Raw genomic sequence first — 57,671 nt, 5'->3', positions numbered from 1 at the left:
CGCTAGGTCGCGTCCTTACCTTAAGCAGCTGAGCTAGTGCCGCATCACATTTTTTAGTTTATACACCTAAAGCAAGTGTTTGGAGCGGCACACGAGGTTCGAACTCGTGACCTCGACCTTGGCAAGGTCGCGCTCTACCAGCTGAGCTAGTGCCGCATTCCGATATAGCTCTTAGTTTTCCGCTGGGCGCAACCTTGGGGTCGCGTCTAACGTTTTAGCAGCTGAGCTAGGCTGCATCACATTTTTTAGTTTATACACCTAAAACAAGTGTTTGGAGCGGCACACGAGGTTCGAACTCGTGACCTCGACCTTGGCAAGGTCGCGCTCTACCAGCTGAGCTAGTGCCGCATTCCATAGTTAGCCCATTATGTTGTCGGTAACTACGCTAGGTCGCGTCTTTACCTGTAGCAGCTGAGCTAGTGCCGCATCACAATATTTAGCTCTGTATTGTTCGGTAACTACGCTAGGTCGCGCTTTACCTAATAACAGCTTAGCTTATACTGCTTTATTAATGCTCAAGAAACCCCGCAAGGCTTGTCATCTCAAGCGGGGCAGGATTCTACAAGATAAAATTTGCTTTGCAAGTGTTTTTTAAACTTTGAAGAATTTTTCTTGGTAAACTTTCAGCTCCATGATGGAGTCTTTGATATCATCCAGTGCTAAGTGAGAGCTTTTTTTCTTTATCTCACCCAATAGCTCAGGCTTCCAGCGTCTCGCAAGTTCTTTTATCGTACTGACGTCCAAATTGCGATAGTGGAAATAAGCTTCTAGCTCTGGCATGTATTTGTTGAGGAATCTACGGTCTTGACCAATAGAGTTACCACACATTGGAGAAGCACCTGGCGGCACCCACTCTTTAAGGAAATCTAGTGTTTGCTTAACTGCATCTGCTTCCGTGAACTTACTCGCTTTACAGCGAGCAGTCAGACCTGAGCGACCATGTTGATTGGTGCACCACTCATCCATATTGTCCAACAGCTCATCACTTTGATGAATTGCCACTACTGGACCTTCAGCTAAAACATTGAGACCACCGTCTGTGATCACCGTCGCGATTTCTAAGATTTTATCTGTTTTCGGTTCTAGCCCCGTCATCTCTAGATCGAGCCAGATCAAGTTTGATTCATGAAAAGTCATACTTTACCTTAGCGGTACTTTCCTTTAGATCCAATGCAATTAGATATATCATATTAGTTTAAACACTCGACCTAAAGCTTTTTTTACCATGCGCGGCGTTTTATTGATTTATAGCCTAAATTTGAACGCTCTGCACGCCTAAGCTTAAACAGATTATAAACATGGCAAAGAAAAAGAAACTCAGTAAGGGCCAATCCCGTCGGATTAGAGCCAATCATCAGAAGCGAATCGATAAAGCGAAAGAGACAGAAGTATCTGATGTTTCATGGCAAAACGACAACTTAGGGCCAACAGAAGCCGCAGTGGTGATCAGCCGCTTCGGCCAACATGCGGATATAGAAACCACAGACCAAGAGGTTTTGCGTTGCAATATCCGTCGTACCGTAACAAGCTTAGTTTGCGGTGATGAAGTCATTTTTCGTCGTGCCAAGGTCAGTGATGGTGACTTAGCCGGCGTAATTGAGGCTGTACATGAAAGGCGCACACAACTCACTCGTCCGGATTTTTATGACGGTGTGAAAGTTGTCGCTGCGAATATTGACCAAATATTGATGGTGTCGGCCGTTGTGCCCGAATTTACCCCTCAAATCATCGATCGCTATTTAGTCGCTTGTGAGGATATGGGGATAGAGCCGATTTTATTACTCAATAAAATTGATTTGCTTGACCAAGAAAGCCTCGAATATATTGATGAAGTCTTAGATATATATCGTGAGCTTGGTTATCGCGTACTGTTAGTCAGTACAAAATCAGGCGAAGGCATTGACGAGCTAAAACACATGCTTGAGGACAAAAATAACATTTTTGTTGGTCAATCAGGGGTTGGCAAATCAACGTTGGTCAATACCGTACTGCCCAATGCAGATATTCTCACCAAAGAAGTCTCCGAAAATAGTGGCTTAGGGCAACATACAACCACAGTATCGCGCTTACACCACTTACCGTCCGGTGGAAACCTGATCGACAGCCCTGGGATCCGTGAGTTCGGCCTATGGCACTTAGACGTGGAACGCGTCACTTGGTGCTTTAAAGAATTTAGAGAGTTTATTGGCGGCTGCCGCTTTAGAGACTGTAAACACCTGAACGATCCGGGATGCTTACTTCGTGAAGCCGTAGATGAAGGTAAAATCAGCGAATTACGTTTTGAAAGTTACCATCGTATTTTAGAATCTATGGCCGATGGCCGCGCAGGTGCGCGCGCGCCTAGAGTCTGATAATATTTGCTAAATTGGCTCAATGACTTGAGCCCGATAGCCACTTCGCAATACAAAAAAGCGAAAGTGACAAGACTAATAATTAGGAACTGTTAAAAGTGAATTTGGATAAACTAAAAATTGCCATGCAATATGCATTACCTAAACATGCGGTTTCTCGTTTGGTTGGTAAGCTTGCCGCAGCAGAAGCTGGCGCCTTAACCACAAAGCTAATTAAGCTGTTTATCAAACAATATAAAATCGACATGAGCGAGGCATTGCACGAAGATCCAGCTCACTACAAAACCTTTAACGAGTTTTTTACCCGTCCACTGAAGCCGGGGATCCGTCCTTTGGCAGAAGAGAGCGATATCCTTGCCCACCCAGTTGATGGCGCAATCAGCCAACTTGGTGATGTCGTCGATGGTCAGATTATCCAAGCTAAGGGTCACAACTACAGCTTACAGACGCTGCTAGGCGGTAAAGAAGAAGACGTTGCGCCTTATGTTGGTGGTAAGTTTGCAACGATTTATCTAGCACCGAAGGATTATCACCGTATCCATATGCCGGTTGATGGTACACTTCGTAAAATGATTTATGTACCGGGCGACTTATTCTCAGTAAATCCACTTACCGCGCAAAATGTGCCTAATTTATTTGCTCGTAACGAGCGAGTTGTTGCTATTTTTGACACTGAGATTGGTCCGCTTTCTATGGTATTGGTTGGTGCAACTATCGTCGCTAGCATTGAGACGATTTGGGCCGGTACAGTGACACCACCAGCCGGAAGTGATGTCTTTACTTGGACATATCCAGCAGAAGGTGACAACGCGATAACGCTGAAAAAAGGCGAAGAGATGGGTCGCTTTAAACTTGGCTCTACCGTGATCTTAGCGTGGGGGGCAAATAAGGCTGAGTTCTTAGATGGCCAAAACCCAGAGACAGTCACACGCATGGGTACGCCTTTCGCAAAAATAGCAGAGTAAATTACTTTTATACCAATTTGCTTAATTAAGTGACCTATTTTGAGGCGAGAACATCTTGTCGATAACAAGGCAAAAATTTTGCTATTTAGTTTGTTCTAAATAAGAAATTTTTAACGCCGTTAGCGTCAGATTTACTCCTTCAAATTGAGCAAGTATTAAGACTAATTGGTATGAGTGGCTTGAAACTACTTCAAGCCACAACATTCACACTCGGGGTTTTTACTGAGCCCATACAGCTTTTGCTGCAAACTCATACCCTCTAGCGTACAAAATACACTTCCTTGATGATGTCCAAGTAGCACATTTATGGTCAATAAAGCTTGCTGCGCGCCGATCACTCCCAGTAATGGACTAATGACGCCAAAGTTGTCACAACTCTCCACTGGTGTTTGCGAACCCTCAGGGAAAACGCAAGCATAACAAGGTGACTCAGCCCTAAAATCAAAGCACATGAGTTGGCCTTGTGTAGCGATAGCAGCGCCTGCTATCAACACCTTGCTCGCTTGATGACAATACCTATTGAGCAAATAACGGGTAGTAAAGTTATCGCTGCAATCCAAGACAATATCGGCATCACGGAGCAACTCGGCGACGTTCTTATCAGTCAATCTCGCATTTATTGGTACTAGTTCGATCTCGTTATTAAGACTTGCCAGCACCTTTCCAGCTGCTTTGGCTTTTTGCTGGCCAAGGTGGTTCACCTTATACAGAATTTGCCTTTGTAAGTTAGACAATTCCACGTCGTCGTCATCAACAAAAGTAAGCTTACCAATGCCACTCGCCGCTAAGTAAAACAACGCAGGGCTTCCCAGCCCACCGCAGCCAACCACAGCCACATGCGCCTGTTTCAATGCGAGCTGGCCTTGCTCACCGACCTCTTTTAACAGCAAATGGCGACTATACCTTAGCCGCTCTTTGTCATTGAGTTCAGTCATGCCGCGCCATAGCTTGCTTTAATTCAAGTACAGCCTGTTGTGGATCTTGGGCTTCAGTGATGGCTCTTACAACCGCGATACTAGATACGCCAGTTGCAGCCACTTCTGGCATGCGACTAAGGTCAATGCCACCAATAGCGACTGTTGGATAGCTGCTTTGCATCAAAGGCACAAAATGTGTCAGCTTTTCCAGCCCTTGGATTTGGCCGGTCATGTCTTTGGTCGTGGTTGGGTAGATAGCACCAAAAGCCAAATAACTAGGGCGATAGTTATGTGCCCGGAGCATTTCATAAAAACCATGGGTCGAAATACCTAAGCGCAGCCCTGCCTCTTGGATGACAACAAGATTAGCTTTATCGATATCCTCTTGGCCCAAATGAATTCCATAAGCGCCGTGTTTAATCGCTAACTGCCAGTAGTCGTTAATAAACACCTTCGCATCGTATTTTTGTCCAAGTGCAATGGCGGTTTGTATTTCAGCTTCAAGATTAGCTTGCTCTGGATCTTTAATTCTCAGCTGCACCGTATCAACACCTAAAGCGAGACATTTTTCCACCCAGTCTGCACTGTCTACCACGGCATAAAGGCCAATAGGGTCGTCAATGCTGGCAAAGCCTGCGGCAAAATTAAATTCCTCAGGTAAAGCAAACTCTAATTCATCAGCAAGCCAAGAGCCCGCTTCTATCACTTGCGGATAATCATTAAGATCAACTGGAAAACTCGTATGCGCAACAGGGCCCACACCTTCGCCATAACGTATCGCCGCTTTTAATCCAGCGTTGATATACGCTTTTGCAAGAATAAAAGCATCTTTAAATGGGTACTCCTTGGCCATACATGCCGCGATCACTGACGATAAACTACACCCAGTACCATGGCTATGCGGTGTTTGAATTTTCTCATTGCCAAGCCAATACTCAGTATCATCCGCTAAGCCATAATCAATGCAGTAGCCTTTTGGGTAATCCCAATGACCGCCTTTAATGATCACCGACTTTGCACCGAATTCACGCAATTTGGCAGCAGCCTCTTTGACAGCATCAGGACCTATCAAATACACGCCTGTCAGCAGCTGAGTTTCGTGTGTATTGGGTGTAATGATATCCACCAGCGGTAATAAATGGGCTTTTAACGCATCCACCGTGTCTTCTTCGGTTAATGAATCCCCGCTCGTCGCGATGGCTACTGGGTCATAAACCACAAGCGGCGGCTTTTCCCATGTTGCTTTATAATGCTCGAGGTGTTCAGCGATCAGTTGGATCTGCTGAACATTGGCGAGCATGCCAATCTTTATCACCGTTGCAGGCATATCTTGCGAAAGCGCCGTCAGCTGAGATTCGATAACTGTGGTCGAAACCGGGTTTAACGCTTCCACCCCTAAACTATTTTGCGCCGTCAACGCAGTTACTACGGTACAACAATGAACATTAAAGCTTTGCGTTGCTTTGATATCCGCTTGAATACCAGCGCCGCCGCCAGAATCAGAACCCGCAATACTCCAAACGATGTGTGACAAAGAGAACTCCTTATGTAGTTATCCGCAATTCAAGTTAGTTTGCGTGCCAAAAAGGCATGCCTAAGGTTGGCGTAGAAGGTGATGCCACCTCTTTTTGTGGCATTGCTTTTGCCAAATAAGACAGACGCCCTGCAACCGTGCTGGCTTCAAACGCTTTTGCCATGGTGATAGGACAGCCCGCCCCTGCCACTGCCGAATTCAATAGTACGGCATCATAACCCAGCTCTAGAGCTTGGCAAGCATGAGACGGCAAGCCGAGTCCCGCATCGACAATCAAGGTTTGATGAGGTAAACGCGTGCGAATGGTTTGCAGGTTATATGGATTTAACAGCCCTTTTCCCGTACCAATTGGTGCGCCCCAAGGCATTAAAACTTCACAACCAAGTGCATCTAAACGCTGACACAGCACCAAATCATCAGTGCAATAAGGCAATACCTTAAACCCGTCTTTTAGCAAAATTTCGGTGGCTTCGAGCAATGCAATTGGGTCTGGCTGTAAGTTATATTCATCACCAATGAGTTCAAGTTTAATCCAATCCGTGGCAAACACTTCCCGGCACATCTGCGCCAAGGTCACCGCTTCTTTTACGCTATGGCAGCCAGCCGTATTTGGTAAGACTCGTAGTCCCATCTCTTTAATAAGCGACCAAAAGTCATCACCCGCCTGCTTAGTTTGCTGGCGTCTCAGCGACACAGTAACAATTTCAGCACCCGAGGTGGCGATAGCTGCCTGCATTACCTCTGGAGAAGGATAAAGTGCCGAGCCAATTAACATGCGGCTAGTAAATTGTTCACCATAAATAGTGAGCTTAGTATCAGTCAAAGACTGCATATTTATCCCCCTTGAATTGGCGATAAAAGCTCAATCTTATCGCCGTCGCTCAATGTCACGCTTGGCAGCTCCGTGCGGGAAACAAAAGTACCATTAAGCGCGACGGCAAAAGGCGGCTTGGCACCTCTGGCTTCAATAAATTCCTGAATATTTTGCTCGCGGTTGATATTAATCGTTTCGCCATTAAATTCGACTTTCATAATAACTCCTTAGATAGTGCTTGTTTCACGATAAGCGGTGCCAGCAGATAACCGTGTCTATATAAGCCATTGATACTGATCACATTACCTTGTTGTTCAATTTTGGGGTGATTATCTTTAAACGCAGGTCTAAGTCCTGCTAATAAAGACAATACTCGCGCTTCGGCAAACCCACGATGAACTGAATAAGCAGCAGAGAGTAATTCGAGTGTAGAACGTACCGTTATCTCACCATTATCTTGCGACTCAATTTCCGTCGCACCAATAACAAACTGATGGTCTGGCTTTGGCGCAATGTAAATGGGGTATCTTGGGTGCATCAAGCGCACAGGTCGAGTCAAGGTCACTTCTGGGGCATAAATTCTCGCCACTTCGCCGCGTACGCCACGAAGCCCATTACACGAGGCTTTCGCACCAAGACCACGACAATCAATTACCCAGTCATACGCTTGACTAAGCTGCGCCTTTTGCCCTTCATCACAATGGACACCGTAGTTAATCTCTACCCCTTGCTTCGTCAACGTTGCCGCACTACTTTGATAAAACGCCTGATTATCAAGCTGGCCTTCGCAAGGTAAATACAAGCCTTGATGGAAGACACCACCAAGCTCTGGTTCAAATTGTGCGATCTGAGTACCATTTACCACTTCCGCGCTATGATCTCTTAACGGTTTTAAGCGCTGCTGAAAACTCACTAAATCACCACGGTCTTGACCATGTGCCACAATAAGAGAGCCTTGCTGCTGGAAAAATACCGGATTTTCCAGTTTCGCCAGTAATTGTGGCCACAGTTTCATGGACTCCAGCCCTTGCAGCGCCAATGCTTCATCGCATATCACAGATTCAGCCAACGGCGCTAACATGGCCGCCGCCACACTACCTGCTGAGCTTTCCGTACCTTGCTTTGCTTGTTCAAATACGCTGATTTGATAGCGCTCAGCGAGCATCAACGCGGCGATGCGCCCAGTTAAGCCAAAACCCAAGATAGCAACACGTGCTTGAGTAGACATAGCTACACTCCTAAAATTAGCCACCCGACGGGCATCAAGGTGGCTATGATGGGATGAGTTATACCAATTTGCTTTATTAAGTGATCTATTTTGAGGCAAGAAAATCTTGTCGATAACAAGGCAAAAGTTTTGCTATTTAGTTGTTCTAAATAAGAAACTTTTAACGCAGTTAGCGTCAGATTTACTCCCTCAAATTGAGCAAGTATTAAGACAAAGTGGTATCATAAGGCTTTGTGGTAAAGCTCAGAGCCTGATTGCTTAAACTCTTCTGATTTTGCTTTCATCTCGGCTTCAACATCCACCATTTTAATGCTGATCTCTTCGCCTACATTATTAGGATCAATGCCTCGCGCTTCTAACTCTTTTGCATAGTCACGCACATCCTGAGTGATCTTCATCGAGCAGAATTTAGGACCACACATAGAGCAGAAATGAGCGACTTTGCCCGACTCTTGTGGCAAGGTCTCATCGTGATATTCACGAGCACGCTCTGGATCTAGACCGAGATTGAACTGATCGTGCCAGCGGAACTCAAAACGCGCTTTAGACAAGGCATTGTCACGAACTTGAGCGCCCGGATGGCCTTTCGCCAGATCCGCTGCATGCGCCGCGATCTTGTAGGTGATCAGGCCTTCTTTTACATCTTCTTTATTCGGTAAGCCTAAGTGTTCTTTTGGTGTCACATAGCACAGCATCGCACAGCCATACCACGCAATTTGCGCCGCACCAATCCCAGAGGTGAAGTGATCATAACCCGGAGCGATATCGGTTGTGAGTGGACCAAGCGTGTAAAACGGTGCTTCATCGCAGTGCTTTAGCTGCTCTTCCATATTCTCTTTGATCATATGCATCGGCACGTGTCCTGGGCCTTCAATAAAGACCTGAACATCGTGTTTCCACGCAAGCTTAGTTAACTCACCAAGGGTACGCAGTTCGCTAAATTGCGCTTCATCATTGGCATCGGCAATAGAACCCGGACGCAAGCCATCACCTAACGAGAAACAAACATCGTATTGCTTTAAGATTTCACAGATGTCTTCAAAGTGCGTGTAGAGGAAGTTTTCTTTGTGATGCGCTAAACACCACTTCGCCATAATTGAACCACCGCGAGACACAATACCGGTCACGCGTTTTGCCGTCATCGGCACGTAACGCAGTAGTACTCCCGCGTGGATGGTAAAGTAATCCACGCCTTGCTCAGCTTGCTCAATCAAGGTATCGCGGAAGATCTCCCACGTTAGATCTTCGGCAACGCCATTCACTTTTTCTAGTGCCTGATAGATTGGAACCGTACCGATAGGCACAGGAGAGTTACGTACCACCCACTCGCGGGTCTCATGAATGTAGCGCCCTGTCGACAGATCCATTACGGTATCTGCACCCCAACGGGTCGACCATACCATTTTTTCCACTTCTTCTTCGATAGAAGAGGTCACTGATGAGTTACCAATATTGGCGTTAACTTTGACTAAGAAGTTACGTCCGATGATCATCGGCTCAGTCTCAGGGTGATTGATATTGTTTGGTAGTACAGCACGACCACGGGCGATTTCATCACGCACAAATTCAGGCGTAATAAACTCAGGAATACTGGCTCCAAACGATTGGCCTTTGTGTTGCTGCGCGAGCAATTCTTCACGCAACTTAGCGCGTCCCATATTTTCACGGATCGCCACATATTCCATTTCAGGCGTCACTATGCCTTGGCGGGCATAGTACATTTGCGTGACATTTTTACCCGCCTTGGCACGGCGAATTTTAGGTAAATGTTCAAAGCGAATATGATCAAGTCCTTCATCCGCCATACGCTGCTGAGAAAACTGTGACGTCACCGACTCTAGCATTTCAGTATCATCGCGCTCAACTATCCACTGCTCTCTAAATTTAGGAAGACCAGCACGAACGTCAACCGGTACTTCAGGATCTGTGTATGGACCTGAAGTATCATAAACACGAATGGGATCGTTTGATTCAAATACGGGATTTTCTTCGGTGCCACCGACAAACGAATCTCTTAGTGTGATTTCACGCATACCAACGCGTACGCCTGCTTGCTCACCCTCCACATAAACTTTATGTGAGTTTGGAAAAGGTTGGCCTTTAAGGTTATGGATAAATTCTGCCGCGGCTGCTCGCGCTTCACGACGACTTAGCTTGCTACTATTGTTTGACATGACGTCCCTCTTATTTTCATACAAAGGTGTCTTGTCAGATCTCCAACAGGAGAGAGACGAGGATAGTCCTCGGGTAAGGTGGATAGCAATAAACCACTATTGCTACAGACAAACGCAGCGCGTTTGCTGTCTTGTTCCCTACGCAGGCATTAACCTGATCAGGTCCACGGATCCCGCAAAATGCGATCTCAGCCCGACTATCTGCAACAAATTTGCTGCAAAAATTCAAGGCACTCCGACAAGTAACGAATTAGCGCCAGTCTACTTGCTAACACGAAAGCTCGCAAGCACTGACACTGGAATTCTTATTTTCAGCTTATTGTTTAATAAAACTAAACTGAGGTTTTCCTTTTAAGGTCAACTTATTAGCATTTACTTCAAGCAAGACACCAATTTGTAATTGGTTAATAAGCTGCAATTCAACCTGAGCGATTTCTTCACCACAGTACTTACGCGTCATGCCTAAGTTTTTAACTTTTAACTGCCCTTCGACAATTTCGCCTTCGCCAAAAAAGCGATTACAACCCGCAAAACCATTGACTTGCAGTGCATCGATAAAACGAATATCAATAGGCTTTTCACCAAGTCCAGCGTCTGATTGTAATTGCGTAATATTTTGGCCATTAATACTCTGTAACTGCCAAGCGGAATACTTAAGCGCTTCCGTGTCTACCTTCCCTGTCGATATACATCCACTAAGCGCCATTATTGCGCCGATTATGCTGATGAATTTCATGGTAAACCATCTATTTTATGCCCTGAGTTTATTATAACGTTTCAAGATACAAAAATAGCAGTAAAATTCTGTAAAAATCTCTCAATTGAGTATTTTACCGTCGCCATGTTTACATATCGTAGTATTTAGGGCCTGACTTGAAAGATAAACAGGCCCTAATTAAATAAGTGTGTAATAGCGTCTGGTAAAAACGGTCTACCGCGCTCATTCACCGAAGTTCCAGTGACCACAGCATCAAGCATGAGTTTATTGTCATACGCTCTTATCACTTTTTGCTTAAATGCAAACTTTACTCTGCTTTCACGCTCAAGTGCGACTTCAACATAAAACGCATCGCCTGGACGTAACGAGTCTTTGTAATTCATTTCGCTACGAATAACGACTAAGTTCACTTTTTGCTCTGCAAGCGCTGCAAAATCAACGTTATTCGCCAATAAAAACTCATGTCTTGCATGCTCTAAATAATTAAAATACACGCTGTTATTAACTATTCCCTGTAAGTCACACTCATAGTCTCGGACTTTAAAATCAACTTTAAAACTCATATCTGGCCTATTTGTTTAACATTTGCGGGCTAACATATAACACAATTTCACTGTCAACTGGTCTGGCTTTTGTTAAACTGTGCCCAATTAAAAATGGGACAAAGATTAAGCATGAAGTTAAAACTCTCTACGATCACCTTGGCACTGCTGCCATTTTTCTCTCATCAGGTACTTGCCGACGATAACCTAGAAACCATTGTCGTCACTGGCGATTTTCAGAATGAAACTATCCAGACATTAAGTGCAAGCGCTTCGGTGGTTGACGAACTCACTATCGCTAAGCGTGGTGCGCAATATTTAGATGAGATACTAGGTGCCACCGCTAACGTTAACTTTACGGCAGGTGCGTCTCGTGGTCGCTTTATGCAAATCCGTGGTATCGGCTTACGTTCACAGTTTGTTGATCCTATTTATCCCAGCGTTGGCTTATTAATTGACGGTATTAATTATTCTGGATTAGGCGCAAGTGCGCTGCTTTTTGATACTGAGTCAGTGGTGGTGTATCGCGGCCCTCAAGGCACTAAATTCGGTTCTGATGCTTTAGCAGGAATCGTTGAAGTAAATACCCAAGCCGCTACCACAGCGCCCTCATTAAAAGTGAAGTTAGGCGCAGGTAATTATAGTAGCTACGAAGCAGGCCTTGCGGCGGGCACAGGGTTAAGCGACGACACCGCTGTGCGCGTCAGCCTCTATCAACGAGAGTCTGACGGTTACGTAGATAACCTCTACCTAAACAAACCCACTCAGCAACAAGACGAGCAAGTAGCAAGAGTGAAACTTAACTCTCAAGTGAGCGATAATCTCGCACTAGAGTTTGCTTATCACCATATTGATACTGAAAACGGGTACGACGGTTTCACCCTGGATAATTCACGTAACAGTGTTGCTGATGACCCGGGCCAAGACAACCTCAGCTCCGATGCGTTTTCACTACGCGGAATTTATACTCGCTCAGACTTATTCAATGTCGAATTTAAAGTATCTGGGCTAGATGCTGATACTTTATATAGCTACGACGAAGATTGGGTCTGTAATGACGCAGCTCAGCCAGCGCTATGCGCAGCAGGATTACACCCTGAAGGATATAGCTCAACCGATGCCTACGAGCGTAACCATGAAAATGGCAACATAGAATTTTTAATCAAAGATAAGCAAAATGACTGGGTGATAGGTGTTTTTGCAAAGCGTAACGATGTTGATTTGACCCGTCATTACACTTGGCTTGAGAACCCATTTACATCAGCATACACCGTAGAAAGTAAGGCGATTTTTGGTCAATACGTGCATCACCTTTCAGACAAAACTCGCCTAATCGGTGGTCTTCGCGCAGAGCAATATGACGCTGACTATATAGATAGTAACGGCTTTAGTATCGAAACCGATGATGTAATGTGGGGCGGAAAAGTCGCACTTGAATATCAAGTTGTACCGCGCACTATGATCTACACCAGCCTTACTCGCGGTTACAAAGTCGGCGGTGTAAACGGCGAAGCACTGGCAAAAGCCAAAGATGAAGGTTTAAACATTCCGGCCGAACACCATTACTTTGACCCTGAGTATGTTTGGAACGCTGAGTTTGGTGTAAAAGGTGAGTCTGAAGACAAGCGTCACCTTGTGCGGGTTACCGCGTTTTATATGCAACGCGATGATATCCAGTTAAAACAATGGCAAGTTTCTAACCAGCAATTTGCAGGCTACATCGACAACGCCAGTAAAGGCAGTAACTACGGCCTAGAAGTTGAAGGTAACCTGCAATACACGGACCGTCTTGGTTTTAGCTATAGCGCAGGCTATTTAGAGACCGAGATTGAAGACTTTGTGGCTGCCAGTGGCCTTAACCTTGATGGTCGCGACCAAGCACAAGCGCCAAATTATCAATACTCGTTTGCCGTCAATTACGAGTTAATGGATAACCTAGTGGTTGAATTAGGTGTGGAAGGCAAAGACAACTATTACCTCTCGGATAGTCACAACGAGCAAGCGCGTAATCATAACCTGATCAACGCAAGCCTTAGTTACTATGGTGACAACTGGTCATTAACGGCTTGGGGTAGAAATCTTGCAGACGAAGACATTGTGGTACGTGGCTTTAGGTTTGGTAATAATCCACTAGACGGCTGGCAAGACAATACCTATGTACAGTACGGCGAGCCACGCGTTTATGGTTTAAGTTTTACTTACGAACTATAGTACGACCCGTTTATCGCCTACACATAAGGCGATAAACACGCACAAAAAGAAAAAAGGGGGAACGTAAAATTAGAGTAAAACGTTCCCCCCTCACCGCAAAAACTCAAAAAGCAATTACCCTTTTAGTTACTCCATGCTTGGGGCACTGGAATACACCAACTCAACCAGATTATTCATCGTTTTTGACTTCTGCATGTAAGCCTTTTCCATATGGGCAAGCTCTTGCAGTTCAAACAAGGTTGTTTCCACCAGTGCTAACCATTTAGTTGTGGTGTCTGGCACCTCGTCACCCTGCCTTGCCGCCTTCTTGAGGGCATCGTAATAAATCGTTAAGTCATGATATTGGCGTAGATAATCCATATTGCTCTCCAACATGTCACTTTATTTCACACTAAAGTAACAAAAGCTTCGAGCAAAAATCTGCGCGAAGAAAATTTTTTTGAATTTATTTGTAAATTAATTAAAAACGCCAAAATCATCATCGCAACACCTCAGTTAAATAATGAGTTACTCATCTCAGGCTTCGCCTAAAAAATCGAGCGAAGATTAATTAAATGCAACAAAATGTTCATTTTTAGACGGACTACTCTTGAAAAAGAAATTTTCTACGATAGACTCGCGTTTACGGTTTAGATACAAAAATGCAACTTGGTTAAGCGAACAATAGAGACAAACAAATAGCATACATCCGGCTACATAGGGGTTGATGCTGTTTGTGACGCGAGTGCGACAGGCAAAAAGGATTGAGTTGGTGGGGAAATTTGATAAGCGCTTTACAGGAGACGACCTGCGCCGCATGCGCAAAGTCGCCGGCAAAACCACGCAAGAAATGGCTAACTTGGTCGGCGTGGAGCGTGGCACTTACGAAAACTACGAAAAAGGCGTAAGCAAATTTCCCTACGAATATTTTGAAGTATGGTGCGACGCCTGCGGCATCAACCTCAATCCACTTAGAGAACAAATCCTTGCCCTAAGAGACAAAATTGACGACGCCAAATTATGGCGCAAATCTCCCACACCGCGAAATAACAAATCAAGCAACGAGGATAACGGCAAATGAAAGATGCGCACTTTCATTGCCCCTCACCACAATGGCAAACAATAAAGTTACGAATAAGGTCCATTTGCAACACGATGTTTTCAACTTTATTGTTAAGGAGTAAAGTGGAGTGGAAATTAAACACCGCAAAACTTAACTTAGAAAGGACGTCATTATGCGCTTTTTTATAAAAAATATAGCTAACCGACTCGTAACTTTAACAGCACTTTCCCAAAAACAAGCTAACAGGGTATCTGGTGGATCGCTTGGGCCAAAAGTAAAAGATCCAAAAGTCGAAAGTGACTCAGCAGCGCCAAGTAAACAATCATCACTTAGTGCTGATTCAGTTAATCAGGTGATTGGTGGCACAACAGGAGGACAAGCTGATGACCCTAGAGTACAAAACGACTCCATAACACCAAATAAAAAATCATCACTTAGTGCTGATTCAGTTAATCAGGTGATTGGTGGCACAACAGGAGGACAAGCTGATGACCCTAAAGTACAAAATGACTTCATAACACCAAATAAAAAATCATCACTTAGTGCTGACTCAGTTAATCAGGTGGTTGGTGGAAGTGGTGACAATAAAGTCGCAGAGCCAAAGGTAAAATGCGAACCAATAGCACAGTCATCAGATTACAAGTTTCAACTGGAGAAAAGCTCAACTACCCGAGTGGTAGGTGGAAGCAGTGGAACCAAAGGTGATGACCCAAGACTTACAACAGCATCTTCAGAACCACACACTTCTCGCCCAAAGCTAATCCAGCATAGAGATAGTAGAAAAGTTTTTGGCGGTACCGGTGGAGCTAAAGCTGATGATCCTAGAGTTGAGAATGAGAACTCCAAGCCGGGTTAAAACGCAGCTTCCAGCTGATAAATATTTAAGAGAATAAAAGTGAAAAAGTTCATAAGAAGTAACAGAAAAATTTCGCTAAATTATCGGTATTATAAGGAATCGCAATGAAGCTATCTTCATACTTTTTTTTGATCGCAATATTAATTGCAGTTTCACTCTCTTATTTTTATATAGCGCTAAACAATTATGCAAACTTTATCATGTTAGCTGTGATAGTTATTTTTAGCTCATTTTCAAAGCAATTAGTGAACTTAAAGCATATTTCTGTTGTGCTGTTTATATTTACGCTGATCGAATTAAGTGCCGTAGAATTAGCTTTAGTCATGCGAAAAGAGGGTTTAGAAGCACATCTAGCAAACTTTTCTATTTTTGGAGTGTATTTCTTACTAGATTTAACAGCTTTACTATTACTTAAACATAGAGTTCGTTTGTCTTTGCGCTATATGCGCTTTACTAATCCTGACAATTGGCGATCCATTTATATGACTTATGCTGACCCAATTCTATACGGTATTTTCTTTGCATTTGTATTGGTCGATTTAGCCGCTTTTGGTGAAAACTTGATTCGCTATATGGATCTCTTTTTTGGTGTGTCCGAAGAGGCATCTAAGCCCTTTTGGAGTTGGAGCTGGGTATATAAAAACTACGAAGTCTTAAAGTCGATTTTACTCTCCTGTGTGATCACCACCCTGCTGGCCACTATTTTTGTCGAACGACAGCGCCCTGATACGCCAGATGAGGAATTGGAAAGCGAATAAAAATAGGCACAGCTTTTAAAAAATAAAACCCGCTCCGCGGGTTTTATTTTTTATTCTACTCAGGTGTATGGCTAAAACTGCATCCCTTCTTCAAAGTCGGATACTTTGACTAAGCTAACGCCTGTCGCCTTCTCCTCAAAAAAGATATCTGCAATTTTTTGATGGACAAAGACATATTTCAGACCACCAGCTTGTTTAAATATCAAACGCTCTTCCTCTGGGATTTTATCCAATACTTCACTATCTAAGTGGTATTTATAAACGTCGATTCTCGACATAAAGTATGGATCTGCCAATTCTTCTTTCGTCGCTTTCTCTGTTTTAGACTTTTCTCTATCCCAACAATCCAGCTCTTGCCAAAAGTTCATGCACCAATAGTCTTCGTGATAGTTACCACCATCGTCAATGTACACAGCTGGATATAGCTGCATCCCGACAAAATTAAAAAATTTTAGCCGCTCTCTAACTTGGCTACTAATTATAGGAGTCACCATGTTTAGCATAACGGCTGGGATAGGCCTTTTGATATTTCTTTTGATATCTTCTTGTTTGTAGCTATTTTCAAAGAAAAGCGGCTCTTGTCCCCAAATTAATCGCTCAAATTCAAAGTCTCTATCCGCTGACTTTTGCAAAGCTGTAAGGTGCAATGTTACTTCGCTATAATTTTTTAAAATGATGTAATATTGGTCGTTAAAATCTCTTGTCATTGCACTTCCAACCTTTATGTAAAGTAGTCTCCTAACTAGTTGGCAAACTAAAACTGCATCCCTTCTTCAAAGTCGGATACTTTGACTAAGTTAACGCCTGTCGCCTTCTCCTCAAAAAAGATATCTGCAACCGTTTGATGAACAAAAATATACTTTACACCACCTGCTTGTTTAAATATCAAGCGCTCTTCTTCTGGGATTTTATCCAAGACTTCACTATCTAAATGATATTTATATATCTCACAGTCCTCTAAATAATCTGGATCTAACATTTCTTCTGCTGTGAATGTTTCTATCTTTGACTTTTCCCGATCCCAACAGTCAAGTTCTTGCCAAAAGTTCATATACCAATAGTCTTCTATATAAACTCCTTCATCATTAATAAAAACAGCAGGATAAAGTTGCATATCTTTTAGATATAAAAACTTTAACTTATCTCTTATTTTTGAGTTTATAATAGGTACTGTAGCATCAAAAAATACGTCCGTAATTGGACGTGTAAAATTATTCAAAGCATCCCTTTCCTTGTAACAGTTCTCAAAAAAAAGAGGCCCATCTCCCCAATTAAGCTTTTTAATACCAAAGTGACGAGTCGCACTTCGCTCTAGCGGCATTGTATACAATGTATTTTCATTGTAATCCGTGAGAAGTATATAGTATTCTTCATTGTAATTTTTTGACATTTAATTTTATAGTTCTAGATTTGCATCCCTTCTTCAAAGTCAGATACTTTAAAAAAGCGTATTCCTGTAATATTATTTTTCAAGAAGTAGGTGACAAGTTTTTCATGTATAAATATATGGCTATAAAAACCCCCACCCATCTTAAATATCATACGATTAGCTTCTGGAATTTTATTTAGTACACTTTTATCAAGGTGATATTTTAGTACTTTCGTATCTTCAATATCTCTTCCAGCTTTTAGAGGTCGAGTGATCGATTTATCTTTATCCCAACAATCAAGATACTGATAAATATTTAAATACCAGTATCCTTCATCCCATCCTGTTGATTCAATAACTATAGCAGGACATAGCTGAATACCGTGCAAATCATATTTATCCAACTCTTTTTTTATATTTTTGTTAACAACAAAGCTCGGCCCGTCGAACATTACGTCTGTTTTTACTGAAGCAATACCCAGTTTTTTATTTCGCTCTTGAAAGCTAGGCTCAAAGAATATAGGCTCTCCTTCTTTGGTTATTTCACCATAAAAAAAATAGCCATCAGACTTTTTATTAATTGACAATCTCATTTGCTCTTCATAGCTATTGCCACAAGCAACGTAATAAACTTCATTGAACCCGCTCATTCCCTTGCCCTTAAATTACATTTTACCGTTGCAATCTCGATAGTTTTTACACATTTTCCACTGCTAGCTTTGAATGTATTTCACTACTATGCTCTCTATCACTTACGTCACAATTCGATGCATCCAGCTAATGCTATAAAGCTAAAACTGCATCCCTTCTTCAAAGTCGGATACTTTGACTAAGTTAACGCCAGTCGCCTTCTCCTCAAAAAAGATATCCGCAATTTTTTGATGGACAAAGACATAACCCATATCATCGGGCCCCATTTTAAAAATCAGCCGCTCTTCTTCTGGAATTTTATCTAATACATCACTATCAAGGCTGTACTTGTAGGTCGACAAACCGTCAGCTAGAGGATCTAATTTTAGTTTTTCCATCGCTCGCTTTGAAAATTTGGACTTTTCTCTATCCAAGCAGTCCAACTCTTCCCAAAAATTCATACACCAAAGATTTTCATGGTAGGTATTATTGTCATCAATAAAAACCGTAGGGTATAACTGAACATTACTAAAGTTATAGAATTTTAGTTTATTTCTTATACTACCGTTTAAAATCGGGATAGTCGCATAAAATAATACATCAGATAATGCGCAACAACGGCCTAAATTTTGATACTCATCCTTAAAAGCATTTTCAAAAAACAAAGGCTCTTCTCCCCACCCCATCCTCTCAAAATCAAAATTCCTTCTCGCTGTTTTCTTCAACGGTTTTAAGTACATTGCCAATTCATTAAATCTGGGAATAAATATAAAATAAGCCGCATTGTAGTTCACTAAACTTCCTTTTCTTGTAATATACAACGAAAAAAAATTATAACATGAGAATTTAATTCTAAAGCTTTAAAACTGCATCCCTTCTTCAAAATCGGACACTTTGACTAAGTTAACGCCTGTCGCCTTCTCCTCAAAAAAGATATCTGCAATTTTTTGATGGACAAAGACATACTTCAGACCACCCGCTTGTTTAAATATTAAACGTTCTTCTTCTGGAATTTTATCCAAGACTTCACTATCTAGATGGTATTTATATATATCGCAACCTTTTAAATAGTCAGGCTCTAACATCTCCTCTGCAGTGAATTTTTCTATTTTTGACTTTGCTCGATCCCAGCAGTCAAGTTCTTGCCAAAAATTCATGCACCAAAAGTCTTCGTGATAGTTATCACCATCGTCAATGTACACAGCAGGATATAGCTGCATCCCAACAAAATTAAAGAGCTTTAACCGCTCTCTAATTTTTGAGCTAACGATAGGGATCGTAGCGTCTAGTAAAACACTGGGGATAGGACGTATAACTCCATTCGCATTATCTTTATCTCTATACGCATTTTCGAAAAATAGCGGTTCTTTCCCCCAAACTAACTGTTCAAACTCATAATCTCTATCCGCCGACTTTTGCAACGCCCTAGGATATAAGGTATCTTTTCCGTACTTTTTGAGTATTAGATAGTACTCATTATTGTAATCTCGGTTCACTGTTAACTTCCTATTTTGAGTTGATAATAAGATTTTTCATATTTTATCGTTTTAGGTACTTTTCTAATTGCAGCATTTGGATTTAGTAAATCAATTTTTCCAATATGGTTTCGCTCATTAATACACCGAGAAATACTACCTTCGCAGTCCGATATTTCATTATGATTAGAACACCCTACTTTGCTTGAGGGCTTGAAATTTTTGTATATTGATGTAAGTGGAACTCTAAATTCGGCTATTTTTTTCAAAACTTTCTTACTTTCTTTATCTACTAGCCTTTGAGCTGCATCATCATTCGAAGTTTTAGGAGTACATTTTTTAAGTTCCGCTTTGATCATCTTTAAATGAAGAACAACTTGATCATGATAAGACTCTTGATCTGGCAAAGCGAATATATGATCGCCACGATGCAATTGCACTCTCAGCTGACAAGCACCTTGTAAGGTGCTGGGTAAAAAGACCAAGTTTTCAACTAAATTTATGTTGTAACCTCTATGGATTAGTAAGCTCCCTAACTGAGCGACATTGACAGCCTCTTTCGAAATCAAGTGATGAGCCGCCATATGAATACCATTATGGAATGGATGATCTTTCTTGTGTTTAATATTTGCGATTAATCTATCTCTATACTTTTTGTCCTTATCAACCATCCCTTCGATTTGTTCTTCAATTTCTTCACTCATGAATCACTCCTTATTCATAATGAACGATGCCACGCAGACTACGTGGTGTTGTGTGATCTGTTTTGCCACATAAGCGGCATCGTGTCTGTCGTTTTGTTGTTTGCTTTTTCGCAGTTAGCGTCGAGTTGGTTTTGCCTTTAAGTAGCAATCCACTTGAACGCGCGGTTGTAAGCTTTTTCCCGAGTTTTTTTAAGGTTGTAGTGCTGTTGTTAAAGTCTTCAAGCGTACGGATAAAAGCGCTGATTGCCGCTTGTGCTTTTTTAGCTTTTACTGATGTACTTGCGGCTCTGGCACCGTTGGCTGATAACTTGGCAGCAAGTGCTGTTACTCTTGCAGCTGTACCCGCTCCTAATGTAAGTAATGACGTTGCTAGTAACAAACAAACCTCTATCGCGACATAAGCGCCGCCTTTTCCGCCAATGTATGCATAAAAGTTAGGAGGCACAGCTTCCATAAAGAGTGACGCGTAAGCAACATAAGTTAGTGCACTATCATGGTCGTCTATGAGCGCCAACACTAAATAGAAATCAGGAGTGTTTTTTATACTAGCGGCTAATTCAGGGTCAATATCAACTAAAGTGGTATCAACAAATTGTTGTACTTTGGCGACCTCTCCTTTCGCGATATCATCAAGTAAGTTGGTAATTGCATGGCGATGCGTGTATAACGCACTTGCATAATGGCTTGTATTTTTAATTGCGTCTGCAGCGTCGTTAAGGTACTGAGTAGTATCATGATGTACATCGCGATAAGCCTGTTCGGCTGCATCTAATGCTCGCTGTGTATTGGCTTGATACCAGTTCCAACTGAGCAAGTCTTCACTGGCATCCTCTTCAATCCAATTAGACATTTCATTGGCACTTTGTCGCAATTGCTCAAAGCGTTCGCTGGCATAATCTGCGGTGGTATCATATGCGCTACCTGCGACGGACTTAATGGTTTTTCCTAAGTCAATCCATGTTTGTGCTTCGAACAAGTCTGCTTGGTCTTCAAGCCACTTACTTCCACCTTGATACGCACCTTGCGCGCCATTAATTGCAATTGCAGCAAAACCATATTCGTCCCAATCAGATTGAAACCCACTCATATTCGATACGGTATCTCGATATGCACCATCAAGCTGTATGTGTAATGATGATTTGAGGTTATTGATTTCCGCTTCTAGCGCTTCGTTACGAGCAACTTCTACAGTGACTTGCCCCTCTTGTGGTAAGTCGCTTTTTACCACAACTCCAGCCTCATTTGCCGTTGACTCTGCTCGTGCAAGTGCATTTGCATCTGTACTTTTATCACCACTTGAATTGAGTTTAAGTTTTCCGTGGATAAGTGTATTACCTAAATGAATATTGATTTGTTCAAGGGGAAGCGCGGTCTGCCATTCATCATCGTAATACGCCCTCACTTTTATCCATGCGGCACTTGACTTAACACCGAGTACTTCAACGTCAATACTATGGTTGGCTGAACCTGCGCTCGCGGTAAGAACATAAACGCCGGGATCGAGTTTGAGTCGAGTGTCCCAAAAGTGTAATTGATCTGGTGGTAGTTTTGGTACATCAAGCACTGCGCTTCCCTTGCTTGGACCTTGCCACTGCAACCTTACTGCGCGGGCATTACTTACCGAGCCACCCACTTTAGTATCCCAACCACTCGGTACCCGTAAACGGTCACCAGCCTTTGGGGGATTGTTGCGATTGACATGGTCGTTGTATCCATAAATCAGCTTAGGATCGGGCCTACCCGCATATTGGTTAGCGACGGACTCTACGGTATCTCCAGCACGAAACATGTGATCGCTAAAACGCATATAAACTTGTTGAGAGCGTTTTAGTTCCACTTTGGAATTGTTATTTGGATTAGAAATAAAAACTGTTGGCTCGAGTACCACTTCAGATTGTATTGCTTTGCTGCCACCAAGTAGGGCGCGATTAATTTCAGCTTGGCTAAGTCCTCGAGGCATATCTGCTTGCACCAAGCTATTAAAATCTTGCGCACTGCGATTTCCTCCCCCATAGCTTGTCGGTTTATCTTTTACATCAAGTGATTGATATGGCACAAAGGCATATCGCTCACCACTGTGGTGACTAAAGCTAGAGTAATTTACTCGCTGCCATCGCTTGCTTGCAAGTATCCAAAATTGAGCCTGAGAGTGATATCTAAAAAGCGGTGCTTGCCTAAACGGAATGATGCTCCAAATACGACCATGAAGCACATGCATGATTTCAATAGGAAGCTTTCGTCTTTGAATGGAGGGCATCGCTGTTGCAGCAAGAAGTTGTACTTCACTTGGCGCTTCATGCTCAGTGCTATTACTGGTGCTTTCCTGATTATCACCTAAGCGCGAGATGAGATCATCAAATGCCATTTTTTAGTCCTTTAATAGCGTTATGAAATGAGAGGTTAGTACCTAATCTGAGCCTCGGATAATTAGTGTCTTCTTCCAGCTGGTTTCAGCCTGCACTATTGCCTACCGAATAAGCACTTAAGCCACTATTGATAGCGAGCAAATATTGTCCACATTTAAATTAAATGTAGGCTGAATATCTTACAAATCTCAGACATTAAAAAAGGCGCTTGCGCGCCTTTTTTAATACCTTAATTTACCGCTGATTATTCAGTTTCTGGTAAATTGCGACCGTAGAACACTTCCTGAATTTCACGATTCAGCTTAAGACGAATTTCTTCCTCTTCGCCTACATCTAAATCATCAGTACTAATTCCAAATAGATATGCATTTAGGTCTGTTTCCTTAAGCATCATCTTCGTATGGAATAGGTTCTCTTGATACACGTTTACGTCTACCATGTGGTATGCGTCTTTAGTATCTTCCGTCATGTAATTCTGGATCGAGTGAATTGCGTGGTCGATATAGTGTTTAACACCATTAACGTCACGAGTGAATCCACGAACACGATAGTCAATCGTCACCACATCTGACTCTAAAGAGTGAATTAAGAAGTTAAGCGCTTTAAGTGGCGAAATAATGCCACACGTTGAAACTTCGATATCCGCTCTAAAAGTACAAATGCCATCATCAGGGTGCGCTTCAGGATAAGTATGAACACAGATGTGACTCTTATCTAAGTGTGCTACCACTGATTCAGGAAGTGGACCTGGTGCTTCATTACTATCAAAAGTCTGTTGATCAACAGGCTCTTCTGATACTAATATCGTCACACTCGCCCCTTGTGGTTCATAATCTTGACGTGCGATATTCAGTACGTTTGCACCGATGATATCCGTTACGTCTTTCAGAATATCCGTCAAACGATCAGCACTATACTGCTCATCAATGTATTCTAGATATTCTTTACGTTGCTGCTCGGTCTTGGCGTAGCAAATATCGTAAATGCTAAAGCTTAAACTCTTAGTTAAGTTGTTAAAGCCATGGAGTTTAATTTTATCAAAGGGCTTGTTCACGATAGACCCACCTTAATACAAAAAATCTGCGCTGCAGAAACAAAAGTTCGCGGATTTTATACGAAAATAGCGCTATGAAAAAGCGTTATTTTTCGTCAATTTCAACCACTTCATGGCTATGCGTAATTTCTACTGCTTTTTCAAGCATTAATGCCACTGAGCAATACTTTTCAGCGGATAAACTTACGGCTCTTTCTAGGTGTTTTTCAGAGACATTACGCCCTTTCACCACGAAGTGTAAATTGATCTTGGTAAAAACCCTAGGTGCGCTTTCTGCGCGCTCTGCGGTTAATTTTACTTCCACGTCGGTAACATCCTGACGCGCTTTTTGTAGAATGCTGACTACATCGACTGACGAACAACATCCCGCTGACATTAATACCATCTCCATTGGACTTGGCGCTGCACTATCAGAACCGGCATCAAATACCACATTATGTCCCGACGCAGAGCGACCGATAAAGGTATCTCCTTCAACCCATTTTACGCTAGCTAACATAGTTATCCTCTATAAAGCATAACACCGCCAAATGGCGGTGTATCTTAAACCTAGAATTGCCTCTAAGTGTGTTTTCTACACTGTCGATAGTGATTGTGCCAAGCTATACAGCAGAATCAAACAGGTTTTTGACCAAACCCGCGAATTCTTCGATAAATTCTTTTTGTTCTACGGTGACACGTCTATCAACAACACTTGATAGCACTTCTTGTAAGTCGTACACAATGCCATCTACCTCACGCACGATCATGCTGCGCTGCTCTGTAGATAACTCAGTGTGCTGCTCGCATATACGGATAACGTTTTCAGCGATCACATCTTCGATTAATTCCATGACTGTTGGAGCCCCTGGTTCAACCGTCCCAGACTTCTCAAACAAGGCTAAGTTTTGCGTCAAATACATGACTAAATCATCGTACCCTTGTTTATCTAAAACCATACTTTGCTCACCCGAACCTATCAAAGACATCTCCTATTGATTTAAGCAGAAAGTTTTTTCGATTGCTACTTTTGTAGTCAACTAGACACAAAAAAGCAGCCGAAGCTGCTTTTCTTATCAATTTTTATTGAGTAAACCTCAATATTGGCATTTTAATCCAAAGATAAACCTGGGCTCAAGCTAGAAGGTAAAGTTACCTTTTCTAGTTCCACAGAAGCCACTGGGTATGCACAGTAATCTGCCGCGTAGTATGCACTTGCACGGTGGTTACCTGATGCACCGATACCACCAAACGGAGCTGCACTTGAAGCGCCAGTGATTGGGCGGTTCCAGTTTACGATACCTGCACGAATACGACGTAAGAAACGGTCGTAGTCAGCTTCGTTGTCGCCAAGCAGACCTGCTGATAAGCCAAAGCTTGTCTCGTTCGCTTTTTCAATAGCAGCGTCAAAGTCTGTGTAACGGAATATTTTTAACAGCGGACCAAAGTGCTCTTCATCAGGGAAGTCTGCAATGTTAGTACATTCGATGATCCCTGGCGTCACAAAGCCTGTGCCTTCTGTGTGCGTCAGCTCGATAAGCGACTGACCACCAAGCTCAACAAGCTGTTGCTGTGCTTTTACCATGCCAGCGGCGGCAGCATTTGAGATCATTGAACCCATGAACGGTTGATCTGCATCGTCAAAGTTACCCACTTTAATCGCTTTAGTTGCTTTGATCAGTTGCTCAAGGATTGTGTCACCTTGTTCACCTGCAGGAAGGAATAGTTTACGAGCACAAGTACAACGTTGACCACTTGAGATAAACGCAGATTGAATAATGTCGTGTACTGCCGCTTTGGTATCCGCTACGTCTTTTACGATAAGTGGGTTATTACCACCCATTTCAAGCGCTAGGATCTTACCCGGTTGACCTGCATATTGTTCATGTAGCAAGTGACCCGTACGAGAAGAGCCAGTAAAGAATAAGCCGTCGATACCCGCGTGTGACGCAAGTGCTTTACCTGTTTCAACTTCACCCTGAACTAGGTTAATCACGCCAGCAGGAAGACCCGCTTGTTGCCAGTATTTAAGCGTTAGCTCAGCAACATAAGGCGTCAGTTCAGATGGCTTAAAGATAACCGTGTTACCAGCAAGTAGCGCAGGTACGATGTGGCCATTAGGTAAGTGACCTGGGAAGTTATATGGGCCAAATACAGCAACTACACCATGTGCCTTGTGACGGATCACGGCACGGCCAACTGGCATTGGATTTTCAACAACGCCTGTACGCTCTTGATAGGCTTTCTCAGAAATCGCGATTTTACCTACCATAGCACCCGCTTCTGTACGAGTTTCCCAAAGTGGCTTACCCGTTTCTTTAGCAATTGCAATAGCCAGCTCTTCGCTATTTTCTTTTAGTACTTCAGCGAAACGCTTAACAATTTCTAGACGCGCTTCAAAGCTCATGTCGCTCCATGAATAAAAAGCTTCACGAGCCGCTTTTACTGCGCCATCAACTTGCTCAGCAGTAGCTGCGTTTGCGCTCCAAATAACGTCGTTGTTTGCTGGGTTTACAGAGCTAAAGCTTGCGCCTTGTCCTGCAATCCACTCACCATTTATTAGTTGTGCTGCATGTGTTGTCATAATCTGTTCCCAATCTTAAATCTTTACTAGGCTTACTTGATCGCCTTCTTCAACTTTTAGCGCCGCGGCAACATGTGGAGCAAGCGTCACTTCATTGCTATCAGTCAGGGCTAACTCGATTACCGCCGCGCGATAATCAACAAGTTTACCATTTGCGACCATAACAGGGAATCCACCGTTGCTTTCGCCTATTTTCACAGTACGAGTTTCACTATTGCGAACCGTGCGGATATTCCCCACTTTTGCTTCTACCGTTGGACCCGCGTCGAAGATATCAACATAACCATTAAATGTGAAACCTTCGCTTTTTAGTAGCTCAATAGCAGGACGCGTATTGTCGTGAACTTCACCAATCACCGCTTGTGCTTCTTTACTAAGCAGGTTCACGTAGATTGGGTACTTAGGCATTAATTCAGCAATAAAGACCTTTTGGCCGATCCCCGTTAGATAATCCGCTGTCGGGAAATCCATCGAGAAGAAATGCTCTTCAAGCCATTGCCAGAACGGACTTTCGCCTTGCTCGTTAGAAACACCGCGCATTTCCGCGATAACGGTTTCAGCAAAACGATCACGATGTTGGTTGATAAACATAAAGCGAGAGCGAGATAGCAGTTTGCCGTTTGCGCCTTTGCGATAGCCATCTTTCAAAAACAGGGTGCATAATTCCGTCGCGCCAGTGTAGTCATTACATAGCGTTAAAATATCCACTGCTTTATAAACATCGAGTGTGCGTGAAGAGTGGATCACTTTGCTTAGGTGATAATGATAAAACGCATCATCTAAACCAACCGCAGCTTCGATACCGCTGGTACCAACCACCTCGCCAGTTTCAGTATCTTCTAATACAAATAAATAGCCTTCATCAAAAGGCTTGTCAGCTTGCTTGCCAAATGAAGCAACTGAGCGTGCAATCTTCTTCTGTAATAGCTCTTCGTTTACAGGCAAAGAGGTAAAACCGTGACCTGATTCGTGAGCAATGTTTAAAAGCGCTGGATAATCGCTTTCTTGGATTGGGCGAAGGATCATCATGAGCCCGCTTACTCCTCAAAAATGTGGATAACAACAAGGCCACCAAAAGGTGACCTTGCAACCAGTATTAAGCGTTGTTAGCAACTACCGCAGCAACGGCTTTTTCGAAGCGTGCCATCCCTTCGCGGATGTCAGCTTCTGGAATAACAAGAGATGGAGTGAAACGTACTACGTTTGCACCTGCAACAAGTGACATCACGCCTTGCTTGATACCTTCAACCAAGAATTCTTTTGCTTTGCCTTCGTACTTTTCAGTGACTACACCACCAAGCAATAGACCTTTACCACGTACTTCGGTGAATACGTTGTACTTTTCGTTGATGTCGTTTAGTAGTTCACGGAACAGCTGCTCTTTTGCTTTTACGCCATCAAGTACAGCTGTTGTGTTTACTGTGTCAAATGCCGCTTCTGCAACCGCACACGCCAGCGGGTTACCGCCGTATGTAGAACCATGAGTACCTACTTTTAGGTGCGCAGCAATCTCTGTTGTTGTGATCATCGCGCCGATAGGGAAACCACCGCCAAGCGCTTTAGCCGTTGTTAAAATATCAGGGGTTACGTTTAAACCTTGGTATGCATACAAGTCACCAGTACGGCCAACACCAGTTTGCACTTCATCAAAAATAAGTAGCGCATTGTGCTTGTCACACAGCTCGCGAACACCTTTTACAAACTCAGAAGTTGGTGAAATGATACCACCTTCGCCTTGTAGCGGCTCCATCATCACGGCACAAGTGTTGTCTGAAATAAGCGCTTCAAATGCCGCTAAATCGTTATAGTCTGTGTGAACGATGTCGCCCGGCTTTGGACCAAAGCCATCAGAGTATGCAGCTTGACCACCTACAGTTACAGTGAAGAAAGTACGGCCGTGGAAACCTTTGTTGAAAGAGATGATTTGCGACTTTTCAGCACCAAACTTATCTAGTGCCCAACGGCGTGCTAACTTAAGCGCCGCTTCGTTCGCTTCTGCACCAGAGTTTGCAAAGTAGACTTTCTCTGCGAACGTCGCATCAGTTAGCTTTTTCGCTAAACGTAGTGCAGGCTCATTAGTCATCACGTTAGACAGATGCCAAATTTTCTCGCCTTGCTCTTTAAGCGCGCCCACCAAAGCTGGGTGACAATGACCTAGACAGTTAACTGCGATACCACCAGCAAAGTCGATGTACTCACGACCTTCCTGATCCCATACTCGAGAACCTTCACCTTTCACTGGAATTACCGCTGAAGGTGCGTAGTTAGGTACCATTACGTCGTCAAACAATTCACGATTGATAGTCATTTTATTTCCTCATATTTGGTGAGTGAAAGTGCAAACAAGGAGTCATTTCCTTTTGGAGGTCGGCGCGTTGCCGCCACTTGATAGGATATTTATTCACACCAATTCGGTGCTATGTATTTTGACCCGCCCCTTGATGGCACAAAATTCATACGCTCATTATTCCAGAAAAAGCGCCATTTGTCTCACTTATACCACGTTCTCAGCCCTTAGTATTCAAGGGTTTAACATATATTCTCAACTCAAGTGAATAACTATCTAGGGCAGATATTTAGGGCAAAGCAAGCGCCGTGCAGCCTTGCACAGATCATTTAAGATTAGGTTTTGAATGAATAGTCGCAAAAAAAATTTCAATTTTTTTTACAAAATCGTCAACTGCAGGTTATGGAACGCACATTTTGCCAATTGCTGACGCATTTCCTCGGTAAGTTCTAAATGATTGAGCAAAATCTCGGCTTCGTCATCTTCAATTAACTGACTATCTTTTAAAACAAGTAGTTGTGCGTAGCCATAGGCTTTTTGCATCACTTGTGTCAAAGGTAATGGGTCGGCAATGTTTTTATGCGCATTTGGTAGATAAGTTTGCGCATACTCTTCCATGACGGCATTAAAGGGCAAATAACGTAACTCCATTTTTTCAATTAGCTTACGTGAAATCTCTGCCGAATGTTCTATCAACAAGTTACGTAAAAATAATGGATCAGGAGATAACTCCATTAATGCGGTGTGTAGGTCTTTTTGCTTTTTGTCTCGTGCTATTTGTACCTTGGCTTGCCACACTTTTTCGAAGGTGCGTAAATAAAGACGGATCAAGGCCACTTTCCCAAGCTCTAGTAACATGCCTAAAGTAAACGCATGCTGTTCTTTTACCCCAAAAAATGGTGCCAGCTCTTTTGCCGCAATGGCTGTGCTCATGCTCAGCTCGCGTAATTTACGCTTCATTAAGCCAAATGGTTCTGTAGCATGCGGCATCCAGTGTCTTACCGCCATTGTCGGGATCACCATTTGCAAGTTCTCAAGGCCTAAATACCTTAATGCTAATGCCGGCGTGTCGACCTTAATGGACGTGCCTTTACTGTTTTTTTTGCGATACTGTGGCAAGTTGACTAGCGAAACCAGCTCACGACCCAACCAACTTAAGTCATTGACCAAAGGTTCTAAACGCCCAACCGAAGCTGAGCGCACGGCTAGAATATCTAAGATCGCAGGAACGGAGTCTTGAATGCCAATGACTTCATGATAGATGTTATCAAGGTCATGCAGTTGCTTTGTGATAGCTTCTTCGATAACGGAATGTAGATGCTTACTCGCTTTGGCAATATATTTATGATGACTTGTGCTGCTTTCTTGGCGTTTTGCAGCCGCAGCAATTTCCACCTCTAGCATAGTGCGCTGTGCAATATTCTCACCGTAGCTAATATCAAATGTATGGATATAGCCTATTTGCTTCTGCGCAAAGTTGAGGCTGATAAGGAGGTCATGGGCACGCTCGGATAGCGCTTGTGCCATTCTAATTTGCTTATTTTCTTGCGTCATGCATGCTACTTATCTAAAAGAAAAACACTGAGTTAAGCACTCAACAGAATCGTCTTACTGATTAGTATTATACCAGTAAAAGCAATATTATGATTTGATATTGCGCACAATAGAATCAAAAAGTTATATATCAAAAGCCAGTCTAACCAACGAAAGCGCAGCGAATATGGATATATTACACCTAGGCGAAATTCTGTTGGTTTTGTTTAAACTTTAGAAGCGTTTTATAAAGTTATCAAGTAATGCTAAGCCGTGTTCCGTGAGGATAGCTTCTGGGTGAAATTGCACTCCTTCTAGTGCTCTATCGGCAGCCAAGAGTCCCATAATTTCATCACGTTCACCCTCTTGTGTCTGTGTCCAAGCCGTTACGGCTAGAGCATTTGGCAGGCTACTTTGCTCAACAACCAAAGAGTGGTAGCGGCATACTTCGTATGATGATGGCAGACCTTGAAATACACCCATATTGTTATGGTGCACTTGAGACGTTTTACCATGCATCACTTGTTTTGCTCGAATGACTTTACCACCTAGAGCTTGTGCAATCGTTTGATGACCAAGGCAAATGCCAAGAATAGGGATTTGTCCCTGTAGACGTTTTACGACTTCAAGCGAGATCCCAGCTTCATCAGGACTGCAAGGGCCAGGAGATAGCACAACATATTTGGGATTAAGCTGCTTAATTTGTGAGGCGCTGATTTCATCATTTCGCTTTACCAACACATCCACATCTAAGCGCTGAAAATACTGCACTAGGTTGTAAGTAAAGGAATCATAGTTATCAATCATCAACAGCATGTAGGTACCACTAAAAGAACCAAGCAGCCTATTCGCCACTAGGGTAAAGATGTTCGTTATAAGTCTATTTTATCACGAACTCAACAGGAGGGTTTTCTTATATCTAGTATCTGCTTTAAGCCAAGGGGCTATCGCCCCTTGTAATACAAAAAGACACCATAAATGGTGTCCTTTCTTTGTGTTTTATTAACCGCGAGGAATAAAACCGACGGCGTCATACACAGCTTTAAGCGTTTTCTCGGCACGAATACTTGCTTTTTCCGCGCCTTTTTTCATGATTTCGTTCAGCAGAGTTTGATCTTCACGGATTTCTTTAAAGCGCGCTTGAATAGGCTCAAGCATATTCACTACCGCATCGGCAGTGTCTTTCTTCAAATGGCCGTACATTTTGTCTTCGTACTCTGGCACTAACTCTTCAATTGAGCGTTTAGTTGCAACACTAAGTAGAGTCAGTAAGTTGGATACACCAGGTTTTTCAACACGATCAAAGTAAATGCGTGCTTGCTCATCTGAATCCGTTACCGCTTTTTTCAGCTTTTTCTCTATCTTCTTAGGTTCATCCAACAGCATCACAAAACCATTTGGGTTTTCGTCTGATTTTGACATCTTCTTGCTCGGGTCTTGCAAGCTCATAACACGAGCACCAAACTCTGGAATATAAGGTTCTGGGATCTTAAAGACATCGCCATACAGGTTGTTAAAGCGCGTTGCGATATCGCGGGTCAACTCAAGGTGCTGCTTTTGGTCTTCACCAACCGGTACTTGATCCGCTTGATACAATAAAATATCCGCAGCTTGCAATACTGGATAGGCGAATAAGCCAACGTTTACGTTATTGGCGTGCTTTGCTGATTTATCTTTAAACTGCGTCATGCGATTTAATTCACCCATTTGTGCATAACAGTTCAGCACCCAACCTAGCTGTGCATGCTCAGGAACCTGTGATTGTACAAATAGTGACGATTTATCTGGGTCGATGCCGCAAGCGGTATATAGTGCTACGCCGTCTAATACGCGATCGCGTAGTTGCTGTGGCTCTTGGCGAACCGTAATGGCATGCAAGTCAACCAACATAAAGTAACAATCATGATCATTTTGTAGTTTAAGCCACTGGTTAATGGCACCTACGTAATTGCCTATTGTCATACCACCGGTTGGCTGAATACCACTTAATACTACAGGTTTACTCATGTCGTTCCTTTATTTCTTCATTGAATTAACGTTGATTGATAATGGGAATAATATCTAAGAATCCATCACAAAGGTACTGTGGATTGAACTCTTTCAAATCGAATCCCTGATTATACCCATAATTTAGCGCAATCACAGGTATCTTAGCGCCCTGAGCGGCCAAAATATCGCTTTTAGAATCTCCAACCATAATAAGCTTATCCGCTGGTATACCAAGACGCTCGGCAGCCAGCAATAGCGGAGCTGGTGATGGCTTTTTGTCAGTATCATCACCACAGACGATACAATCAAAATGCGATGTGAGATTTAATTTATCTAGCAGCTTTAGCGTAAATGCACGATTTTTATTGGTCACGATGGCTTTTGGCACTGCGGCAAATGCAGATAACCCCGTCTCAACATACGGATATAAACCTGCATACTGACCAACTAATTCATCATAATGCACTTTAAAACGCTCAATAGCGGTGTGCGCTAAACCTTCGGATAGCGCTTCGCTAACTTCATGGCTACCGCTTAGGCCTCTTTTTACTAACATATCGATGCCGTTACCCACCCATTCACGCACTAGAGCATGACTAACAATGGGGTGAGCAAGCTCAGACAGTGTTAAATTGAGCGCCATGTACATATCCTCGACGCTATCAACTAACGTGCCATCGAGGTCAAATAAAATACCCTCAAAACGCATTATTTTACCTTTGCTAATTCTTGACGCATGGCGTCTATTACCGCTTTGTAATCGGGTTGATTAAAGATAGCGGAACCCGCAACAAACATGTCTGCACCGGCAGCTGCAACTTCAGCAATGTTGTCCACCTTAATCCCCCCATCCACTTCAAGACGAATATCGCGACCGGACGCGTCAATGCGTGCTCTCGCTTCTTTTAATTTTTCAAGTGTATGTGGGATAAAACTTTGGCCGCCAAAACCAGGGTTTACCGACATCAAGAGGATTTGATCAATTTTATCCATCACATGATCGAGATAATGCAGCGGTGTGCCTGGGTTAAATACCAAGCCAGCTTTACAACCTGATTCTTTAATCAGCGCAAGGCTTCTGTCTATATGCTCGCTGGCCTCTGGGTGAAATGTAATAATGCTCGCTCCGGCTTTAGCAAACTCGGGAATTAGACTATCTACAGGCTTTATCATCAAGTGTACGTCGATAGGAGCTGTAATTCCGTAATTTCTTAATGCGTCACAAATCATTGGACCAAAAGTTAAATTTGGCACATAGTGATTATCCATTACATCGAAATGAACCACGTCGGCACCTGCTGTCATTACCTTTTCAACATCTTCGCCTAACCTCGCAAAATCTGCGGATAGAATGGATGGTGCAATTAAAAAATCAGACATACTTTTCCCCTAAACGTAAGACCGCGATACTGTACCGTAAATTGCCCAAAATGTCTGCGATTTAAGGCGCTTTATGATTGTGCAATAAACGAACATTGTGTATCATTATGTGATATCTAACTTCTGGGGATAGGGTTATGGTTTCTAGATATAAAGCACGGATTGCTCTGCTTGGGACGGTATTAGCCGTGTCGGCAGGGGTATTTTCTTTCGACAATGATGAAAGTCTTGCCGCAAATTACTCCGCATGCACTTGTAGCACTGGCAATTTAAGCAGTCGAATAAATGCAGTGGAATGTCAGCAAGAAGCGCACACCAGTTGGGCTGCGTGGTTGACTGGCGGTAGTTCGAGTGGCCAATTCCATTATTTGGATTTGCTTGAGCTATTACTTGGCTCTAAAGACAATCAAAGCAGTAGTAAAGTTTCATCTCCTTACTAATACCAGTTGAGCCAATCAACTGGTAAGAGGTAAACACTATGGCTTCTTCCAATAGTAAATTCGCATTAGTTCAAAGTGTCTGTGCAGCAATGTTTGGTGTGCAGAGTGGTCAAAAACAAGCATATGACTTTAACAAAAAGCATTTTTGGCCGTTTGCTTTTGCAGGCATCGTTTTTGTCGCCGCCTTTGTCATTGGCTTAATTTGGTTTGTAAATGGTGTAGTTTTGGCTTAGTCCTTTATGCCGCAGCAAATTACGGACGGTGATATAACGCCATTAGTTCGTCAACTTTATTTCGCCCATTACCTTTAGGGCTAATTGTACGTTTCACCTTGATCACATCTAGCTTCGCTTGATTATAAATCTTTCGTGTCCATACCGTGTCATGATTGGAGATTAACACTGGCGTTTGTTTTTCAAAAGCCGCGGTTTCCGCAAGATTCGCCAATTGCGCTTGGTCGTCTAAGTTAAAGCCGCCTTTTGCATAGCTAGTAAATGATGCTGTTTTGCTCAAAGGCACATACGGTGGATCGCAATACACTACCGCATTTTTTGGCATGGTTTCAAATACTTGGCTGTAACTTTGACAGGTAAAAGTAGCCTGTTGAGCCTTTTCAGCAAACACATATAACTCACGCTCTGGAAAGTAAGGCTTTTTGTACTTACCAAAAGGGACGTTAAAGATCCCCTTTAAGTTATAACGACATAAACCATTGTAGCCATGGCGATTCATATATAGAAATAGAATCGCACGCTCATACACATCAATGCTTTCGTTAAACTGTTGTCGATACGCGTAATAAGCATCTGGGTGGTTATTCAACTCGACGAATAGCCTTTTAGCATCACTGATAAATTCATCAGGAATACGCTTCAACTCTTTATACAGGTTGATAAGATCAGCGTTAATGTCATTTAAGACATAATGCTTAAACTGAGTGTTAAGGAAAACAGATCCCGCTCCAACAAAAGGTTCTACTAGCGTGTCGGCTTCATTACTTGCTGCTTGTAGGCGCTTAGAAATATCTTCTACTAAGCTGTATTTTCCGCCTGCCCATTTTAAGAAGGCTCTAGTCTTTTGTTGCATGCTCGTTCTATGTCGTGAGTGGTTGCGCGATTTTACACTAAATGTGGCTAATTACCGAGAGACTGAGTAATTTCTTGTTTAATTTTACTCATTCTCTTAAAAAATGGCTGACCTTTTCGTAGTGCCTCAGGCAATACCGCCTTTGCTTGCTTCGCTGAGGCCAAACTCTCATAAGCATCAGTTGTAACCACAAACCAAGTTCGGCCATTTCTTAAGACAGTAAACTGCTGTGTCACTACCTCGTTATGCTCCGCCATAAACCCAGCTGCAATCTCACTTTCTGTCACCGCAAGTAACTGGATAACCCATTCATCATCTGAACGACTGAGATACCAAGGGTTTCCCATCAATGATTCAGGCTCTGCGTGCTGAGGCTCTTTTACTGGCGATAAAGTGGCCGGAGTACTACCAACATTGGCTTCTTCAGCTGCATTCGCTTGCTCTGATAGTGCGTTATTGTTGTTTGTAGTAGTTTCTTTTGCTTCAGTTAATGCAGATAAAATACTACCAACAGGCGCTGTTTCAATTTGCGTTGGTGCTTCGGCTGGTAACTCTGGTTGCACGTCGTTTTCAATTTCAACTTTTTCAACTGTAGTAGTTGGCGCTTCAAATACAGCTTGCGCATCAATAGCAGTAGCGACGGTTTCTTGATTATCTTGAGTTGGTGTCCAGTATCGTTTTAATTCTTGCTTATACACTAAAGCAACCATTAACGCGGTCAGTATCAAACAAAGCGCAATGACATACCATTGCCATTGTGATTTGCTACCCACTTTTGAACTTTGTTCACGTAAATTCAGACTCTGTTGCTGCGGCTGCCAAGAAAGTAAAACACTCGGATTACCTCGAGCTTCAGCAACAAACGTATTAAAAATAGGATCTTCATCAGGTGGTAAGTCTTTGTAAAACATGCTCATCAAACGCTTGCTTTCAAGCATGGACAAAGGCTCGATATGAATATCCAAACTTTCAGGGATCAGCTGAGGCTGCTGCGCCGTAGCGAGTATATAAATTGTTTCGCGAGAAGATTTTGCGAGCTTTTGTAGTTGTTCCGCAAGCTCTTGGGTTAAATGCCTAACGTTGTCTAACACCCATAAGCATGGTCCACAAGCTTGTTCGTCATGGAGCAACATGAAATTTTCACTTAGAGATAACTTCTGATCAATGAGAGGGCTGCGAAAGCTATGCTCAAGCAGCTGCCGCACTACATCAAACTCTTGAGTATTTGCAGTCAGCTTTACAAACGCTTTGTTAAAGTCTGGATACTTATCGGTAAGAAACGATTCTGCAAGGTAGCTTTTACCAAGACCCGAAGAGCCGACTAAGATTATCAGGTTTTGGCCATAGTCGAATTGCATAGCAATTCTATCTACCAATGCAGCTCTGCTTGGTAAAATTTGCGACTGCATTTAACGACCTATTAGAGTTACCACGGTTTCATCGCTAACATCATCCACTAGCGCACATTGACCTAGTTGCGTTGGCAGAATAAAGCGAATTTTGCCTTGTTTGTTCTTTTTGTCTTTGCGCATATGTTGTAAAAACTGCGCTGCGGTCATCTCGCTTGGTGCTTCTGTCGGTAACTGATAAAGCGCAATAACACGACGGATCTTTTCAACATCAGCTGTACTAAGCGCACCGCGCTGACAAGCCAGATTTGCAGCTATCATCATTCCAGCAGCAACAGCCTCACCGTGCAACCAATTACCATAGCCCATTTGCGCTTCAATCGCATGGCCAAAGGTATGCCCCAGATTAAGTAATGCACGCAATCCCGCTTCGGTTTCGTCTTTGGCGACGATCTCAGCTTTTATTGCACAACACTTATAAATAACTTGTTGAAGGCTTTCAGCATCTAGTGCGCTGAGCTGAGGGTGCTGATCCGCTAATGTATCAAGAAAAGATGCATCATAGATCAACGCATATTTAATGACTTCAGCCATACCCGCGGCAAACTCTCTTGCAGGTAATGTACTTAAGGTCTTGGTGTCGATAAAAACCGCTTTTGGCTGATAGAAAGCACCAATCATGTTTTTACCTAACGGATGATTTACCGCAGTTTTACCACCAACTGACGAATCGACTTGTGACAACAAAGTCGTAGGGATCTGAATAAACGGAACGCCACGCTGGTAGCATGCCGCAACAAAACCAGTCAAATCACCAACCACACCGCCACCGAGGGCAATCAAACACGTATCTCGACCACAATTATGCTCGAGCAAAAAGGCAGAGATCTTTTCAAACCACTCTAGTGATTTGTATTGTTCACCATCAGGGATAACAAAATGTAGCGGTTTTTGAGCGTCAAATATCGCTAACAGACTGTCTAAATATAGAGGCGCTATGGTGGTGTTGGTGATGATAACAGGACGACTTTGCCCAACATACTGCTTAAGTCGTCCTTCATCTGATAAGAGATGTTCACCGATGAAGATGGGATAGCTTCGCTCGTTTAAATCAACCTTTAATTCAAGCATGGCTTCCCTCCTACGGTGTTGTTATTAGAAATCTAATTTTTCAATAATTTGGTTTGCAACTACTTTAGCGCTTTGCTCATCCGTACGAACAACGTGATCTGCCACTTCTCTATATAGTGGTTCACGCTCATCGGCTAAGCGCTCTAGTACGTCACGTGAGTCTTCACTGGTTTGTAGTAATGGACGACGCTTATCACGCTGAGTACGAGCTACCTGTTTTTCGATCGGCGTTTCTAGGTAAACAACAATACCGCGCGCAGACAACTTGTTGCGCACTTCTTTGCTGATCACAGAGCCACCACCTGTCGCTAACACAATGCCTTGCATTTCTGTTAGGTCAGAGATGACGCTTTCTTCACGCTTGCGGAACCCCTCTTCGCCTTCAATATCGAACACCCAAGAAATATCGGCACCTGTGCGGCGCTCAATTTCCTGATCCGAATCGAAAAATTCAAGGTGTAATTGATCTGCAATGTGACGACCAATCGTGCTTTTACCAGCCCCCATCGGGCCTACTAGAAATATATTACGTTTCTCAGCCATATCTTTTTAGTACAAACGAACTCTAAAATTTGAAATAAAACCCCGCCTAACGACCTGGCCCCAAAATTAAGGAGGGGATTATCTCAGTAATCCGTGAACAATTTCAAGTCAAACCACGCAAAAAGCGTAATACTTTTACTGTCAACGGGCCTATAAACTGTCTTGAATGATCTTAGGCGTCACAAATATCAGCAATTCTCGCTTTTCGTTAATATCACGAGAGTTCTTAAACAATAGACCTAAATATGGGATGTCGCCCAAAATTGGGATCTTACTTACTGCTGTTTTCACTTCTTGCTGATAGATACCACCCAGTACGATAGTTTGACCATTTTCGACCAGTACTTGTGTTTGGATCTCTTGGGTATTGATTGCCGTCGCCGGGCCATTTGGCGTTTGCACGGTATCACCTTTAGTGTCTTGTGTAATCACTAAGTCGAGAATTATTTTATTATCAGGTGTAATTTGCGGTGTCACCTCCAAGCTTAAAACCGCTTTTTTGAAACTCACCGTCGTTGCACCACTTGACGATGCCTCTACGTAAGGAATTTCTGTACCTTGCTCGATACGCGCCTTTTTCTGATTCGCCGTGGTGATACTTGGCGTCGCAATTATCTCGCCTTTGTTCTCTTGCTCCAAAGCTGACAACTCGAGATCAATCAGTGTGCCGTCCGCCAATTTGGCAATGTGCATACCAATACTACCAGCAGGAACCCCTTTCACGCCTAAATTAACGTTTAAGCGGTTTTCCAAAGACGGGATGTTACCATTGGACAAAGCATCAGCGCCTTCCAGCGTACCGGATATAGCATCGCTACCTTGCTGGTCGCTAAAGCCCCAGCGGACACCTAAGTCTTCTTGTACGGTATCATCCACAGTAACCATACGCGACTCAATACGCACCTGTTTTACTGGCACATCTAAGGTTTCCACCATCCGGCGCACACTTTCAATACTGCGCGAGGTATCTTTAATTAATAAAGTATTGGTACGTTTGTCAACGGACACACTACCACGATGGCTAATAATAGAGTTGATATCTGTTTTAAGTAAGTCAGCAAACTCTTCCGCTTTTGCGTAATTAAGTTGAATATACTCGCTATATAATGGCTCTAGCTCTTCCACTTGCTGACGCGCTTGTAATTCTTTGGCTTCTCTCGCTGCGAGCTCTTCTGATGGTGCAACCATCAAAATAGAACCATCCATACGCTTATCTAGCCCTTTCACACGCAACACAACATCAAGCGCCTGATCCCAAGGTACACCGTCTAAACGTAGGGTTATATTGCCAGATACAGTGTCACTCGTTACTAGATTAAAGTTGTTTGTATCTGCGATGATCTGTAGTACGGAGCGAATTGGAATATCCTGAAAATTCAGCGTGATTGGCTGACCTTTATACTCCTTTTTATCGCCAAAGGTTTTATTACCTTCGTCTTTCTCAACTGATAACGTAAAGATGTTATCAAGCTGCTGATAGGTAAACTTGAATGCCGCATTTGGCTCAATCACAATGCGGCTTTTATTGTCTTCTTTAAAGGTCTCTATACGAGATACCACAGTGCCAAAATCTAACACATCAAGTTCATATAACAGGTCTTCCGCAATATCAATATGGTGGAAGTCCGCAATGATTTTGCCACCGCGCTCTTGTACATCAATAGCAGCTTGATTGTGCTCTAAAAACGCTAATACCTTCGCCTCACCTTTCTCACCGCGACGAAAATCGATAGCTTGAATTTGGTTAATAAATGCGGTGACTTTTTGGCTTTGATCTTGTTCGGAGACAATCGGTTTGTTAGATACTTCCACTATCACAAGATTATTCTTAACCTCGGTTTTATATAGCTTCAGCTCATCCATGTTGATGGAAACGGCAAAACCGCCATCTCTGAGTTCACTGGTAATGCCTTGAATGCCAGCCTTGTTAATGCTCAATGCTTTTAAGCTTTCTTCAAACTCAGCCTGCTGGAAAAATAATTCGATACTAGCACTTTCACCAACAACTCGAACTTTTGGCTCTGTATTGAGTTTTTCGTCAAACACCAGTTGTAGCTGGGTTTCCCCTGTTGGCACAGGGTTATAGCGAATGTCATACAACATAGGAATGGCATGCGCTATTGACGAAAGGCCAACTAAGGCAACACCGAGCACGGAACGCCATAGTGTTCGAGTGCTTTTAATAGTTGATTTTATAACGTTATTGTTAGTATTCACTCGCGCCACCTTGTTCCGCTTCTAACATTTCCACTTTTGTTAGCCTTTCTTTCCAACATCCCGTTCCATCTGGGATCAATTCTAATAATTCTAAATGATCGGCATGTACACTTAGCACTTTGCCATGATACAAACCCATATATTCGCCACGTTTAACACGATATAACCCCTGCGTTGCCGCTTCGATTAGCGCCCAACGACCATCAGACTTGGCGATAATGCCTTTCATACGCAGATTATCCAATGGAAACTTCTCTAACGGATAGCGATCTCTATCTGGATCTGGATGTAAGCAGTTTTTAATTTGAACTAGTTTATTTTCAATCACTTCGGGCTGTGGCGCAACAAAAGGGCTACGTAACTCCGAAGCGCTATACTTAAACGGTTCATAATTTTGCATTTCAGGTATCGGCTCGATTTTTGGCGTTGAGCTTGCTTTTACCTGATCAATAAATTCTTTTTGTTCTGCCGTACTATCATTACAACCTGAGATGAACATCAATGTGGCCACGCAGAGCATCAGTCGGATCATTTCTGACCTCCTTGCTCATAGCGATAAGTTTTTGCCACAACACTAAATACCAGCTCGCCGTTTCCTGCATTTTCGATTCTAAAATCGTGTAGGCTGACTATTCGAGGTAACTCAGATACTTTACTCACAAACTGACCAAATTCATGATATTTACCTATCACTTCTAACTTAATAGGCAATTCAGTATAAAACTCTTTGCGTACCTCTGGCATCCAGCCAATTTTTAGGAAGGTTAATCCGCTTGAAGTACCAACGTAAGTCAGATCATCAAGTAACCCTGGCGTTTCGTTGGAACTTGGCAGTCGCCTCAACAACTCTGTAAATTGCGCTTCCATATCAATCATTTGCTGTTTATAAAGCTCAAGATTGTTTGCTCTTGCGTATTTTATTCGGTAGCTCGTTCTTAGCTCCTGCTCTTTTTTAACCGCTTGGTCGTAGCGGTCAATTGAGCTTGAGACCATCAGGTTATAACCCAATATCATCATTAATAAAACCACGAGAATGGAACATAAAACTTTTACAGGAAAAGGCCAATGACCTATGTTGTCGAGCTCCAGCTCATTCCAATCGATTTCTTTTAAACTGTTTAAGTCAAAATTCATGCACTGTGCCTCCGCCCTACTTCGCTTTATCGGCTAAGTGGATGTCTTCATGAGACTTAACATAAAAATGCATCGTAAAATCACTCAGTAATTTTGAACTTTGCTCACCGGCTACTATGCCTTGGATCACAGGTCGCTCTAATAAATAAGACGATTCAACTTGTCGTAGCATTTGCGATAAGCGGTTGTTCGATTCACTTCGACCAATGACTTTGATCATATTGTCTTGCCGTTCAAGACTGGTGAGATAAACCCCAGCCGGAACTACTCGTGCTATTTCATCGATAATTTGCGTGCCGAGACTACGGTTGAGTTGTAGCTCTTCAATCAGCCGAATACGACGTTGCAAATTTTCTTTTTGCTTATTCAAATCGTTAATCGCGACTATCCGTGAATCTAGTTGAGTGATCTCACTTTCGAGATAGCGGTTTTTAATTTCTTGCCCGGTTTTCAAGCCGTCATAGAAGCTGCCAAGCAAGTACATTAACAACAGACAAGCCGCGATGATCACCGCAATAATAGTCAAAAAGATTTGTTGCGATGCTTGCCTTTGCTGCTCGCGCCAAGGAAGTAAATTTATATGTGGCATGATGAGAAGCTCCTTAATGCCAAGCCTGTCGCTAAGGCAAACTGCGCTTTATGCTTTTGCAGCACATGCCTATCTACTTTTGGTGCGATCTCCATGTCGGTAAACGGGTCTGCCACTATTGTGTGGATCCCAAGCTCATCAATGAGCAGTTTATCTAAGCCACTCACCAAAGCCGTTCCACCCGTCAACACAATGTAGTCGATATGATCTTTACCACTGGTCGTCATGAACATTTGCACTGCTCGACGAATTTGCTGCAGCATAGAAGTTTGAAAAGGAGCCAAGACTTCAAAGGTATAGTTTGGCGGTAAATCCCCCGTCGTTTTCGCCAGTTCAGCTTCATCGTAAGTTTTGTTGTAATAAGCAACAATACTGTTGGTATATTGCTCACCACCAAACACTTGATCACGGGTATAAATCGTTTTCCCAGATTGAATAACACTTATCAACGTAAGCACAGCGCCAATATCTATCATTGCTACGATTTTATCAAAGGCATCATTTGGCAGTTCAGGGTAAATGACGTCCATAGCTCTACTTAGTGCGTAGTTTTCTACATCAACAACTTTCGCTTTGAAACCAGCTTCTTCCAATGCGCCTACCCGTGCTTGCACGCTTTCGGTACGAGCTGCAGAGAGCAGCACATTCATTTTTGACGGATCGGCTTCGTTTACTCCAATTTTTTCAAAATCTAGACTAACTTCATCTAACGGGTAAGGGATCAGGCTATCTGCTTCAATCGCTATCTGGGACTCGAGTTCAGCATCAGTTAATGACACATCCATAAAGATCACTTTTGTAATCACGGTCTGACCGGATACGGCAACTGCTGCATATTGCGTGAGCTTTGGAATGCGCCGCTTCATTTTAGTTATCGCGTTGCCGATCGCTTCAATGTCTTGAATGGCCCTTTCATTTACTGCTCCTTTCGGAATAGGTTCAATCGCAACGGCTTCTACTCGGTAGCTGGAACTTGTCTTCGACAGCAACACCGCTTTGACACAATGGGAACCGATATCGATCCCTATCATCAGAGGTGCTTGTTTTTTTAGTAGTTGGCTCAGCATGTGAAGCGCCCGTTTCCTTTTAAGACTGTGTACCATAAAAATTTAGCACACAAAAATATTAATCGTTTTTTAATCAAGATATACTAGCAGTGTCTACCTGTAATTGGGAGTCTAACTAGGGATAATTCCGTGAAATTATTGAAAAGATTTTTACAATTCGTTTTTGTTTGTACCCTTTTAGGCGTGTTGACACTTATCAGTCTTTATTATTATGTCAAATCTGACATACCAAGTGTAGAGGTTTTGAAAGATGTTCAACTACAAACACCCATGCAAGTCTTTACACGAGACGGAAAACTCATTAATCAGTTTGGTGAAAAGCGCAGGATCCCTGTACGTTTGCAGGATGTTCCACTTCCCATGCGAAAAGCATTCTTAGCGACAGAAGACAATCGCTTTTACGATCATTTCGGCATTGACCCGATAGGTATCGTCCGCTCCGCTATAGTGCTTATCACCACAGGGCAAAAAAAGCAGGGAGCCAGTACGCTCACCATGCAACTTGCCAGAAACTTCTTCTTAACAAGAGAGAAAGCCTATATTCGTAAAGTGAAAGAAATCTTTATTGCGTTGCATATTGAGCAGCTATTAACGAAAGATGAAATTTTTGAGCTTTACTTAAACAAAATTGAACTGGGTAATCGCGCCTTTGGTATCGGTGCAGCAGCACAAGTCTACTACGGTCGCTCACTATCAGAATTAACTTTAGCAGAAATGGCAATGATTGCAGGCCTGCCAAAAGCGCCTTCTGCGTTAAATCCAATTCGTAACCCAGAGCGCGCGCAATTGCGCCGGAATGTTGTGCTCGGACGAATGCTTGCTGAAAAGTATATTACCCGCGCAGAATATGATGAGGCGACACAAGCTCCTATCACGGCTAAATTCCATGGCGCAGAAATTGAACTGTATGCACCTTATATTTCTGAAATGGTTCGCGCTTATATGGTTGAACGCTACGGTACTGATAAAGCTTATAACTCAGGCATGAAAGTTTACACCAGTGTGGAATCAGACATGCAACAGGCTGCTCAGCATGCATTAGTTGATAATTTACATGCCTACGATATGCGTCACGGCTTTAGAGGCGCAGAAGAAACCTATTGGCATGCTGAAACGGAATCGCCGCTAAGCCATGAAGGCATTATTACTCGCCTTAAAAAGGTCAATGAAATTGGGCCGTTAAAAGCCGCTGTGGTGCTAAACATTGCAGAGAAAACGGCCGACCTGCTCTTAAAAACCGGTGAGCAAATTACATTGGAATGGTCAGGCTTAAATTGGGCCAGACAATACATCAGTGAAACGCGTCAAAGCTTACCACCAAAAACAACTGCAGATATCCTCGCGCCGGGCATGCAAGTGTTTGTCCGTAAACAAGACGACGGCTGGATGTTAAGTCAGTTGCCACAGGCATCCAGTGCTCTTGTCTCACTTGACCCGCAGGATGGGCGTGTCAAGGCGATTGTGGGCGGCTACAGCTTTGAGCTTAGCCAATACAATCGCGCTACTCAAGCTAAGCGCCAGGTGGGTTCAAACATCAAACCTTTTATTTATTCATCCGCATTAGAAAATGGCTATACCCTAGCCACCATTCTTAATGATGCCCCGATTAATCATTGGGATAGAAGCGTTGGCGTGGCTTGGCGTCCGAAGAATAGCCCTGAAGTGTATAACGGCCCGATCCGTATTCGCCGAGCACTTGCACAATCGAAAAACGTGGTATCTGTTCGTTTGATCAAAGGCGTTGGCATAAATAAGGCCGCTGATCATTTGCTTAAATTTGGTTTTCAAGACGCAGATATTAATCGCAGTGAGTCATTGGCGCTTGGTAGTGCTGCACTGACTCCTATTGAAATGGCGCGCGGCATGGCAACTTTTGCCAATGGCGGTCACCTCATTGAGCCGTACTTTATCGATAGAATTACCGACTCATTCGGCACTGAACTGGGTTCGGCAGAACCGTTATTGGTCTGCGACGAGCAGCAGCTGGAAGAACAACCTGAGCGCTGTGCACCGCAAGTGATTTCGGAGCAAAACGCATTTCTGATTGCCGATGCACTTCACAGTGCTATCTGGGGTGGTGGTAGCTGGAAACACGACACGGGCTGGAGCGGCACAGGCTGGCGTGGTCAGTGGTTAAAACGTCGTGACCTTGCTGGAAAAACGGGTACCACCAACGACTCCGTAGATACTTGGTTTACGGGCTTTAACCGTAATGTCCTCACCACAGTTTGGGTTGGCTTTGACGATGCGAGTAAATCCTTGGGTCGTGCGGCCTACAACGCTAACCTTGGTGATAATCAACTTGTTGGGGCAGAAGCCGGCGCAATTTCAGCACAACCTGCTTGGATAGACTTTATGCGTGAGGCACTTAAAGATGAGCCTTTGGCTCCGATAGAGCCGCCTCCAGGGCTTATCTCAACTCGGATTGACTTAAAGACAGGGCTTTTGTCTCGTAAGAACGACTACACATCTCGGTTTGAGTATTTCGAACAAGGTACGGCCCCAACCAAATACGTATTAGATACGGATAGCAGCACACCGTTTGACGATACCGCGCCGCTACCAACTCACGAAGAGTTATTCTAGAATAAAAATGCCGATACAGATGTATCGGCATTTTTGTCTTATACCAGTTGTATTATATCTATTTTCTTAATAGAGCTATTTTAGATTTTGCGTTAGCCAGAATAAATCGGAATGTATTCCCGCTGCTGTCACTTCTTTACCTGCCCCTGGGCCTTGGATCACCAGTGGATTTTGTTCATACCATTTAGTGTGGATCACAAAAATATTATCACCCGGTGTTAAATTCGCGATTGCCGAGCCGTTTGGTACCTGTGCAATGCCTACTTTTGCAGACACTTTGCCATTGCTTGCAATTTCAAGCGCCCCAGTATAGCGAAGCGCAGCGTCATTCGCTGTGGCCTTTGCATAGTGTGTCGCATAAAAGTCATCAAGTTGCTGGCGATTTTCTAAAAACGTTTGCCATGAACCCACACTCAAGGACTCAGGCATTAGCGCCTCTAATTCAATATCGTCAAGCTCAAGTTCAATGCCTAACTCTCGTGCTAAGATCAAAAGCTTACGCTGCATATCACGGCCAGATAGATCTTCGCGCGGATCGGGCTCGGTAAAACCAAGTTCTTGCGCCCCAAGCACTAGCTCAGAAAATGCTTCAGAACCATCATAGCGACTACAAAGCCAAGATAAAGTGCCGGAAAAGACGCCTTCAATTCTCACCACTTCATCGCCACTATTTTGCAGATCAGCCAATGCAAAGTTAATGGGAAGACCTGCGCCAACACTGGTATTGTAACGCCATAACAGGTTACGCTCTTGTAACTGCTGACGCAGCTTTGAGTACCAACCTTGTTGTGCCGTGCCGGCATATTTATTGGCGCTGATCAAATGACAGTCATGTTCAACAAACAGCGGATACAACTCACTGAAACGCTCGCTCGCAGTAATATCGACCACCACTTTATGCTCGTAATCTAGCTCTTTAATACGAGTGAATAGCTCTGCTTCATTGTATTCGATGGCCTCATTTTGCCATTGCTGTTGCCACGATGCTAAATTCAACCCGCTTGGACAGAACAACATTTGCTTAGAACGCAGTAGGCCAACCAACTTAAGATCAAAGTGCTCACTCAGCTTAGCGACTTGGTTTTTGCATTGTTCGATAAACACTTCACCCACGTTGCCAACACCCGCCACAATCACTGCAAGCTCTCTGCCTTTATTCACCAAACGCTCGTGCAATATAGCAAGTAGATCGCTATCAATTGCTTGATCGGTTAACACTAAGCTGTAATGGCGCTCTTGCAGCACAAAACGGGTGACAATTGCATGTTCATCCAATAGCTCCAGTGCCTGCTGATGTAAGCCAGCGACATCCTGACTTGGGGCAACAATAGCAAAGCCTTGTACTTGTGATTCAATAATATTGGCCCGCGAATCCAGCGCTTTGATCACAACATGGCTAAACTCAGATGGCACCAGTAAGTGTGCCTCTCCACCTTTAACAAAATGATGAATGCTATGCTGGATAAGCTGGCTTAGCTGTTTTACTTCACCACTTTTTAGCTGCTCAACGCGTAACAGGTCAAGTTGTCCAAAAGTGGTAATAAAGCGCTTCTCTTTGCTATAGCCTGCCTTTACTATCTCAGTGCCAAGCGCATCAGCATCAAAGCTGCTACGAACTTGTAGTTTTATATCGGTATCTTTAAGTGGAGACAGCGTTTTTGCATGTAATACCGGATTACCTAATCGTGCGAGTAATTCAGCTTGGCCACGGCATACCTTAGTGTATTTTATGGCATTAGCGACTTTACGTGGATCAGTGCTGAATACACCAGTTGTATCCGTCCAAATTGATACTTGAGCCGCATCAAGGTAACTTGCCAACAAAGTTGCGCTATAGTCACTGCCATTTCGGCCTAAAGTCACAGTTTCACCTTGTGCATTTGCGGCAATAAAACCGGTAACGATATAGATAGCGTGATCATCAATGGCGCGATAGCACGCTTCTTTGTTATGGGCGTGGAGTAACACTCCCTCTTGTTGTACGAATAACCTACGAGCGTCGACAGCTTTGGCTTCAACACCTTGAGAGCTGAGGTAGTTTGCTAATATACGAGCCGACCATAGCTCTCCATGTGCAAGTAAACTCGCGTAGTGAAGCAGCTGTTCTTCTCGCCCTAAAGCGATTGCTTGCAGCTCATTGACGAGCTGTTTGAGTAACACACTGTGTTGTTCACCTACAAACAGGGCATCAATTAATTCTCGTTGATGATTTTCAACTTGTAATAAAACATCGTTGAATGCGCGAACATCTTGCTGCTCAAAGCTTTGCCATAACTTCACTAGGGTATTCGTTGTTTTTCCTGCAGCAGAAACCACAACACTGTCACCTAGTTGACATTGCTCTAACACTATCTTGGCAACTGCCTGATAACGCTCTGGCGAGCTTAAACTCGAACCACCAAACTTATGTACTACTTTTGCCATTTACTCACCACAACGCTACTGTATGTGCAGGCGTTAATTTGAATGACTTAGCATCATCACTCGCCTGACTTTCATCAATACATGCAAATCCTGATTCCAGATCTGCAATAAGATCCTGTGCATCTTCAATGCCTACAGAAATACGAATCAACGTGTCGCCCACTCCCGCTTCTAAACGCGCTTGCGGATCCATACCTGCGTGTGTCATCGTCGCTGGATGGCAAATAAGACTCTCAACCCCACCTAAAGATTCTGCCAATGAAAAGTGCGTTAGAGACGTTAAAAACTTCGCTGATGTTTGCAGATCGCCTTTGATATCAAAGCTCACCATGCCACCAAAGCCGAGCTGTTGTTTTTTCGCAAGTTCGTGTTGAGGATGCGACTCAAGGCCAGGGTAATAAACTTGGCTAACATACGGCGACTTTTCTAAATACTCCGCAATAAGCTGAGCATTTTCTTGATGTTGGCGTAAACGCACGTTTAAGGTGCGCAGTCCACGTAGGGTAAGGTAACTATCAAAAGGTGCACCGGTAATACCGATATTATTCGCCCACCAAGCTAACTCATCACCCAACTCCTGTGTACGCGCGATCACCGCGCCCCCCACGACATCAGAATGACCATTGATATATTTAGTAGTTGAATGCACGACTACATCTACGCCAAAGGCAATGGGATTTTGTAGTGCTGGAGACAAGAAGGTGTTGTCGGCGGCGACCAAAGCACCCACTGCGTGTGCTGCATTTACGACAGCTTCTATATCCGTTAGCCTTAATATTGGGTTACTTGGTGTTTCAATCCAAACTAATTTAGGTTTGATCTGCTGCAGCTGTGCAAGACTTTCCGATTGTGTGAGATCCAAGACGGCTAATTTGAGCAATCCACGCTTAGCAAGCGATGTAAACAAGCGATAGCTACCACCGTAACAGTCATGTGGAATAACCAGCGTATCGTCATGGTTAAGTAGCTGAGTTACTAGGTGAACGGCAGCCATGCCAGTCGCGGTAATAATGCCACGAGCACCACCTTCAAGTTCGGTAAGTGCCTGTGCAAGCACATCACGATTAAAGTTACCACTGCGTCCATAATCGTAGTCGCGTTTGGTATCAAAATCGGCAAAAGAATAGGTGGTAGAAAGGTAAAGCGGTGGCACTACTGCCCCATGTGCTTTATCAGCTTCTATACCGTGACGCACTGCAACCGTCGATTTATTAACTTGACTCATAAGGTCACCTAGATAGTTGGATGTTTAGACGTCTAAAAGGTTAGAGCAACAGAAACTAGAAGTCAAAACATTTATACTGCTAAATGGCTAAATAACTAGTATTTGACTATCTTTTTTAAACCGATAAAATTTCGCCACTCTAGGCGTTGCTAATACGACTGAGTTATTGAAAACTATGGCAGAGATTCTTCTATCTCGCTATGGCGGATTAGTTTATTCATCTATTTGAGTTTGGGATTTATCTTTAATTCGTAAGGTTATCCCTATATTCATGCGGTTGGTGAATAATGTAGACCAGAACCCAGTCATATTGGCATTGATGTAACTGAGGCAAGTACACAATTATGGCAAAATGGAACGGTGAGTATATTCACCCATATGCAGAACACGGTAAGAAAGCAGAGCAAGTAAAAAAGATCACGGTGAGCATACCTCTGAATGTACTCAAAGTGCTAACTGATGAGCGTACACGTCGCCAAGTGAATAACTTACGTCATGCCACGAACAGTGAGCTTTTATGTGAGGCGTTTCTACATGCCTTCACAGGTCAGCCACTGCCGAGTGATGAAGACTTGAGAAAAGATAATCCAGAGCGTATTCCGTTAGAAGTAAGACAAATAATGGAAGAGCGCGGTTTGGAGATCCCAGAAATAAACGAAGAGTGATAACTACTCTTACTCTGTGGAAATACAGACACAAAAAAAGCCTCAATCGAGGCTTTTTTCATTTGGATAATACCAATGGTATTATTCCATATATCCAGCAGGCATATCGATTTGTGCCACACCTGATTCAATTGCAGCTACCGCTACCGCTTTTGCGATACGAGGTAACAAACGCGGATCCATTGGTTTTGGAATAATGTACTCAGGACCAAACTCAAGACTATCCACGTCAGCTGCTTTTAACACTTCAGCAGGCACAGGCTCTTTCGCAATCGTTCTAATTGCTTCAACCGCTGCAATCTTCATCTCGTCATTGATAGCGGTTGCACGTACATCAAGCGCACCACGGAAGATAAACGGGAAACACAGCACGTTATTTACTTGATTTGGATAATCTGAGCGACCTGTCGCCATGATCAAATCATTACGTGCACCGTGTGCAACTTCAGGACTGATCTCTGGATCTGGGTTAGAGCAAGCGAATACCACAGGCTTGTCAGCCATTAATTTTAGATCTTCAGCAGAAAGTAAGTCTGGGCCAGAAACACCAACAAATACATCCGCATCCGCAATCACGTCTTGTAACGTACGCTTATCCGTGTTGTTTGCAAACAGCTCTTTGTATTCATTTAGGTCATCACGGCGAGTATGGATCACGCCTTTTCTGTCCAGCATATAGATGTGCTCACGTTGAGCACCACACTTGATCAATAATTCCATACAAGCAATAGCAGCTGCACCCGCGCCAAGACACACAATAATCGCATCGTGAATATCTTTACCTTGGATTTCCAACGCATTCAGCATACCCGCAGCGGTTACAATTGCGGTGCCGTGCTGATCATCATGGAATACAGGAACGTCACAACGTTCGATTAGCGCGCGCTCAATTTCAAAGCACTCTGGCGCTTTAATATCTTCGAGGTTAATACCGCCAAATGTGTCTGCGATATTTGCCACCGTATTAATGAAGTCTTCGGTGGTGTTGTGCTTAACTTCGATATCGATTGAATCAAGACCCGCAAAACGCTTAAATAATAGCGCCTTACCTTCCATAACAGGCTTTGACGCCAAAGGGCCTAAGTTACCCAAGCCAAGAATTGCCGTACCATTACTGATCACCGCAACCATATTTCCTTTACCCGTGTAACGATATGCATTCGCCGGATCAGCCGCGATTTCACGTACTGGCTCTGCAACACCTGGGCTATATGCAAGTGCTAAGTCTTTTACGGTCTCGGCAGGTTTAGTGAGTTCAACACTGATTTTACCTGGAACGGGCTTCTCGTGATAATCTAGAGCTTGTTGACGAAAATCTGTCATGGCGCGATATTTTCCTACGAAGTTAATGTGAGAGTGTGGTAAACGTTCGCATTCTGAATGTTGGCAACCTATCTAGGCTGGTTACAGCAACACACAGTGCGATTAACTATATGAGCGACGACATTCAACCACTCAACAAGCGTATGTGCTTTGCTGTCGCGGTATGTCAATAGGACATATAGTTAATCGACCGTATTCACACAATACCGAGTTTTGCTCATTATTCAAGTAAAATCAGGTCTATCCACTAGCACGGCATTTTCTATACTTTTCCGAGAAGATAAGCTCAATTTTAAGAAATATTTCACAAATAAAATAGCTAAAACTTAAGAAACAAGACGCTAAAACCAGCACAAAATGTATAAAATCAGAACAAATGTACACTAATTATAAAAACAATAAGGAAATAGCAACTTAGCTAATTTTAACGTCAAGATACCGACATTTAATCGCAATATACTGACTTTAGTTTATATTAAGTACTCATACCTGATACTATTTACTATATGAGCTTTGATTATTTTCACAACTTAAGCTCGTAAATGTTCAATATTTATCTGCTAAATAGAGTTTTTACTCTACCCAAGAGATCAGTAAAGTTTTGCTGCCAAACTAGCAAGTTTTTTATTTTAGAAGAATAAAAGACACAATAAGACGGGATGACTGACGGTCTGTCTGTTGATGCAGAATAGGATGTATAAATCGGGAAGGTATTTTCAAACAGGCACAAAAAAAGCACCCTAAGGTGCTTTTTTCGACTAGACCAACAAGATTACTTCTTGCTGCTAAGTGCACCGAAACGCTTGTTAAAGCGATCTACACGGCCACCTGTGTCAAGGATCTTCTGCTTACCAGTGTAGAACGGGTGACATGCAGAACATACGTCTAGGTGAATATCTTTACATAGCGTTGAACGAGTTTCGAACTTGTTACCGCAAGAGCACGATGCAGTGATCGTCTCGTAATTAGGGTGAATACCTTCTTTCATAGCAACCTCTAGTTAAGGCCGTATCGCTCTCCAAACCCGAAGTCTGGCACCATACGTAGTTATACAAAAATGTGGACGCGTATTTTAGTGCCTATCTGAACAATCTACAAGCAATATTTCAGAGTTTTTTATCACCGCCTCTGAGTACGTTTTCAATTCGTACCACCTTAGGTATATACTTCGTCACTGCGCTCACTTTATGGAATTGTAATACATGCTCATTCTTGAAGTAGCTTTAAAGCTGCCACTGCACCGAACATTCGACTATTTGCTAGCACCAACCATGCAAGTTGAAGCAGGAATGAGAGTCACCGTCAATTTCGCCAACCGTCGCTGCACAGCGATTGTGCTTGCTAAAAAAGGCGACACCGATGTACCAAAAGAAAAGCTCAAGCAAATTATTGAGGTGTTGGACGAGCATCCTGTCTTTAATCAAGCACAACTTAGCTTTTTACACTTTGTCTCTCAGTATTACTGTCATCCAATTGGCGATACCTTATTCACAGCACTACCGGCGGTACTCAGAGATGGTGGAAGCCCAGACAAAACTCAGATCCCTGTCGTCAGATTAACGGAAAAAGGGCAGAAACTACCAACACTGCGAGCCAAAAAGCAACAAGCACTGCTTTCTCAATTATATGAAGGTGGCGCAATAAAATTAAGCGAACTCAAAGCGCTCGGATTTGCAAACCAAACAATTAAAGCATTGGAAGAAAAAGCGCTTATCTCACAATCTATTGAGCATGATAGTGATTGGTCGCAAAACGAATTACAGCTTGGCGAAAAACCACGCCTAAACGACCAACAAGCGACTATTTGCAGCGCCGTCAATGCACAAGTCGGTTACCGTACCTTTTTAATCGAAGGTGTAACGGGAAGTGGTAAAACCGAAGTCTACTTACAGAGCCTTGAAAACATAATAAAAGCGGGTAAACAAGCACTGATCTTGGTGCCTGAAATTGGACTCACACCACAAACAGTCAACCGCTTTAAGAAGCGCTTTAATAACCTGCCCATTGATTTATGGCACTCAAATCTAACCGATAACGAGCGCCTACATACTTGGCGTCGCGCCGAAAAGGGTCTGAGCGCTTTGGTTATCGGTACTCGCTCGGCCATTTTTTTACCATTTCAAAATCTCGGCATGATCATCGTTGACGAAGAGCACGACAACTCGTTTAAACAGCAAGAAGGCCTGCGCTATCACGCCAGAGATCTCGCTGCATTTCGAGCGCATCAGGCACACTGCCCTTTGCTTTTGGGAACAGCAACACCGGCATTAGAAACATTACACAAAGCCATTACCAACAAATATCAACTCGTCACACTGAGTAAACGAGCGCAGACCCAGCACGATAACCAATTTCACCTTGTAGACATGAAAGGTCAGCCAGAACAAGGCGGGTTTTCACCAATGAGTTTACATTGGATGGAAAAAACACTCGCTCGCGGTAAGCAAGTTATGGTGTTTCTAAATCGTCGAGGCTTTGCGCCAACATTGATGTGTCACGAATGCGGATGGCTTAATACCTGTAAACATTGCTCTACCAGCGCCACGTACCATAAAAACATGAACCGCTTGGTATGCCATCATTGTGGTGAACAGGACTTTGTACCTAGACAGTGTCCAGATTGCGGCAGCACCCAAATCATGCCCACAGGGCTTGGTACAGAACAACTCGAAGGCTTTTTAAGCGAACGCTTCACTGATATTCCCGTCACTCGCATTGACCGAGATTCTACGCGCCGTAAGGGCAGCCTTGAAAGCGCCCTTGAAGAAATTAATCAAGGTGGCGCGCGAATTTTGGTCGGCACTCAAATGCTTGCCAAGGGCCACCACTTTGCCGATGTCAGTCTTGTGATTATCTTGGATGTGGACTCAGGACTTTACTCTTGTGACTTTAGAGCAACCGAGCAAATGGCGCAGCTTATTACGCAAGTTGCTGGACGAGCCGGACGCGCCGGTGAAGCGGGAACCGTGTTATTGCAAACGCATTTTCCAGAACATCCATTATTGCAAGATTTAATCAATAATGGTTATGGCGACTTCGCGCGATATGCCCTACAAGAACGTGAAGAAGCTATGCTTCCCCCCTTCGCACACTTAGCTATCATCCGCGCCGAGGCAACAAATATAAATACAGTATTGCGCTTTTTGTCGGATTTGGTTCCAGCTACCCCCTATCCTGGTATACAATTGCTGGGTCCAATTCCAGCACCACTTGAACGAATAGCTGGAAAGTTCAGATATCAATTACATATACACGCACAACAACGCACTGTGCTGCGGGACTACCTTTCGCAACTTGCGCGCTATATTGCTACGCATGAGTCTGCCAATCGAGTACGCTGGAGCATAGATGTTGATCCAATGGATAGCTATTAAAATCAAATAACCTATGGCACAGCACGATTACATCAATAAGAAACCTAAAGGCAAGGGGAAAGACAAGCCAGAAAAATCGGCAAAATTTCCTGTTATTGCTGCTATTTTTGCATTTCTACTAATCGGAGGGTTTGCCTACGGTCTTTGGTTTATAAAAACCAATGCCGATCCTAAAGAAGTAGAGCAAGCCAAAAACCCGCATCCAGTTGCCGAACAAAAGGTTAGTAAGCCCAAGCCTCGCCCACCTGAGTTCATTGAAGAAATTAAAAATCATGAAATCAAGGTCGAAGTTAAAGAGATCGAGAGCAAAGGTCCTTATCAAATGCAGTGTGGTTCATTTAGAACCCATAGCCAAGCCGAAACCATGAAAGCCAAAGTTGCGTTTGCTGGGTTAATCGCGGAGATCCGTCGTACCGAAGGGGGTAACGGTGTCTGGTATCGTGTCCGTCTTGGCCCCTACGATACCAAGCGTTTAGCGGAAAGCGATAAAAACAAATTGCAGCGCGTCGGGATATTTGGCTGTGGGATTTGGGGCTGGACTTGATTTTTATAAGTCCACCCATATTTCCTACTAATCTAGAGTTACACGGGCACAGGCCCAGATAAGGATTACTATGACTACCATCGTTAGTGTTCGTCGCGATGACAAAGTGGTTATCGGCGGTGATGGCCAAGTTTCGCTTGGTAACACAGTTATGAAAGGCAACGCGCGTAAAGTACGTCGTCTATACAATGGTAAAGTACTGGCAGGTTTCGCTGGCGGTACAGCTGATGCATTTACATTATTTGAACGCTTTGAAGCAAAACTTGAGATGCACCAAGGCCATCTCACTAAAGCAGCCGTAGAAATGGCAAAAGACTGGCGTACCGACAGAGCATTAAGAAGGCTTGAAGCCCTACTTGCGGTAGCCGATGAAACCGCCTCGCTTATCATCACAGGTAACGGCGATGTGGTGCAGCCAGAGCATGACCTTATTGCTATCGGCAGTGGTGGTAACTTCGCACAGGCGGCTGCAACCGCACTACTTGAAAATACAGACTTAAGTGCGAAAGAAATCGTGGAAAAGAGCCTGAAGATCGCTGGCGATATCTGCGTATTTACCAATAATTTCCAAACTATCGAAGAATTGTAATAGGACTCGTCATGACAGCTATGACTCCAAGAGAGATTGTGCACGAGCTTGATCAACATATTATCGGTCAGGACAAAGCCAAAAAAGCCGTCGCGATTGCACTGCGCAACCGCTGGCGTCGTATGCAGCTTGATGAAGAGCTGCGTGCAGAAGTTACACCCAAGAATATTTTGATGATCGGCCCAACGGGTGTAGGTAAAACTGAAATTGCCCGCCGTCTAGCAAAGCTTGCTAACGCACCATTTATCAAAGTAGAAGCGACTAAGTTCACCGAAGTGGGTTATGTTGGTAAAGAAGTTGAAACTATCATCCGCGATCTAGTCGAAGTTTCTTTTAAACTAACACGTGAACAGCAAACCAAGAAGTTCAAATTCCGCGCTGAAGAAGCCGCCGAAGAACGTATTTTAGATGCACTTTTGCCACCAGCAAAAGACGCTTGGGGTGAGTCTCAGCCAAATGAAAATTCGTCAACACGTCAAGTATTTCGCAAGAAACTACGTGAAGGTCAGTTAGACGACAAAGAAATTGAGATCGACATCGCAGAAACGGCGCCTCATGTTGAGATCATGTCTCCTCCTGGTATGGAAGAAATGACCAGCCAGCTACAGAGCATGTTCCAAAACATGTCGGGTGACAAGAAAAAGAGCCGTAAGCTGAAGATTAAAGAAGCACTTAAGCTATTGATTGAAGAAGAAGCTGCAAAGCTTGTTAATCCAGAAGAGCTTAAAGAGCAAGCTATTGAGTCAGTTGAACAAAACGGTATCGTGTTTATTGATGAAATCGATAAAATTTGTAAGCGCGGAGAATCCTCTGGCCCAGATGTTAGCCGTGAAGGTGTACAACGCGACTTACTACCACTTATCGAAGGTTCAACCGTTAATACTAAACACGGTATGGTAAAAACCGACCACATTTTATTTATCGCGTCAGGTGCATTCCAAATGGCCAAGCCGTCGGATTTAATCCCTGAATTACAAGGTCGTTTACCTATTCGCGTTGAACTAGAAGCACTGACTGCGGGTGATTTCAAACGTATTCTAACTGAGCCAAATGCATCTCTTACAGAGCAGCAACAAGCGCTACTGAAAACAGAAGACGTCACTATCGACTTTACCGATGACGCTATCACCAAACTGGCTGAAGCTGCATATCAGGTCAACGAGAAAACTGAAAACATCGGTGCGCGCCGCCTTCACACTGTGATGGAAAAACTGATGGAAGAGATTTCATTCGATGCCAGTGAAAAGGCCGGTGACACTTTGACGATTGATGCCGCCTACGTTGAACAGCATTTAGACATGCTTGTTCAGGATGAAGATTTAAGCCGCTTCATTCTGTAAATTAAAATCAAAAGCGGAGCCTTGCTCCGCTTTTTGAATTATACCAATTATGTATCAAGTCACCAAACTTCATTATCATACGCTCAGTAAAGTGCTCGATGTTTATTTTGAGGACGGCCGCTGTTTTACGCTAAGTGCCGAATTCTTACGAACACATTCACCATCAGCCGAAGTGCAAGGACATAGTCCAGCGCAAAAGCAACTCGTGCTAAACAAACAGAATGTCGCTATAAAGAAAATTGAACCCGTTGGTCACTATGCTGCACGCATTGTTTTTGATGATGGCCACGACTCAGGGCTCTACAGCTGGCAATACTTATACACTATAGCTACACAACACGATGCGCTATGGCAGGAATATGTAAACGCTGTAGAAGAGTATAAAACCCAAAAGGACAGCGTACCTATCAAGTTTGTGCCTTAACCAAACCGCCATAGCAATGCATGCTGCTCATGGTATTGAATAAAGTCATTCTTAAATGCAATGTACTTCTCCATATTCTGGTTACAGGCGTTTACAGCTTCTTGCTTAACTCTAGCATATTGCCTCGCTATATCTGGAAAAGTAATTAACCTGAGCTGCGG

The 57,671-nt window shown here is 43.3% G+C and carries 57 protein-coding genes, 2 tRNA genes and 1 riboswitch; of the genes, 15 read left to right on the top strand and 44 right to left on the bottom strand.

Features of this window, described 5'->3' with window-relative positions; translation table 11 throughout:
• Nucleotides 1–80: 80 nt before the first annotated feature.
• The 3 genes from BB427_RS09815 to orn form a co-directional block, all read right to left on the bottom strand.
• A tRNA-Gly gene (locus BB427_RS09815) sits at nucleotides 81–156 on the bottom strand.
• 116 nt (nucleotides 157–272) lie between these two features.
• A tRNA-Gly gene (locus BB427_RS09810) sits at nucleotides 273–348 on the bottom strand.
• A gap of 243 nt (nucleotides 349–591) precedes the next feature.
• A complete protein-coding gene (gene orn / locus BB427_RS09805) occupies nucleotides 592–1,137 on the bottom strand; it encodes an oligoribonuclease (RefSeq protein WP_069020553.1) in 546 nt (181 codons plus the stop codon).
• 161 nt (nucleotides 1,138–1,298) lie between these two features.
• On the opposite strand from orn, the gene rsgA reads away from it, so the two are divergent.
• Both rsgA and asd read left to right on the top strand, forming a co-directional pair.
• A complete protein-coding gene (rsgA, locus tag BB427_RS09800; RefSeq protein WP_010607089.1) occupies nucleotides 1,299–2,351 on the top strand; it encodes a small ribosomal subunit biogenesis GTPase RsgA in 1,053 nt (350 codons plus the stop codon).
• A gap of 98 nt (nucleotides 2,352–2,449) precedes the next feature.
• A complete protein-coding gene (gene asd, locus BB427_RS09795) occupies nucleotides 2,450–3,316 on the top strand; it encodes an archaetidylserine decarboxylase (protein ID WP_069020552.1) in 867 nt (288 codons plus the stop codon).
• 185 nt (nucleotides 3,317–3,501) lie between these two features.
• On the opposite strand, the gene BB427_RS09790 is transcribed toward asd, so the two are convergent.
• From BB427_RS09790 to BB427_RS09755, 8 genes are all read right to left on the bottom strand, one after another.
• Complete coding sequence (locus BB427_RS09790) at nucleotides 3,502–4,251, bottom strand: HesA/MoeB/ThiF family protein (protein ID WP_069020551.1); 750 nt, start codon at nucleotides 4,249–4,251, stop codon at nucleotides 3,502–3,504.
• Nucleotides 4,244–5,767, bottom strand: coding sequence for a thiamine phosphate synthase (gene thiE / locus BB427_RS09785; RefSeq protein ID WP_069020550.1), 1,524 nt, complete (start codon nucleotides 5,765–5,767; stop codon nucleotides 4,244–4,246). The genes BB427_RS09790 and thiE overlap by 8 nt, the downstream gene beginning before the upstream one ends.
• A 34-nt stretch (nucleotides 5,768–5,801) precedes the next feature.
• Nucleotides 5,802–6,599, bottom strand: coding sequence for a thiazole synthase (locus BB427_RS09780; protein ID WP_069020549.1), 798 nt, complete (start codon nucleotides 6,597–6,599; stop codon nucleotides 5,802–5,804).
• 2 nt (nucleotides 6,600–6,601) lie between these two features.
• Nucleotides 6,602–6,799 carry a sulfur carrier protein ThiS gene (gene thiS / locus BB427_RS09775; protein ID WP_010368823.1) on the bottom strand — a complete coding sequence of 66 codons (198 nt, stop codon included), beginning with the start codon at nucleotides 6,797–6,799 and terminating at the stop codon, nucleotides 6,602–6,604.
• Nucleotides 6,796–7,809 (bottom strand): FAD-dependent oxidoreductase, encoded by a 1,014-nt coding sequence (locus BB427_RS09770; protein ID WP_069020548.1) that lies wholly within the window; start codon nucleotides 7,807–7,809, stop codon nucleotides 6,796–6,798. The genes thiS and BB427_RS09770 overlap by 4 nt, the downstream gene beginning before the upstream one ends.
• Before the next feature lie 221 nt (nucleotides 7,810–8,030).
• Nucleotides 8,031–9,983 (bottom strand): phosphomethylpyrimidine synthase ThiC, encoded by a 1,953-nt coding sequence (gene thiC, locus BB427_RS09765; protein ID WP_069020547.1) that lies wholly within the window; start codon nucleotides 9,981–9,983, stop codon nucleotides 8,031–8,033.
• A 118-nt stretch (nucleotides 9,984–10,101) separates the two neighbouring features.
• Nucleotides 10,102–10,231, bottom strand: a riboswitch (TPP riboswitch).
• Nucleotides 10,232–10,299: 68 nt separating this feature from the next.
• A complete protein-coding gene (locus BB427_RS09760) occupies nucleotides 10,300–10,719 on the bottom strand; it encodes an META domain-containing protein (protein WP_069020546.1) in 420 nt (139 codons plus the stop codon).
• Nucleotides 10,720–10,874: 155 nt separating this feature from the next.
• A complete protein-coding gene (locus BB427_RS09755; RefSeq protein ID WP_069020545.1) occupies nucleotides 10,875–11,264 on the bottom strand; it encodes an acyl-CoA thioesterase in 390 nt (129 codons plus the stop codon).
• Between the two features lie 111 nt (nucleotides 11,265–11,375).
• Between BB427_RS09755 and BB427_RS09750 the strand changes: the two genes are divergently transcribed.
• A complete protein-coding gene (locus BB427_RS09750; protein WP_069020544.1) occupies nucleotides 11,376–13,454 on the top strand; it encodes a TonB-dependent receptor in 2,079 nt (692 codons plus the stop codon).
• A gap of 126 nt (nucleotides 13,455–13,580) precedes the next feature.
• Here BB427_RS09750 and BB427_RS09745 read toward each other — a convergent pair whose 3' ends face one another.
• Complete coding sequence (locus BB427_RS09745) at nucleotides 13,581–13,814, bottom strand: hypothetical protein (protein ID WP_010607079.1); 234 nt, start codon at nucleotides 13,812–13,814, stop codon at nucleotides 13,581–13,583.
• A 346-nt stretch (nucleotides 13,815–14,160) separates the two neighbouring features.
• Here BB427_RS09745 and BB427_RS09740 point away from each other — a divergent pair, with 346 nt between their 5' ends.
• The 3 genes from BB427_RS09740 (at nucleotide 14,161) to BB427_RS09730 (ending at nucleotide 16,110) form a co-directional block, all read left to right on the top strand.
• Nucleotides 14,161–14,514, top strand: a complete 354-nt coding sequence (locus BB427_RS09740) for a helix-turn-helix domain-containing protein (protein ID WP_069020543.1) — start codon at nucleotides 14,161–14,163, stop codon at nucleotides 14,512–14,514.
• Nucleotides 14,515–14,668: 154 nt separating this feature from the next.
• On the top strand, nucleotides 14,669–15,352 hold the full coding sequence (locus tag BB427_RS09735; RefSeq protein ID WP_069020542.1) for a hypothetical protein: 684 nt from the start codon (nucleotides 14,669–14,671) through the stop codon (nucleotides 15,350–15,352).
• Between the two features lie 104 nt (nucleotides 15,353–15,456).
• The gene (locus BB427_RS09730; protein WP_069020541.1) at nucleotides 15,457–16,110 is read left to right on the top strand and encodes a hypothetical protein; all 654 of its coding nucleotides are present in this window, start codon (nucleotides 15,457–15,459) and stop codon (nucleotides 16,108–16,110) included.
• A gap of 71 nt (nucleotides 16,111–16,181) precedes the next feature.
• Here BB427_RS09730 and BB427_RS09725 read toward each other — a convergent pair whose 3' ends face one another.
• The 18 genes from BB427_RS09725 to rpe form a co-directional block, all read right to left on the bottom strand.
• Nucleotides 16,182–16,817, bottom strand: coding sequence for an imm11 family protein (locus tag BB427_RS09725; protein ID WP_069020540.1), 636 nt, complete (start codon nucleotides 16,815–16,817; stop codon nucleotides 16,182–16,184).
• Nucleotides 16,818–16,864: 47 nt separating this feature from the next.
• Complete coding sequence (locus BB427_RS09720) at nucleotides 16,865–17,500, bottom strand: imm11 family protein (protein WP_069020539.1); 636 nt, start codon at nucleotides 17,498–17,500, stop codon at nucleotides 16,865–16,867.
• A gap of 14 nt (nucleotides 17,501–17,514) precedes the next feature.
• Nucleotides 17,515–18,129 (bottom strand): imm11 family protein, encoded by a 615-nt coding sequence (locus BB427_RS09715; protein ID WP_069020538.1) that lies wholly within the window; start codon nucleotides 18,127–18,129, stop codon nucleotides 17,515–17,517.
• Between the two features lie 141 nt (nucleotides 18,130–18,270).
• Entirely contained in the window at nucleotides 18,271–18,903 is a 633-nt protein-coding gene (locus tag BB427_RS09710) for a hypothetical protein (RefSeq protein WP_083229863.1), read from the bottom strand.
• 66 nt (nucleotides 18,904–18,969) lie between these two features.
• Nucleotides 18,970–19,605 (bottom strand): imm11 family protein, encoded by a 636-nt coding sequence (locus BB427_RS09705; RefSeq protein ID WP_069020537.1) that lies wholly within the window; start codon nucleotides 19,603–19,605, stop codon nucleotides 18,970–18,972.
• Between the two features lie 2 nt (nucleotides 19,606–19,607).
• Nucleotides 19,608–20,288: an AHH domain-containing protein gene (locus tag BB427_RS09700; RefSeq protein ID WP_069020536.1), complete on the bottom strand. Its 681-nt coding sequence runs from the start codon at nucleotides 20,286–20,288 to the stop codon at nucleotides 19,608–19,610.
• A 10-nt stretch (nucleotides 20,289–20,298) separates the two neighbouring features.
• The gene (locus BB427_RS09695) at nucleotides 20,299–22,653 is read right to left on the bottom strand and encodes a hypothetical protein (RefSeq protein WP_069020535.1); all 2,355 of its coding nucleotides are present in this window, start codon (nucleotides 22,651–22,653) and stop codon (nucleotides 20,299–20,301) included.
• Nucleotides 22,654–22,898: 245 nt separating this feature from the next.
• Nucleotides 22,899–23,708 (bottom strand): adenosylmethionine decarboxylase, encoded by an 810-nt coding sequence (gene speD / locus BB427_RS09690; RefSeq protein ID WP_069020534.1) that lies wholly within the window; start codon nucleotides 23,706–23,708, stop codon nucleotides 22,899–22,901.
• 85 nt (nucleotides 23,709–23,793) lie between these two features.
• Nucleotides 23,794–24,207: an OsmC family protein gene (locus BB427_RS09685; protein WP_010607074.1), complete on the bottom strand. Its 414-nt coding sequence runs from the start codon at nucleotides 24,205–24,207 to the stop codon at nucleotides 23,794–23,796.
• 103 nt (nucleotides 24,208–24,310) lie between these two features.
• Nucleotides 24,311–24,646, bottom strand: a complete 336-nt coding sequence (locus BB427_RS09680; protein ID WP_029215895.1) for a DUF3802 family protein — start codon at nucleotides 24,644–24,646, stop codon at nucleotides 24,311–24,313.
• 152 nt (nucleotides 24,647–24,798) lie between these two features.
• A complete protein-coding gene (astD, locus tag BB427_RS09675; protein ID WP_069020533.1) occupies nucleotides 24,799–26,271 on the bottom strand; it encodes a succinylglutamate-semialdehyde dehydrogenase in 1,473 nt (490 codons plus the stop codon).
• A 15-nt stretch (nucleotides 26,272–26,286) separates the two neighbouring features.
• Nucleotides 26,287–27,300 carry an arginine N-succinyltransferase gene (gene astA / locus BB427_RS09670; protein WP_010368879.1) on the bottom strand — a complete coding sequence of 338 codons (1,014 nt, stop codon included), beginning with the start codon at nucleotides 27,298–27,300 and terminating at the stop codon, nucleotides 26,287–26,289.
• Between the two features lie 67 nt (nucleotides 27,301–27,367).
• Nucleotides 27,368–28,579 (bottom strand): aspartate aminotransferase family protein, encoded by a 1,212-nt coding sequence (locus BB427_RS09665; RefSeq protein ID WP_045990221.1) that lies wholly within the window; start codon nucleotides 28,577–28,579, stop codon nucleotides 27,368–27,370.
• Nucleotides 28,580–28,936: 357 nt separating this feature from the next.
• Nucleotides 28,937–30,112 (bottom strand): HDOD domain-containing protein, encoded by a 1,176-nt coding sequence (locus BB427_RS09660; protein ID WP_010607070.1) that lies wholly within the window; start codon nucleotides 30,110–30,112, stop codon nucleotides 28,937–28,939.
• Between the two features lie 213 nt (nucleotides 30,113–30,325).
• Nucleotides 30,326–30,907 (bottom strand): anthranilate synthase component II, encoded by a 582-nt coding sequence (locus BB427_RS09655; protein ID WP_069020532.1) that lies wholly within the window; start codon nucleotides 30,905–30,907, stop codon nucleotides 30,326–30,328.
• A gap of 186 nt (nucleotides 30,908–31,093) precedes the next feature.
• Nucleotides 31,094–32,098, bottom strand: coding sequence for a tryptophan--tRNA ligase (gene trpS / locus BB427_RS09650; protein WP_039494036.1), 1,005 nt, complete (start codon nucleotides 32,096–32,098; stop codon nucleotides 31,094–31,096).
• A gap of 25 nt (nucleotides 32,099–32,123) precedes the next feature.
• Nucleotides 32,124–32,789, bottom strand: coding sequence for an HAD-IA family hydrolase (locus BB427_RS09645; protein WP_069020531.1), 666 nt, complete (start codon nucleotides 32,787–32,789; stop codon nucleotides 32,124–32,126).
• A complete protein-coding gene (rpe, locus tag BB427_RS09640) occupies nucleotides 32,789–33,460 on the bottom strand; it encodes a ribulose-phosphate 3-epimerase (protein WP_069020530.1) in 672 nt (223 codons plus the stop codon). Before rpe ends, BB427_RS09645 begins: the two co-directional genes overlap by 1 nt.
• A gap of 137 nt (nucleotides 33,461–33,597) precedes the next feature.
• Between rpe and BB427_RS09635 the strand changes: the two genes are divergently transcribed.
• Both BB427_RS09635 and BB427_RS09630 read left to right on the top strand, forming a co-directional pair.
• A complete protein-coding gene (locus tag BB427_RS09635; RefSeq protein ID WP_010368894.1) occupies nucleotides 33,598–33,900 on the top strand; it encodes a hypothetical protein in 303 nt (100 codons plus the stop codon).
• A gap of 38 nt (nucleotides 33,901–33,938) precedes the next feature.
• Nucleotides 33,939–34,133, top strand: a complete 195-nt coding sequence (locus BB427_RS09630) for a DUF2970 domain-containing protein (RefSeq protein ID WP_010368896.1) — start codon at nucleotides 33,939–33,941, stop codon at nucleotides 34,131–34,133.
• A gap of 19 nt (nucleotides 34,134–34,152) precedes the next feature.
• On the opposite strand, the gene BB427_RS09625 is transcribed toward BB427_RS09630, so the two are convergent.
• The 9 genes from BB427_RS09625 to BB427_RS09585 form a co-directional block, all read right to left on the bottom strand.
• On the bottom strand, nucleotides 34,153–34,986 hold the full coding sequence (locus tag BB427_RS09625; RefSeq protein ID WP_010368897.1) for a Dam family site-specific DNA-(adenine-N6)-methyltransferase: 834 nt from the start codon (nucleotides 34,984–34,986) through the stop codon (nucleotides 34,153–34,155).
• Between the two features lie 47 nt (nucleotides 34,987–35,033).
• On the bottom strand, nucleotides 35,034–36,395 hold the full coding sequence (locus tag BB427_RS09620; RefSeq protein WP_069020529.1) for an AAA family ATPase: 1,362 nt from the start codon (nucleotides 36,393–36,395) through the stop codon (nucleotides 35,034–35,036).
• Complete coding sequence (aroB, locus tag BB427_RS09615; protein WP_069020528.1) at nucleotides 36,396–37,466, bottom strand: 3-dehydroquinate synthase; 1,071 nt, start codon at nucleotides 37,464–37,466, stop codon at nucleotides 36,396–36,398.
• Between the two features lie 24 nt (nucleotides 37,467–37,490).
• Nucleotides 37,491–38,009, bottom strand: coding sequence for a shikimate kinase AroK (gene aroK, locus BB427_RS09610; RefSeq protein WP_010607062.1), 519 nt, complete (start codon nucleotides 38,007–38,009; stop codon nucleotides 37,491–37,493).
• 150 nt (nucleotides 38,010–38,159) lie between these two features.
• Nucleotides 38,160–40,226: a type IV pilus secretin PilQ gene (locus BB427_RS09605; protein WP_069020527.1), complete on the bottom strand. Its 2,067-nt coding sequence runs from the start codon at nucleotides 40,224–40,226 to the stop codon at nucleotides 38,160–38,162.
• Nucleotides 40,216–40,758 (bottom strand): pilus assembly protein PilP, encoded by a 543-nt coding sequence (locus BB427_RS09600; protein ID WP_069020526.1) that lies wholly within the window; start codon nucleotides 40,756–40,758, stop codon nucleotides 40,216–40,218. Before BB427_RS09600 ends, BB427_RS09605 begins: the two co-directional genes overlap by 11 nt.
• Nucleotides 40,755–41,360 (bottom strand): type 4a pilus biogenesis protein PilO, encoded by a 606-nt coding sequence (locus tag BB427_RS09595; RefSeq protein ID WP_039494025.1) that lies wholly within the window; start codon nucleotides 41,358–41,360, stop codon nucleotides 40,755–40,757. The genes BB427_RS09600 and BB427_RS09595 overlap by 4 nt, the downstream gene beginning before the upstream one ends.
• A gap of 16 nt (nucleotides 41,361–41,376) precedes the next feature.
• The gene (locus tag BB427_RS09590) at nucleotides 41,377–41,949 is read right to left on the bottom strand and encodes a PilN domain-containing protein (protein WP_039494023.1); all 573 of its coding nucleotides are present in this window, start codon (nucleotides 41,947–41,949) and stop codon (nucleotides 41,377–41,379) included.
• Nucleotides 41,937–43,016: a pilus assembly protein PilM gene (locus BB427_RS09585; RefSeq protein WP_045990228.1), complete on the bottom strand. Its 1,080-nt coding sequence runs from the start codon at nucleotides 43,014–43,016 to the stop codon at nucleotides 41,937–41,939. Before BB427_RS09585 ends, BB427_RS09590 begins: the two co-directional genes overlap by 13 nt.
• Nucleotides 43,017–43,145: 129 nt before the next feature.
• Here BB427_RS09585 and BB427_RS09580 point away from each other — a divergent pair, with 129 nt between their 5' ends.
• Nucleotides 43,146–45,602 (top strand): penicillin-binding protein 1A, encoded by a 2,457-nt coding sequence (locus tag BB427_RS09580; RefSeq protein ID WP_069020525.1) that lies wholly within the window; start codon nucleotides 43,146–43,148, stop codon nucleotides 45,600–45,602.
• 75 nt (nucleotides 45,603–45,677) lie between these two features.
• On the opposite strand, the gene metL is transcribed toward BB427_RS09580, so the two are convergent.
• Both metL and metB read right to left on the bottom strand, forming a co-directional pair.
• Nucleotides 45,678–48,026, bottom strand: a complete 2,349-nt coding sequence (metL, locus tag BB427_RS09575) for a bifunctional aspartate kinase/homoserine dehydrogenase II (protein ID WP_069020524.1) — start codon at nucleotides 48,024–48,026, stop codon at nucleotides 45,678–45,680.
• A 4-nt stretch (nucleotides 48,027–48,030) separates the two neighbouring features.
• Complete coding sequence (gene metB, locus BB427_RS09570; RefSeq protein WP_069020523.1) at nucleotides 48,031–49,251, bottom strand: cystathionine gamma-synthase; 1,221 nt, start codon at nucleotides 49,249–49,251, stop codon at nucleotides 48,031–48,033.
• A 344-nt stretch (nucleotides 49,252–49,595) separates the two neighbouring features.
• Here metB and metJ point away from each other — a divergent pair, with 344 nt between their 5' ends.
• On the top strand, nucleotides 49,596–49,916 hold the full coding sequence (gene metJ, locus BB427_RS09565; protein ID WP_010368921.1) for a met regulon transcriptional regulator MetJ: 321 nt from the start codon (nucleotides 49,596–49,598) through the stop codon (nucleotides 49,914–49,916).
• 81 nt (nucleotides 49,917–49,997) lie between these two features.
• Here the strand turns inward: metJ and BB427_RS09560 are convergent, their stop codons facing one another.
• Nucleotides 49,998–51,239: a malic enzyme-like NAD(P)-binding protein gene (locus BB427_RS09560; protein ID WP_069020522.1), complete on the bottom strand. Its 1,242-nt coding sequence runs from the start codon at nucleotides 51,237–51,239 to the stop codon at nucleotides 49,998–50,000.
• A 772-nt stretch (nucleotides 51,240–52,011) separates the two neighbouring features.
• Nucleotides 52,012–52,227 (bottom strand): 50S ribosomal protein L31, encoded by a 216-nt coding sequence (gene rpmE, locus BB427_RS23895; RefSeq protein ID WP_010607053.1) that lies wholly within the window; start codon nucleotides 52,225–52,227, stop codon nucleotides 52,012–52,014.
• A 214-nt stretch (nucleotides 52,228–52,441) separates the two neighbouring features.
• On the opposite strand from rpmE, the gene priA reads away from it, so the two are divergent.
• From priA to BB427_RS09535, 5 genes are all read left to right on the top strand, one after another.
• Nucleotides 52,442–54,613, top strand: a complete 2,172-nt coding sequence (gene priA / locus BB427_RS09555) for a primosomal protein N' (protein ID WP_069020521.1) — start codon at nucleotides 52,442–52,444, stop codon at nucleotides 54,611–54,613.
• 13 nt (nucleotides 54,614–54,626) lie between these two features.
• On the top strand, nucleotides 54,627–55,157 hold the full coding sequence (locus BB427_RS09550) for an SPOR domain-containing protein (protein WP_069020520.1): 531 nt from the start codon (nucleotides 54,627–54,629) through the stop codon (nucleotides 55,155–55,157).
• A gap of 70 nt (nucleotides 55,158–55,227) precedes the next feature.
• Nucleotides 55,228–55,746 carry an ATP-dependent protease subunit HslV gene (gene hslV / locus BB427_RS09545; protein ID WP_010368932.1) on the top strand — a complete coding sequence of 173 codons (519 nt, stop codon included), beginning with the start codon at nucleotides 55,228–55,230 and terminating at the stop codon, nucleotides 55,744–55,746.
• Between the two features lie 11 nt (nucleotides 55,747–55,757).
• The gene (gene hslU, locus BB427_RS09540) at nucleotides 55,758–57,086 is read left to right on the top strand and encodes an HslU--HslV peptidase ATPase subunit (protein ID WP_069020519.1); all 1,329 of its coding nucleotides are present in this window, start codon (nucleotides 55,758–55,760) and stop codon (nucleotides 57,084–57,086) included.
• Between the two features lie 49 nt (nucleotides 57,087–57,135).
• On the top strand, nucleotides 57,136–57,510 hold the full coding sequence (locus BB427_RS09535; RefSeq protein WP_069020518.1) for a gamma-butyrobetaine hydroxylase-like domain-containing protein: 375 nt from the start codon (nucleotides 57,136–57,138) through the stop codon (nucleotides 57,508–57,510).
• On the opposite strand, the gene BB427_RS24890 is transcribed toward BB427_RS09535, so the two are convergent.
• Nucleotides 57,507–57,656: a hypothetical protein gene (locus BB427_RS24890; protein WP_368072336.1), complete on the bottom strand. Its 150-nt coding sequence runs from the start codon at nucleotides 57,654–57,656 to the stop codon at nucleotides 57,507–57,509. The genes BB427_RS09535 and BB427_RS24890 overlap by 4 nt on opposite strands.
• Nucleotides 57,657–57,671: the final 15 nt, after the last annotated feature.

This window comes from Pseudoalteromonas sp. BMB, from assembly GCF_001709235.1.
GTDB lineage: Bacteria > Pseudomonadota > Gammaproteobacteria > Enterobacterales > Alteromonadaceae > Pseudoalteromonas > Pseudoalteromonas maricaloris.
Note: the sequence above shows the minus strand (reverse complement) of the source record. Positions and strands in the feature narration are given on the sequence as shown.

Excerpts from the sequence above, each read along its gene's own strand:
- rsgA (WP_010607089.1), top strand. The coding sequence starts at position 1,299 with ATGGCAAAGAAAAAGAAACTCAGTAAGGGCCAATCCCGTCGGATTAGA.
- BB427_RS09740 (WP_069020543.1), top strand. The coding sequence starts at position 14,161 with ATGCTGTTTGTGACGCGAGTGCGACAGGCAAAAAGGATTGAGTTGGTG.
- metJ (WP_010368921.1), top strand. The coding sequence starts at position 49,596 with ATGGCAAAATGGAACGGTGAGTATATTCACCCATATGCAGAACACGGT.
- orn (WP_069020553.1), bottom strand. The coding sequence starts at position 1,137 with ATGACTTTTCATGAATCAAACTTGATCTGGCTCGATCTAGAGATGACG.
- BB427_RS09685 (WP_010607074.1), bottom strand. The coding sequence starts at position 24,207 with ATGTTAGCTAGCGTAAAATGGGTTGAAGGAGATACCTTTATCGGTCGC.
- BB427_RS09735 (WP_069020542.1), top strand. The coding sequence starts at position 14,669 with ATGCGCTTTTTTATAAAAAATATAGCTAACCGACTCGTAACTTTAACA.
- BB427_RS09680 (WP_029215895.1), bottom strand. The coding sequence starts at position 24,646 with ATGGTTTTAGATAAACAAGGGTACGATGATTTAGTCATGTATTTGACG.
- aroK (WP_010607062.1), bottom strand. The coding sequence starts at position 38,009 with ATGGCTGAGAAACGTAATATATTTCTAGTAGGCCCGATGGGGGCTGGT.
- hslU (WP_069020519.1), top strand. The coding sequence starts at position 55,758 with ATGACAGCTATGACTCCAAGAGAGATTGTGCACGAGCTTGATCAACAT.
- BB427_RS09620 (WP_069020529.1), bottom strand. The coding sequence starts at position 36,395 with ATGCAGTCGCAAATTTTACCAAGCAGAGCTGCATTGGTAGATAGAATT.
- BB427_RS09550 (WP_069020520.1), top strand. The coding sequence starts at position 54,627 with ATGGCACAGCACGATTACATCAATAAGAAACCTAAAGGCAAGGGGAAA.
- rpmE (WP_010607053.1), bottom strand. The coding sequence starts at position 52,227 with ATGAAAGAAGGTATTCACCCTAATTACGAGACGATCACTGCATCGTGC.
- BB427_RS09590 (WP_039494023.1), bottom strand. The coding sequence starts at position 41,949 with ATGCCACATATAAATTTACTTCCTTGGCGCGAGCAGCAAAGGCAAGCA.
- BB427_RS09655 (WP_069020532.1), bottom strand. The coding sequence starts at position 30,907 with ATGCTGTTGATGATTGATAACTATGATTCCTTTACTTACAACCTAGTG.
- metL (WP_069020524.1), bottom strand. The coding sequence starts at position 48,026 with ATGGCAAAAGTAGTACATAAGTTTGGTGGTTCGAGTTTAAGCTCGCCA.
- BB427_RS09750 (WP_069020544.1), top strand. The coding sequence starts at position 11,376 with ATGAAGTTAAAACTCTCTACGATCACCTTGGCACTGCTGCCATTTTTC.
- BB427_RS09630 (WP_010368896.1), top strand. The coding sequence starts at position 33,939 with ATGGCTTCTTCCAATAGTAAATTCGCATTAGTTCAAAGTGTCTGTGCA.
- BB427_RS09625 (WP_010368897.1), bottom strand. The coding sequence starts at position 34,986 with ATGCAACAAAAGACTAGAGCCTTCTTAAAATGGGCAGGCGGAAAATAC.
- trpS (WP_039494036.1), bottom strand. The coding sequence starts at position 32,098 with ATGAGTAAACCTGTAGTATTAAGTGGTATTCAGCCAACCGGTGGTATG.
- rpe (WP_069020530.1), bottom strand. The coding sequence starts at position 33,460 with ATGTCTGATTTTTTAATTGCACCATCCATTCTATCCGCAGATTTTGCG.
- BB427_RS09600 (WP_069020526.1), bottom strand. The coding sequence starts at position 40,758 with ATGATCCGACTGATGCTCTGCGTGGCCACATTGATGTTCATCTCAGGT.
- BB427_RS09715 (WP_069020538.1), bottom strand. The coding sequence starts at position 18,129 with ATGAGCGGGTTCAATGAAGTTTATTACGTTGCTTGTGGCAATAGCTAT.
- priA (WP_069020521.1), top strand. The coding sequence starts at position 52,442 with ATGCTCATTCTTGAAGTAGCTTTAAAGCTGCCACTGCACCGAACATTC.
- BB427_RS09730 (WP_069020541.1), top strand. The coding sequence starts at position 15,457 with ATGAAGCTATCTTCATACTTTTTTTTGATCGCAATATTAATTGCAGTT.
- metB (WP_069020523.1), bottom strand. The coding sequence starts at position 49,251 with ATGAGTCAAGTTAATAAATCGACGGTTGCAGTGCGTCACGGTATAGAA.
- BB427_RS09760 (WP_069020546.1), bottom strand. The coding sequence starts at position 10,719 with ATGAAATTCATCAGCATAATCGGCGCAATAATGGCGCTTAGTGGATGT.
- aroB (WP_069020528.1), bottom strand. The coding sequence starts at position 37,466 with ATGCTTGAATTAAAGGTTGATTTAAACGAGCGAAGCTATCCCATCTTC.
- BB427_RS09790 (WP_069020551.1), bottom strand. The coding sequence starts at position 4,251 with ATGACTGAACTCAATGACAAAGAGCGGCTAAGGTATAGTCGCCATTTG.
- BB427_RS09585 (WP_045990228.1), bottom strand. The coding sequence starts at position 43,016 with ATGCTGAGCCAACTACTAAAAAAACAAGCACCTCTGATGATAGGGATC.
- BB427_RS09595 (WP_039494025.1), bottom strand. The coding sequence starts at position 41,360 with ATGAATTTTGACTTAAACAGTTTAAAAGAAATCGATTGGAATGAGCTG.
- BB427_RS09700 (WP_069020536.1), bottom strand. The coding sequence starts at position 20,288 with ATGAGTGAAGAAATTGAAGAACAAATCGAAGGGATGGTTGATAAGGAC.
- BB427_RS09755 (WP_069020545.1), bottom strand. The coding sequence starts at position 11,264 with ATGAGTTTTAAAGTTGATTTTAAAGTCCGAGACTATGAGTGTGACTTA.
- BB427_RS09720 (WP_069020539.1), bottom strand. The coding sequence starts at position 17,500 with ATGTCAAAAAATTACAATGAAGAATACTATATACTTCTCACGGATTAC.
- thiS (WP_010368823.1), bottom strand. The coding sequence starts at position 6,799 with ATGAAAGTCGAATTTAATGGCGAAACGATTAATATCAACCGCGAGCAA.
- BB427_RS09725 (WP_069020540.1), bottom strand. The coding sequence starts at position 16,817 with ATGACAAGAGATTTTAACGACCAATATTACATCATTTTAAAAAATTAT.
- BB427_RS09645 (WP_069020531.1), bottom strand. The coding sequence starts at position 32,789 with ATGCGTTTTGAGGGTATTTTATTTGACCTCGATGGCACGTTAGTTGAT.
- astD (WP_069020533.1), bottom strand. The coding sequence starts at position 26,271 with ATGACAACACATGCAGCACAACTAATAAATGGTGAGTGGATTGCAGGA.
- BB427_RS09780 (WP_069020549.1), bottom strand. The coding sequence starts at position 6,599 with ATGCAGTCTTTGACTGATACTAAGCTCACTATTTATGGTGAACAATTT.
- BB427_RS09770 (WP_069020548.1), bottom strand. The coding sequence starts at position 7,809 with ATGTCTACTCAAGCACGTGTTGCTATCTTGGGTTTTGGCTTAACTGGG.
- BB427_RS09745 (WP_010607079.1), bottom strand. The coding sequence starts at position 13,814 with ATGGATTATCTACGCCAATATCATGACTTAACGATTTATTACGATGCC.
- hslV (WP_010368932.1), top strand. The coding sequence starts at position 55,228 with ATGACTACCATCGTTAGTGTTCGTCGCGATGACAAAGTGGTTATCGGC.
- astA (WP_010368879.1), bottom strand. The coding sequence starts at position 27,300 with ATGATGATCCTTCGCCCAATCCAAGAAAGCGATTATCCAGCGCTTTTA.
- BB427_RS09660 (WP_010607070.1), bottom strand. The coding sequence starts at position 30,112 with ATGACGCAAGAAAATAAGCAAATTAGAATGGCACAAGCGCTATCCGAG.
- BB427_RS09535 (WP_069020518.1), top strand. The coding sequence starts at position 57,136 with ATGTATCAAGTCACCAAACTTCATTATCATACGCTCAGTAAAGTGCTC.
- thiC (WP_069020547.1), bottom strand. The coding sequence starts at position 9,983 with ATGTCAAACAATAGTAGCAAGCTAAGTCGTCGTGAAGCGCGAGCAGCC.
- BB427_RS09665 (WP_045990221.1), bottom strand. The coding sequence starts at position 28,579 with ATGACTATCAATCGTGAATTGTTTGACGACGTAATGGTACCTAACTAC.
- BB427_RS09560 (WP_069020522.1), bottom strand. The coding sequence starts at position 51,239 with ATGACAGATTTTCGTCAACAAGCTCTAGATTATCACGAGAAGCCCGTT.
- BB427_RS09635 (WP_010368894.1), top strand. The coding sequence starts at position 33,598 with ATGGTTTCTAGATATAAAGCACGGATTGCTCTGCTTGGGACGGTATTA.
- BB427_RS09695 (WP_069020535.1), bottom strand. The coding sequence starts at position 22,653 with ATGGCATTTGATGATCTCATCTCGCGCTTAGGTGATAATCAGGAAAGC.